Genomic DNA, 57671 nt, shown 5'->3' on the forward strand with positions numbered 1-57671 from the left:
ACTTTAACCTATTATGGAGATACTTCTCCTGGGCGAACCAATCGACAGCAATGATTGCTCTTTGGGTAGGTGCCATGTATCTGGCCCTGCAAAAGAAACCTCACTGGGTCGCAACGATTCCAGCGATCTTTATGACGATGGTGACATTCACGTATATCCTAAGTGCTCCGATCGGTTTCGGTTTATCAATGGGCACAGCATATATGGGAGCAACAGCCGTAACCATCGCCGCAATCTTAGCTTTTATTTACACATTAAGAAAACGCTTAAACGATGGATCCGTCATTCAAGTCGACGAGGACGTTCCTCAATCAGCAGCCTAATGATAAGAGAGTTTTCCGGTAATTACCGGGAGACTCTTTTCATTTTTAGCACAAAATAAGAATGGTTCAAAAACCACAAGTTTTCTTAATGACGACTAATTATTAGGAGTGATTCAGCATGACAAAGAAAACAAAAAAAGACGGCGGTACAAAGCAAAACGGCAAGCACAAACCGAAACAGAAAACATCCGGTTCTGCTAACGGGCAGAATGGATACCACTAGGAAATGACGGCCAATCCTTTACGGGTTGGCTTTTTTATTTGGAACTCGAGATGTTTTCTATTGGAGGATGTATTATAATAGATGTAGTTTCAAAAATTTAGTAGTCTCAAAAGGAGATTCCATTATGTCGAATAATAATGATCAGCAAATACAGCCAGAAAAGAAAAAAATCAGCCTGCAGGAAGCGATGAAGCAGCAGCTGGCAAAGAAAAAAGAAGCCCAGGCAGGCGGCAAGCAAGCAACAGGCGGTTTAGCATCGAATCAACGCATGCAAAGTCAACAAACGAAGAAGCCTAGCAATACTCGTCGTAAGATGGGGAGTTAATGGGGGAGAGCGCTCGGGAATTGGGGAGTGCTCTTTTTTTGTTTTGGATGGTGTTTCTGGTGAGGTGGAACGGTGGGGCTCGGGGGGAGCGGTCGGTACAGCGCGAAACTTGTCACTATATGAAGAACGGTCGTTATCGTGAAAATGCGGTTGATATAATGAAAAACGGTCGATAAATCCATAGTCCACCTCATCATCCCGCTCAACTCCCTTCAAAAATCCAATCCCTCTAAAAAATCAAACTTTTTCCACTCCAAAGTCGTCAAAGTAGTAGAAAAGAGGTGATCTCCCTTTGAATGAAGAACAGGCACGTGAATACACTCAGTCGAAGGAAGAATTTCTGGAAGAAGTGATGAATAAATACGGAAAAGAGGTATTGTATATCGCTTATTCTTATGTGAAGGATCACAGTCTTGCTGAAGATATCGCTCAAGAGGTGTTTGTCCGACTTTATCAGCGGTACGATTCGTTTCGGGGAGACTCCTCGTTGAAGACGTGGATCATCCGGATTGCCATCAATCAGAGTAAGGACCATCTCAAGAAGTGGGAGACGAGGAAGCTGCTTTTTACAAATAAGCTGAGTGAATGGATTCAGGAGAGCAGGAGTCGATGGCCGGAATCCCAAACGATCAATAAAGAAACGGGCAGGGAGCTGCATACCAGATTATTATCTTTGCCGATCAAATACAGGGAAGTAATATTCCTGTATTATTATGAGGAACTGAAAATAACTGAAATTGCCGAGTGCTTGGAGATCAATATCAATACGGCTAAAACCCGTTTGAAAACAGGGAAAGAGAAACTACAAAAAATGTATCCAAAAGGGGTGCATCAGGATGGATAGAGAGCTTCAGCGACAAGTTAGAAAAATGACGGATGAAGGATTAAAAGGATTCGATTTTAATAATCAAATGAAATATCATGTAAGGAAAAGAGTAGCTGAAGGGAAGCAGGAAAAAGATTATCGGCGCAGGTGGTATGCGCCATTGATCAGTTTTGCCATTGTCCTCATCGTTGTATTTGCGTTTGCCGTAGTGAAGGGGGAGCAAATTGGAATCCTAGGTAGCGAGAAGCTGAGTGGTTTCTTCACGAATAAATCGAACTTTGATGTAGAGATTCGCTATGATGGGGGAACGACCATAAGTACGTTTACCGACACGATTACAAATCAAGATGGTGAGGAAAAAGCTCTAACCTTCACTAAAGACGAAATGAGTGAAATTTATTCAAAAATAGAGAGCCTGAATCTGAAAGGGAACAAACAGTTGACTTACCGGGAAGATTGCACCATTCTTTCCCTTGATCATTACAAGATGAAGATAAGAATGAATGACGATGAATATGAGTATTATCATTCAGATTGTGGAACGACAGCTGACAGAAGGGAATTCGACGAGCTGCGCAAACTCATCATCACCATCATCAAACAAAAACCAGGGTACAAAGAAATATTGAAACAAAATCTGACGATGTGAATTTTCCATTTACTTCCTTCCCCAATCATGCTATCATGATAAAAATTTCAATTAAATGCCATGAAGAGAAGAGTAGATATCCTGAATTCTTTAACAGAGAGCTCCGGCAGCTGAAAAGGAGCAAGAGGGACGGTATTGAACCAAGACTCTGAGCAGTGCATCGGAACCTTTCCTGGGGATGGTGTGACGGGATCTCCCGTTATCGGGCTAGGGTATAAGTCAGTTGGCCGTACCCGAAAAGGTTAGTATGGCGACATGTTAACGAACTGGGGTGGCACCGCGATATATCTCGCCCCCAAGATCAACGTCTTGGGGGTGGGATTTTTTTGTTTCACAAAACATATCGCGGGGAGGAATAACCAATGAGGAAGTGGAAGTATCCTTTATTGCTGCTAGCAGGTATCGGGATTTCGAATGTAGGAGGGTGGATTTATTTAATCGCCCTTAATTTGATTGTATTGGACGAGTGGGGATCACCTCTGGCCGTGGTGATTCTATATGTGTTGAAGCCTGTGGCGGCCCTTTTGACAAATGCATGGTCTGGAAGTTTGATTGACCGGGTCAACAAGCGGAATCTGATGGCGGGGCTTGATTTTTTCAGAGGGGTGTTGATTGGGGTACTGCCTTTTCTTTCGTCGAGTTGGTGGGTGTATGCGTTTGTGTTGATCATCAATATGGGAAGTGCCATGTTTTATCCGGCATCCATGGCGTATATCACGACCTTCATTCCACGGGGGAACAGACAGCGATTCAATGCTCTTCGGGGGCTGATCGGATCTGGTGCGTTTCTCATTGGACCGGGAATTGCCGGACTGATGTTCATGATGGGGACACCGACGTTTGCCCTTTATATGAATGCAGTGGCCCTCTTTTTATCAGGATTGGTCACCCTCTTTCTTCCGAAGCTTGAGGATGGGATCCCCGTTGATACACGTGATACCAAATGGGAGGTCATCAAAGGGGATTGGCGGGTGGTGTGGAGGTTCAGCCGGCGCACCGCTTATGTGATGATCCTATATGTCTTGTTCAGTTGTATGTTGGTGATGACGGCGGCGATTGATTCCCTTGAGGCGGCATTTTCAAAAGAGGTGCTGCATCTATCAAACAGCACTTATGGATTTCTCGTGAGCATTGCAGGGGGAGGGTTTGTACTGGGATCGATCCTGAACACGGTCCTTTCCCACAGGCTCCATCATATGCATCTTATGGGGGTTGGTTCCCTTGGGGTTTCGGCTGGATATCTGATGTATTCTTTTTCAAATGGTTTCTTGTTAGCGGCGATCGGGTTCGCTGTTTTATCCTTCGCACTGGCCTTTGCGACGACAGGGTTTGAAACCTTCTATCAAGAACACATACCCGCGCAGATCATGGGGCGGGTTGGCAGTATATATGGATTGCTGGAAGGGGTACTGGTCATCCTTTCCACGGTACTTATTGGAGTGGGAGCCGAAGTGGTGTCGATCCGTTTTGTGGTGTTATCGGGGGCGATGATCATGGCAGGCGTTACAGTGGCTCTATGTGTGTTTTCCATGAAAAAACGGTTATATAATTATTCTGAATGTTATAATAAATAAAAAGAACTAAAAAGGGGGTTCACGGGGATGAAGATGACGGCAGATCAGTACTGGGACCGGTGGGAAGAGTTGATGCAGCGGGAAGAAGCAAGTTATGAGAAGTGGAACGGTTTAGAGGATCTGTTGTTCATTGCGCAGAAAGAAAAGGACCTCTATAGGGAGTTTTGCTGCCGGTTCGGGATTATGAGGACCGTCAACTATCTTGGGGAGTATGAGGAATTATTCGATCATTTTGAGTGGTGCAACGGCTTCTTTTTAGATAATGAAGAGAATCTGCAGGATTGGGTGGAAAGCTTCTTCTGGATCTATAAATGGATGGCGGAGCATCTGGTGAAGATGCCCGGCATTGACACGGAACTGTTAGATGCCTTTTTCAGTGACTTTCAAGAAGCATATGACCGTTATGGCTATAGTCTGCGCCCCTTTTATCAGCATCAGCATAAACGTGCGTTGAAAACAGGGAATGTAGAGGAAGCGGAAGAGTATTATCAAAAGTGGATGGCAGCGGAAAGGGATTCCCTTTCGGACTGTGAAGCCTGTGAATACCAGACACAGCTTGAGTATTTTTATTTAACCGGGGAAAAGGAAAAAGCCCGCCCCATTGAAATGCTTATATTATCAAAGGAAGTGACATGTGGTGAAATCCCCCACTTGACCTATAGTAAGCTGCTCTTACCTTATCATGAAGATGGTCAAGTGGAGGAAGCCTCGCGCTATCAGTCGGAAGGATACTTTTTCATTTATGATAAGCCACACTTTTTAGTCGAAGCTTCCGAACATATCAGGTTTCTTGCCTTAACGGAACCTGTCAGAGGAATTAAAGTTTTAGAGCGTCACATCGAATATGCGGATAGTGGGAAGGATCCTTATGGGATGTTTTACTTTTATATGAGTGCGATTGTTCTTCACAGTAAGCTTGTGGAAGCCGGCCATCGTCCGGGATTTGCCATTGATGTGATGTGTGAGATTGCGGAAGAGATAGCAGGGGATTTTGATGAGAGGAATGGAAATGAATTCTTTAGTCGGGAGATGGAGAGGATTTATTCTTTGTAACAAATATTGACAGCCTCTGCATATCTATATATAATCATCTAAAATAACTGAAACATTGCCGAGGATCAGTAAAGGGATCTTGTCTTTTCAGAGAGGGAGCGGATTGGTGAAAAGCTCCCATTGATGAACCTTTGAACCTGCCTCTAAGTTCTGTATCGAATGAAGATATCAGCGGTCCGATACCGTTATCATGGAATGAGTGTAAAGCTTTGCTTTGAATCAGGGTGGTACCGCCAGAAATGGTCCCTGATGAGAAGCGGGGCTTTTTTTGTTTTATGGGTGATGGCGATTCACTGATAAAATGAAATTTCGCTGATAAATTCGGGATTTCGCTGATAAATTCAGGATTTCGCTGATAAAACGAAAATTCCGCTGATATATCCAAATTTCGCTGAAAAAACTAATCCAACTAAAAATGAGGTGCACACCAATGGCTAAAGAATTTGTAAAAGATGTAACGGGCATGGAGGAAGACTTCGCCCAGTGGTATACGGATGTCGTGACAAAGGCGGAGCTGATCGATTACTCAAGCGTCCGCGGGTCGATGATCATCAGACCTTACGGATACGCACTTTGGGAAAATATCAAAGATGCCCTTGATGCAAAAATAAAAGAAACAGGGCATGAAAATGTGTATATGCCACTATTCATACCGGAAAGCCTTCTTCAGAAAGAGAAGGATCATATCGAAGGCTTCGCGCCTGAAGTGGCATGGGTGACTCATGGAGGAGAAGAGGAGTTAGCGGAACGGTTATGCGTGCGTCCGACGTCAGAGGTATTGTTCGGGGAGCACTACAAAAACATCATCCATTCCTACCGTGACCTGCCTAAGCTTTATAACCAATGGGCAAATGTGGTCCGTTGGGAAAAGACGACCCGTCCATTCCTGAGGACATTGGAATTTCTATGGCAGGAGGGTCATACATGTCATGAAACAGATCAGGAGGCTCATGATGAAACGGTGAAAATGCTGGAGGTCTACGCGGAGCTTTGTGAAGAGCTGCTGGCGATCCCGGTCATCAAGGGTCAAAAAACAGAAAAAGAAAAGTTTGCCGGTGCGAAATATACGTATACAATCGAAAGCCTGATGCATGATGGAAAAGCCCTGCAATCAGGAACTTCCCATCATTTAGGTGACGGGTTTGCAAAAGCTTTCGGCATTCAATTCACCGACCGTGATGGGAAGCTTCAACACGTGCAGCAAACATCCTGGGGATTCACAACCCGCATCATCGGTGCCATGATCATGGTCCACGGGGATGACCGTGGCCTGGTCGTTCCACCGAGGATTGCGCCGACTCAGCTGATGATTGTACCAATTGCCCAGCACAAAGAAGGCGTCCTTGATTTTGCCTATAACTTGAAAAGCCAGCTTGCCGGCATTGCCCGCGTTGACATCGATACGAGTGATAAAAAGCCGGGCTGGAAGTTTAATGAGTATGAAATGAAGGGTATCCCACTTCGCCTGGAGGTCGGTCCACGGGACATCGAAAACGGGCAGGTCGTACTGGCGAGACGTGATACAGGTGAGAAAGCCACGGTCGCGATGGAAGAACTGGATGTGAAAGTCACTGAACTTCTGGAGGACATTCAACACAACCTTTTAGAAAAAGCGAAAGCTCATCGGGATGAAAAAACAACGGTAGCGAAAACGTTTGAAGTATTCAACACGACGGTTAGGGATAAAGGCGGATTCGTCAAAGCGATGTGGTGCGGGGACAGAGCTTGTGAAGATAAGATCAAGGAAGAAACAAGTGCCACCTCTCGATGCATGCCGTTTGAGCAGGAGCAGGTGTCGGATACATGTGTGTGCTGTGAAAGGGATGCGAAACACTTGGTTTATTGGGCGAAGGCATATTGAAGAAGGGAAATGTCATTCTTGTATTGTCCTTAGTAAGCAGTGTGATGATGGTGGCACTGGCGTTTTTTCAGTGGGAACTCGTCCACATCCTGACTCCGTTCTTGATGCCTTTTCTTTGGTTGATGGCAGGAGGTTTTTTCCTGGTCATAACGATTTTCGCTTTTATAACCGTTTTTAAAAACAAGAACTGGAAACCGCTCTTCATTCAAGTACTGACCGTTATCTTCATGATTTTTTTCCCTTTCACAAAGGTCATATTGGAGATGGATTTCAAGAGAAATCATAATGATCGAATGAGTGTGGTGAATAAAATAAATGAAGGGGCAATTACCCCGAATGTACCCTACAATAACTCTATCATTCACCTCCCCGGGGAATACCATGGTGTGTCTAAAGGTGGAGGCGATATTCTAGTAGAGAAGAAGGAGAAGGATATGAAGGTCCTTTTCTTTACCTTTCGGGGTATATTGGATAGTTTCTCCGGGTTTGTCTATTCGTCATCAGGGGAGAGACCCCGTACATGTGACTTTGGAGGGGAATTCAACGAGATAGAAAAGTTGGATGAACACTGGTATTTCGTGAGTTCCGGATGAAAAGAGGACTTTCGAACCTTTCCGCCTTTTTTCTCCCTAAAGCCTTCTTTTTCCCGTGTTTAATTAATAAACATAGGTAAAGGAGGCATCGATTATATGGAATTTGAACTCATCCTTGTTTTATTCATGGCAGTCGTGGTAATCAGCCTTTGGGTCGTGCATTCCAAGCTTAACCGGATCACCGAGCATGTGCAGCAGTTGGATGAAGAATACTTGTCCGATGAGCAGATTGAGAAGGAATTAGAGGAAGAATGGTATAAAGACAAGTAATGATGAGGGCGTTTCTCAGCAGAGGGACGCCTTCCGTTTTTTTGAAAAAGGACTACCATTCTAAATGGCAGATTGATACTATTAATAATAGAAATAAACGAAAAGGGAGGGGCAAGGATGAAATATAAGGACTTAACCATCGAAACACCAAGGCTGGTCATCAGACCCTTTGTAAATAGGGATTACCCAAACTGGTTAAGGGAACATCTGAACAGGCTCCCATCCCAGCATAAATATGACGTTGGCTATCAGGACATGAGTGAGTGCACGGAGTTTTGGTTCCGGGAGATGCTTGTGAAGCATGATGAGATGATCAATCGGGACCAGGTCTATATTCTGGGGATCTTTCTTAAAGATAGTGGCGCGAATATTGGGACCATCGACTTTTCCACTCTGATGCGGTACAACTTTAACTGGGGCAGGGTCGGTTACACGATACATAATCGTTACTGGAACCGTGGCTACGGGAAAGAAGCGGTGAAGGCAGCCCTTCAGTTGGCTTTTGTGAAATTGAATTATCACCGGATCGAGGCCCATATCAATCTGGACAACGCGCCTTCGATCAGACTTGCAGAAAGTGTCGGCATGCAGTATGAGTGCACGCGGAAAGGATTCATTTATGAGTTTGGGAAGTGGACGGATAATCTGGTGTATTATCTGAATGCAGGGGAGTAGGATGTTTCAGCCCAATAAAACGATGAGAGCTTAGTAGCCATCATCGTTATTTATAGGGGGTTACGATTCATTTAATATAAACATCACCTTTTTTTTAAACTCCTCTGCTTCAGCGGAGATACCTTTTGATTTAGGAATTAATGTCCAAAACTGGTGATTGATTATCTCAGGATTTTTCAAAGGAATGACAGCCAAATTCCCGTTTTTCACGTCTTGATTATTTTTGAAAGTAAAATTATAGATCAGACAGGAAGCATGTCCATCTATAATCGCGGCTCTTAACACTTCAATATTATTTGAAGTGAATAATATAGGTACTTTTGTAAAAAGTTCCGTATTGAATGTGATGGATCGATTTGAGCTGTACATCACCATTTTCTCATTTTCTAAGTCTTTTAGTGTAATGAAATTTTTATAGTAGAGGTGTGACCGACTGCTCACACATACACAAATGTAGCCGGTATATAGTGAACGAAAACGTATGAAGTTATGAACATTAGAAGTTGCTGGATCCTCTAGACTAAAGGGGGAGAATGCAATATCAATCGTCTCGTCTTTCATTGCATTCAACATTTCATCTATATTCATCTCCTTTATTTCAATATGAACATACGGGTATTCCTTATTAAATAATAAAAAAGCATCATAGACAATGTAAGTCAATGATGGAGCGCATCCCACCCTGAGTGATTTTTCCTTTTTCTCAGTTGAAAATTCATTATACAACTCATCGATTTTCGTTAGAATTTCATTTCCGATACGAATGATCTTTTTTCCGTCCAAAGTTGGGACTGTGCCTTGCCTTGATCGATTGAAGATCGTTATGCCCAACTCTTTTTCTAGTTGAGAAATAGATTGACTCACTGCCGATGGTGATAAGTGCAGATTCGCAGCTGCTTTGGTAATAGATCGTGCTTTCGTAACCTCTAAAATATATTTAATTTGTTCAATGTTCATAAAAAGCAGCTCCAATTTATAGTTAAGTAGAAGTTAATAAAGATTCAATATTATTAAATTTACTTTAATATTTAATCATTTTATACTATATAAGGGCTAAATTACTACAAATATTGCAATCAATTGAAATGAAGTCAACTAATAATTTGTAAAGAATAGTATAGATGGAAATCAAACGCAAATAAGGGATGGGGAAAAAGCGAGGTTACATTAGATCAGGGTAATTGGAATGATGACAAAAATGGTATTCCACTATAGTTACAAGGGTAACAATTCATGGATATCGGAGGAACAAATGTTGAAGGAATGTGAGTTGCAAAGGCGTATAGAAGGAATGAGAAAAAAATTAATTCAAACGGCTAGTAATTACGGATTAAATAGTAAGAGAACGATTAAAATAAGTCAAGAACTTGATAGCCTCCTGATTCTGATACAAAAAAAAAGATGAAAAAGAACACATTTCATCTTTTTTATGATATCAATATAATTTAACCTCCAATATGGTGCATTTCAACTTTCTTTCGATCGGTAGCCTTAATTTCACGCTCTTCTGAATAACGGTCGTGACGTCCTCTCCATATATTCTTTACTTCATCAGCTGTAGTGGTATCTGTTAAGTCAGAGCGGACAAGTGCTCTTAAATCATGCCCTTTTGATCCGAACAAACAGGTGTACAATTTCCCTTCAGCTGATAGACGTGCTCGATTACAGTTAGAGCAAAATGCGTCAGATACGGAAGAAATTACTCCAATTTCTTCAGAGCTCCCCACATATCGAAATCTATTCGCAACTTCACCTATGTAGTTCGGCTCTATAGGTTCTAGAGGCATCACTCGATGAATTTCTTCTATGATCTGTTTTTTAGAATATACATCATCAAGTTTCCACTTGTTTGAATTTCCCACATCCATATACTCAATAAACCTTAATATATGTCCTTCTTTTCTGAAGAATTTAGCCATGGGAACAATCTCATGATGGTTCATCCCGCGTTTAACGACCATATTAATTTTCACCTTCAGCCCAGCGTTAGAAGCGGCTTCAATTCCATCTAACACAGTTTGAACCGATATCCCTCTTCCATTAATCTTTCCAAATACTTCATCACTTAACGAATCAAGGCTAATAGACACACGATCAAGACCTGATGCTTTCAAGTCATTTGAAAATTTTGGTAACAAAGATCCGTTCGTTGTCATTGCGATATCATTCAAGCCGTCAATTTGCTTTAATTTTTGAATTAGAACAGGTAAGTCCTTTCGCATCAAAGGCTCTCCACCAGTAATACGAATTTTTTTTACACCAAGATCTTTAACAAATATTTTTGCTAACTGCTCAATCTCTTCGAAAGAGAGTAATTGTTCCTTTTGGAGAAACGGATAATCAGGTCCGAAAATCTCTGCGGGCATACAATATGTGCATCTGAAATTACATTTATCCGTAACTGAAATCCGCAAATCACGAAGAGGACGTTTTAAAGTGTCAAGAACGGGTTGATTCATGTTGTTGTTCCCCCTTTCATTTTTGATCATATCGATTATGGTTGATCTATTATTCGTTGAGGATGTGAATAAACATTGAATGATTTTCCACGTATGAAACCAACTGTAGTGATATTTAAATCTTCTGCAAGTTTAATGGCTAGATCTGTAGGAGCGGACTTGGAAAGAACAATCCCAACTCCAATTTTTGCAGCCTTTAATAAAACTTCAGAAGAGATTCTACCACTGAATACTAATATTTTATCTCGAACGGCTATTTTGTTTATTAAGCTATATCCATATAATTTATCAAGGGCATTATGTCTTCCAATATCTGCTCGATCAACGATTATTTTATTAGGGGTACAAAGTGCTGCATTGTGCACACCACCCGTATTTTTAAAAACATGACTGTTTTCCTGCATCATAGTCATAAGGAGAATACATTGGCTGGCATGAATGGTCGTTTTTATCATCGATGTTTTAGCTGTACGAACATCGTTTTGAAGATAAAACTGTCTACTTTTCCCACAGCAAGATCCGATAAAACGTTTAGAAAATTGCTTTTGGCTTGTATCGATCTTTGATTTTAACTTTACGTAAGCAAAGCCTCCATTTTCATCTATACTTAAGTCTGTAATATCATCTTTGAAAAAAATGGCACCTTCTGAGCCTAAAAAGCCTACGACGAGTTCCTCTAAATGAGTAGGTGTACACACCATTGTGGCAAATTCTTCTCCATTGATGAAAATGGTTAGGGCAAATTCTATTACTATGTCATCTTCAAAATCTTTTAATCTACCATCTACATATTTCAAAATAGGCCTTTTTTGGCTCATATTCTGATCCATATCATCACACCCAATGTATAGTTAATAATAATTAGTAACATCTAAACACAAACAATTTGATAAAACAAGTGACAAAGTTTAATGATATTTTTCAAATATTTAAAAAAATGTTGAAAATGTAAGCATTTTCATGCTATTATTCTAACAAGTTCACAAGTCTGTAACATAAATTTGATACGAGATAGCGATCCTGTCTTCGGTTATATTTATGAAGGGATTTGGTAAAAGATTTTAACTGTTGGGCCAATAGTAGCGAATCCTGCTGTTTCTTAACCGTTAATCTTCAAAAAAGGAAATGCTTTTTGCATTTTTTTTGGAGGTTAACGGTTTTTGTTTGGAAAAAATAGAAGAGGGCGTGGAAATCATGCAACAAAAGACTAAGAATAGATGGTTCATTGCAGCTTCTGCTGTAGGAATTCACATTTCAATTGGATCAGTATATGCTTGGAGTAATTTTACAACTCCACTAATGGAAGAGTTTGGATGGACGGCAAAGCAAGTGCAATTCACATTTAGTTTAGCTATTTTATTCTTAGGTTTATCTGCAGCTTTTATGGGACACTTTGTTGAAAAGCATGGACCGAAGAAATCGGGGTTAGTTGCTTCGCTCTTCTTTGGCATTGGTATCGTTGGATCCGGAATGGCAGTTAATGTAGGTTCTTTAAATTTACTTTATTTGTTCTATGGTGTGTTTGGTGGAATTGGGCTTGGCGTTGGGTACATTGCCCCTGTATCAACCCTCGTAAAATGGTTTCCAGATCGCAGGGGACTCTCAACCGGTCTTGCCATCATGGGCTTTGGTTTTGCCGCTGCAATAGCAAGCCCAATTATGAATGACCTGATCACTAGTGTAGGTATTGCAAATACGTTCTTTATTCTTGGGGTTTCCTACTTTATTATCATGTCTTTATCTTCTCTGTACTTAGCAAAACCAGCTGAAGGGTGGCTACCAAAAGGATTTAGTGCAAGTGGGAAGAAAATTGCCCAAGATTTATCTCAATTAACGGCGAATGAGTCAATAAAAACGAAACGGTTTTATTACTTATGGATTATGTTATTTATTAACGTAACATGTGGGATCGCAGTTATTTCGGCTATGAAACCACTTGCAGTAGAAAGTATTGGATTAACAAAAGAAGCGGCTGCTGCATTGGTAGGTGGTTTAGGTATTGCGAATGGACTTGGACGAATTGGTTGGGCATCAATTTCAGACTACATCGGAAGAGCAAATACATATACAGCGTTCTTTTTACTTCAAATTCCCATCTTCTTCTTCCTGCCTAACATTACAACACAATCCATTTATGCGGTAATGGTTGTGATTGTATATGCATGCTATGGTGGAGGATTTGCTTCTATCCCTGCCTTTATTGGAGATTTATTCGGAACGAAACAACTCGGAGCCATTCATGGTTATATTTTAACCGCTTGGGCGGCAGCGGGGCTTGTAGGACCGCTATTTGCGGCTTATATCAAAGACTCAACAGGAAGCTATGCAGGGAGCTTGACGTTCTTTGCAGGATTGTTTGTTGTCGCCTTGATCGTTTCTCTATTAATTCGAATCGATATTAATAAACTACGTGCACAGAATAACAAAAAAATGAAAAACACAGTTGCCAGCTAAGGATAAATATTCTAATATTCTGAAAGAATGTGATAAAATATTTATACACATAACTGTTTTAGCAGGGGGACCCAATGAATAAGTATGAAGCAGAATTCAGCAACTTAGTCCGATCTTTCAGAAAAAAGCATATGGGAAAAGGTCCAAGTAAAATCAATACGACATTCTGTAAAAATTGGGCGATTTGTGAGATGGAAGGGAATCTGTCACCTGTTGAAAAATTCATTTCAGGAACAGATAAGGGAAAGCAAATTCTAAAATCTGCCCGAACAGAAATGGTTAAGGACTTGTACCGGAAAAATCCTCCTAAAGAAATGGAAGAGTTTCTTGGATGTGCCTTTGTTGATTTATTCGTAGACATAGATATTGATAGAGATTTCGGAATGTCTATTTTCATCTTTAATGAAAACATCGAAATGAAGTATTGCAAATAGAATAACAGGTTTGGCACTTGGTAGCGTCCCTGCTAAAGACTTGACCACCGTATGATTTTTCTGTGGGGAAATTACGGTGGTTTTTTATACGTTCATGATAGGAAGCTCAAGAAGCAAGGAGTGATGGTAAATGGGAGAGACAAAACATCCGGGACCACAAAAGAAACAGAAAAAGCCAGATCCGACATTATGGGTAAGTCCAATTCCGTTTGGACTAGGAAAAGTAAAACCGAAACATATTCGGGATACAATGAAAGTCGCTTGGGATAACCGGGATAATATGGGGTACGCTACACGAATTCTAACAGAGGGGGTATGTGATGGTTGTGCTTTGGGTGTATCAGGGTTATATGACCAAACATTGACGGGTCCCCATATTTGTACAACACGGATGAATGTTTTAAGACTGAATACAATGCCTGCTATAAAACCAGAAATTTTACATGCAGATATTGACGAGCTACGTCAATACGATAGCACAGGTCTCCGTAAATTAGGCCGTATCCCTTATCCAATGATTCGCCGAAAAGGAGAACGCTCCTTTACAAGGATTTCATGGGATGAAGCGATGGATATGATTGCTGATAAAATGAAAGCTCTTGATCCAAAGCAATATGCGTTTTATTTAACTTCTAGAGGGATTACGAATGAAAGTTACTATGTAGCCGGAAAAGTATCTCGCTTCTTAGGGACCAATAACATTGATAATGCCAGTCGCATTTGTCATTCCCCGTCGAAAACAGCCTTAAAACGATCAATCGGTGTAGGAGCTTCTACCTCGAACTATTTAGATTGGATCGGAACAGATGTCATTTTAGTATGGGGTAGCGTCGCATCGAACTCATCTCCTGTATCGACTAAATATATGCTAGAGGCAAAGAAAAAAGGTACAAAAATCATCGTGATCAATCCGTATAAAGAACCTGCAATGGATCAGTATTGGATTCCATCAAATGTAGAGTCGGCTCTTTTTGGAACAAAGATTGCTGACGATTGGTACCAAGTGAATATTGGTGGAGATATTGCCTTTATGCACGGCATTATGAAGCACTGGTTTGACATGGAAGAGAAAGAACACGGCTTAGCAATTAATCATCAGTTTGTGAACGAGCACGTGAATGACTATGAAGAATTGAAAAAGAAAGTACAAGAGCAACCCTGGGAACAAATCATTGAATCATCCGGAATTACACAGGAGCGAATCGTTGAACTAGCAGAACTACTAGCAAAAAGTGAAAATGCAGTGTACGTGTGGGCTCTTGGTTTAACTATGCACTCATTTGCAACGGATAACATATCACAAGTAGCAAACCTAGCACTTCTACGAGGACACTTAGGCAGAAAACACTCAGGGCTTATGCCGTTTCGTGGACACTCCAGTGTTCAAGGAAGCGGGGAGATGGGGGCAGACCCTTTTGTTCTTCCAGGCGGAGATTTTTCTGGTGAAAACATTGATCGCATTGAAAAAATATGGGGGTTTGAATTGCCAAAATGGCAAGGGGATGTAGTCGGGGTCACACTTGAAAACATATTACTACCAGGTGACCATGAGAGTAAAATTAAACTTTATTACATGAGTGGAGGTAATTTTCTAGAAACAATGCCAAATCCTGATTTTATTGAAAAGGCTTTAACAGAACTGGAAATCCGAGTTCACCAAGATATTATTTTAAACACCTCTACATTGCTGGATGCAAAAGAATCCGTCATTATTCTTCCTGCGAAAACACGCTATGAGCAAGAAGACGGAGGGACGAGTACATCGACAGAACGTATGGTATACTTCTCACCTGAAATTAAAGGGAATAAGAACCGAATTGAAGAGGCTCGAGCTGAATGGAAGATTTACATTGATCTAGCAAAGCGTGTGAAGGAAGAAACAGCTCAATTAGTTGATTTTAAAAGTGGTCAAGAAATTCGAAATGAAATTGCACAAGCGAACCCAAACTATAATGGCGTCCAGCACCTGAAAAAGAAAGGAGATGTATTCCAGTGGGGGGGAGCCTGGTTGTGTGAAGGCGGCATTTGTCCGACACCAGATGGAAAAGGGAACCTGATTTCAGTTGATATCCCTGATTTAAATAAAAAGCCTAACCAGTTCTACTTAACAACACGAAGAGGGAAGCAGTTCAACTCAATGGTGTATAAAGAAGTGGATCCATTCAACAATGCTGAACGTTATGATGTTTTAATGAATAAAGACGATGGCTATGAATTAAGTGTTGCTGAAGGAGAAGGCATTGTACTTTACAATAGATATGGTGTTTTTCAAGGTCGTGCGAAATTCGTTGATATTGCGCCCGGAAACGTAGAAGTGCATTTTCCAGAAGGAAACTGTTTGCTTCCCAAAGGAAGATATGAACAATTTGCAAAAATCCCTGATTACAATATTGCCATAACAGTTGAGAAAGCAGATCGCTACACTGCAAAAAAAGATGTGAATTACTTAGAAAAAAGAGTTGAAGATTTAGAAATGGAAGTCAACTAGTCCTATCCAATGAATGATTTCGTTCATTAATGGTATATAGATTCGAATCCTATTTAGGTTAACATAACCACAATAGGATTCATTTTTTGAAAATGAAAGAAGAAATTTACTATTTTTTTTATAATGAGAAACTACTTTTAAAGTAAAATGCAAAGTTGCGGCTTGTTTTACCCAATGACAAAATAGTATCCATAGATATTTACTCGAAATGCAAGAAACGAATACCCCAATTTGGTACCTACAGTAGAAAGGAGGAAGTGAAGTGAATGATCGATATTCGCGCCAAGTTTTATTTCAATCGGTTGGTGAATTGGGACAAAGAAAGATAAGGCGGAAGCACGTGTTGATTTTAGGCTGCGGAGCACTTGGCACTGGAAATGCCGAGACGCTTGTTCGTGCTGGTATAGGAAAACTAACCATTATAGATCGAGATTACGTAGAAAGTAGTAATCTTCAAAGGCAACAATTATTTAGGGAGCAGGATGCAATTGACCAGATTCCGAAAGCAATTGCGGGAAAATATAGGCTTAATCAAATCAATTCTGATGTTCAAATTGACGCTTATGTAATGGATGCAACAGCTGAAAATCTTCTTCCTCTATTAAAAGGTGTAGATCTAGTAATCGATGCGACAGATAATTTTGATGTGCGTTTTATGATAAATGATTTGCTTCAAAAACAACAGATCAATTGGATATTTGGATCTTGTGTTGGAAGTATGGGAATGAGCTATGCCATCATACCTGGACGCACGCCTTGTATAAATTGTATATTACATACCATGCCGCTTTCCGGGGCAACATGCGACTCGGTTGGTATTATTTCTCCGGCCGTTCAGATGGTGGTTGCTCATCAAACTTCAGAGGCTTTAAAATTCTTAGTAGGAGACCATAAGTCATTAAGGTCTCGTCTAGTAATCTTTGATCTTTGGAATAATCAATATCAAACCATTAAAGTAGACAGGGCAAAAAAAGAAGATTGCCCAACATGTGGAGTAAATCCAAGCTTCCCGTATCTGAAATATGAATCCCAAACAAAATCAGAAGTATTATGTGGTAGGAATACGGTCCAAATACGTGCTGGTCAAGAGTTTCACTTAGAAGATTTGGCTACTCGATTACAAAAGCTTGGCCAAATTAAGAAGAATCAATACTTAGTTTCGCTAGAATATCAATCCCACCGATTTATGTTCTTTAAGGATGGCAGAACATTAATTCATGGTACAAATTCAATAGATAACGCAAAAAAAATGTATTATCAAATTATGGGGTAAGGAGGGGGACAGCCATGGTGAAAAATAGACGACCCATTGAAGTTCGTGAAGCAATCGAACAAGTAATGAAATTTGCTAAATCAGGAAGTGTGGATTTTGTTCCAATTGAACATGCAAACGGACTTTTTTTAGGCAGTGATCTTCTTGCTGATCACGATGTACCAAGCTTTAATCGATCTCCATATGACGGTTTTGCCATTAGATCCATCGACACACAACAAGCTTCAGCAGATCATCCAATTGAATTAAAAGTAGTGGGTGAAATAGGAGCGGGAAGTATATTTACAGATACACTTCAGCCAAGAGAAGCGGTACGAATTATGACAGGTGCACAAATCCCTGAAGGCTGTGACGCAGTCGTAATGCTGGAACTAGTAAAAGAGATGAAAAAAGATGGGGGTGATATCATTCAACTCAAACGTTCCTATCTTCCTGGTGACAATATTTCCTTTAGAGGGGAAGATACGAAACAAGGTACTGTACTTGCTCAAAAGGGGACCTATATTAATCCAGGTATCATTGCCTTACTCGCAACCTTTGGTTATAAACAAGTACCCATCAGTAAAAAGCCTAGGGTCGGTGTAATTGCAACGGGGAGTGAGTTGTTACAAATCGATGAGCCACTTGAGCCAGGTAAGATTAGAAATAGTAATGCTTACATGGTGAATGCGCAAATTGAACGTGCTGGAGCGATACCGATTTATTTTGGTCAGTTCAGTGATCATTTTGAAACATGCTATGAGAAAGTCAAAGAGACCCTTTCAAAAGTAGATTTCTTAATCACAACGGGTGGCGTTTCTGTTGGAGACTATGATTACTTACCTGCAATTTATGAGAAGTTACAGGCGAACATCTTATTTAATAAAGTAGGGATGCGGCCAGGGAGTGTCACAACGGTTGCCGAGAAAGATGGGAAATTATTGTTTGGATTATCAGGAAACCCATCTGCCTGTTATGTTGGATTTGAGCTGTTTACTAGACCAATCATTCGTACCTTTCTGGAATGTGAAAATCCCTTCTTAAAAAGCGTAACAGCAACACTTGGTTCGAATTTCTCAAAGCCAAACCCTTTTGATCGATTCGTTAGAGGATACTTATCATTTGAAGACGGTGAGGTTACTGTTTTTCCAAATGGACTTGATAAATCAGGTTCTGTCGCTTCACTAGCGATGACAAATGTATTCATCGTTTTGCCTGGAGGAACGAGGGGGTTCGAAAAGGGAATGAAAGTGAAAATCATTCTACTGGATGACCAAGGGGGATCAGCATCTCTTTCGTTCATAGATCAAAAGAAGAGAAATTCATACAGAAAGGAGAATAGTAGTGAAAGAGGAGCTTTTTAACATAATAGATGAACCTATTGAGCTTCAAGAGCTGGTTGATAAAGTCACGAGCAGAGAGGCTGGAGCCGTCACAACATTTATTGGAACCGTTCGTGAATGGACAAAGGGAAAAAGAACGGTTTATTTAGAATATCAGGCTTATAAGCCAATGGCTATTAATATGTTAAAAACGATCGGGGATGAAATCCAATCTAAATGGCCAAAAACAAAAGTCGCCATTACACACCGTGTAGGACGATTGGATATTTCTGATATTGCTGTGATCATTGCCGTTTCATCTCCACACCGAAAAGCAGCATATGAAGCGAATGAATATGCCATTGAACGGATAAAGAAAATTGTCCCGATTTGGAAAAAGGAGCATTGGGAAGATGGAGAAACCTGGATTGGCGATCAATTAGAAAATGTTCCCTTCCCTAAAGGGAAACCTACTATAAAGGGTGAATCAAGATGATTACAGTGTTACTTTTTGCTCACTTACAAGAAGAGGCAGGAACCGCTCGTTTGACATTACAATTAGATGAGTTAACGATTAGCGAATTAAAGATAGAGCTACAAAATACATATCATTTAACACGTATGGATCATGTGATGACAGCGATTAATGAAGAATATGCAACAAATGAAGATAAGATACAATCAGGAGATGTCGTTGCATTGATTCCACCTGTAAGTGGTGGATAAAATGGGGGGTATAGTCATGTTAAAAGAACATCGCAAAAAGTCTCCTGAGATCGTTCATTGTGCAGTTATGACAATAAGCGATACGAGAAACAAAGATACTGATAAAAGCGGAAAACTTCTACATGAATTATTGGAAAGAGACAACCACAAGGTCATCCATTATGAAGTTGTCCCAGATGAAAAAAATAGTATAAACCACATGATTAAGCGTTTTTTGGAGAATGAGAAAATTGAAGTAATCATTATTAATGGTGGGACGGGGATAGCAAAGAGAGATGTGACGATTGAAGCTGTCAAGCCATTACTAGATAAAGAGATACCTGGTTTTGGAGAACTATTCCGTTATTTAAGCTATGAGCTTGAGATTGGTTCTGCAAGCTTTCTTTCCCGTGCCATTGCAGGAGTCGCGAATCAAAAAGCCATCTTTTCCATTCCAGGTTCAACCGGTGCGGTAAAACTTGCAATGGATAAATTAATCCTTCCAGAACTAGGTCATATGGTCATGGAAATTAATAAAGATTTATAGAATAAAGGATGAACAAATTGAAACGTATCATGGCATCTTTTTTAGTCCTTTGTCTGTTAATAATGGTTGGGTGTAGTGATAGCAAGAAAGAAAGTAACAAGACAATCAAAATAACAGTCTCAGCAGCCTCCAGTATGACAGAAAGTTTAAATAAATTAAAAGATATGTTTGAAAAAGAGCACCCTTCCATTACTATTACCTATAATTTTGGTGGGACGGGAACTTTACGAAAACAGGTTGAGCAAGGAGCACCAGTTGATTTATTCTTTTTAGCATCCAAAAAAGATTATCAACTCCTTGAAAAAGGTGGGTATATACAGAAAGGTAACCCTATTTTTGAGAATCAGTTGGTTATCATTAAGCAAGAAGGAACAGGTATAGATAGCTTCAAATCTTTTCTGAATACGAATGAAAAGGTTGCAATAGGAACTCCTGAAGCTGTTCCAGCAGGAACTTATTCAAAGCAAATGCTCAAGTCAATCGGTGCGTGGGATAAACTAGTCAAAGATAACCGCCTAGTATTTGCTAAGGATGTTCACCATGTTCTCAATTTAGTGGAAACAGGAGCTGTGGATATAGGGTTTGTTTACTTAAGTGACACATTACAAGCTACAAACATAGAGATTATGAAGGAAATAGACTCTAATTTACATGAACCTATCAAATATTACATGGCTATGATGAAAGAACAGGAAACGAATCAAAAGGCAGTTGAAACCTTTTATCAGTATGTATTATTGGATAAAGGTTTAGAAGTATTTGAGTCATATGGTTTTCAAACGAATAAAGATGAAGAGAAGTCGGAGGAATCATAATGGAATGGTCATGGTTTCCCGTGCAATTATCTATCATTGTCGCTTTAACTGCGACAATGACGACTCTCATAATCGGAATCATCACTGCTTACTGGATCGTTACTAAATCGATAAAAGGAAAAGCCATAATAGAAACCATTTTCTTTTTGCCGTTAGTCTTACCACCGACCGTCATAGGATTTCTTCTGATTGTTGTATTTGGAAAAAATAGTCCCCTAGGGCAATGGATCGAGTGGTTAACGGGAAGAAGCCTATTATTTACGTCAACTGCCGCCATCATAGCAGCTACCATTGTTGCTTTTCCATTAATGTATCAGTCAGTCAAAACTGGTTTTTTGTCAGTGGATCAACAGATAATCTCCGCTGCAAAGGTTGATGGAGCTTCGGGTTGGAAGCTGTTAACAGTCATCATTTTACCGTTATCGATACGGGCGATTATCACAGGAATGATACTTAGCTTCACAAGGGCATTTGGAGAATTTGGAGCTACTCTTATGTTTGCTGGAAACATTCCAGGAAGTACGCAAACCATCCCAGCGGCTATTTATCTCGCGCTGGAAACTGGAGAGACTCAGATTGCTTGGTATTATGCTTTGATCAGTATAGGGTTTTCATTTATCCTCTTATTTTCTATCAATCGAACGAAGAGGGATTCATAATGTATATACTGGGGAATATAAAAAGGACATGGGAATATCATTCCTTGTCCTTCTCCATGCGTTTATAATCTCCATTCTTGCCACCGCTTTTTTCAAGTAAGTAAGTAGGTCCGATGATCATGCCCTTGTCCACTGCTTTACACATATCATAAACGGTTAAAGCAGCAACGGAAACGGCCGTTAATGCCTCCATTTCAACACCAGTACTTCCTACGGTTTTCACTTCAGCCTCAATTACTAATTCAAATCGATCATGTGGAATAGGCAGCCATTTGAAGGAAAGGTCTACACCATTTATCGGGATGGGGTGACACATCGGAATGATGGAAGATGTTTGTTTAGCCCCCATTATTCCAGCAATTTGGGAAACTCCTAAAACGTCTCCTTTTTTATTATTTTGATGGATAATATTCTCATAAACGCCTTTCGTCATTTGAACACTCGAACGGGCAATCGCTTTTCGAGAACTTTCTTTTTTTTCACTAATATCAACCATTTTGGCTCTGCCGTGATCATTAAAATGCGAGAAATGACTCATATTATATCATCCTTTATTATAGAAGTAGTTTTAGTTTCATCCTATCACAAGAAGAACACATAGGAGAGATTTAAGTGTTAATATTTCAAGTTGTCGGTTATAAAAAAAGTGGAAAGACAACATTAGTCAGTCAACTCATTCAATTTTTTTCAATAAAGGGACTCAATGTCGCAAGCTTAAAGCATCATGGACATGGAGGAACTCCTGCATCTGTGGAAGTGACAGATACTGCAAAACATGAGAAAGCAGGAGCTGTCATGACGGGTGTTGAAGGTGAAGGAGTATTACAGCTGACCGTTAAGAAGTCTTCATGGAGATTAGATCAGATTTTCGCTTTTTATCATATGATCGATATTGATTTACTGATCATAGAAGGGTTTAAGGAACATGATTTTGATAAGGTAGTGTTAATAAGAGATGAAAGGGACCTTGCTTTGTTAAAGCGTCTATCAAGTATTAAAGCCATTATGACAACATTACCTCTACGAGAAGATGACTATGAAATACCGATATTTAAGCCCAATGAGAATGAAATTTTTTGTGAGTGGTTAGTTGGCAGATTAGGTGATTCATAATGGAAAATAATACAAGAAAGGGGTTGCGTTTATGGCAAGCAGGTTTGCCGGAATTGTATTAGCAGGCGGCGAGTCAAGACGATTCGGCTCCCCGAAAGCATTTGCCAAAAGAGACGAAATACCTTTCTATCAATATTCAATCGATGTCTTAGCCCCTCTTTGTCAATTGGTTATAGTGGTGACTCGGCCGGAACTGTATCAGATGTTTGATGAAGGAGAGAAAAAGTTCAAGGTGATGATCGACAAGGAACCCTATAAAGGTCAAGGTCCACTATCAGGGATATATTCTGCCATGGATGAAGTTTCAGCACAGTGGTATATGGTACTACCGACGGATGTTCCTTTTATCGAGCAATGGGTATGCCGGCAGCTAATGGAACAAATTAATTCTGAGGTGGATGCAGTTGTTCCCATCGTATTGGGAAAAGAACAACCGCTCATTGCTATTTATCATCAATCAGTTAAAGAAACGATTGAAAAACAATTATCAAGGGGCAGAAGGTCTTTAAAAAGTCTTTTTGAACAAATCAAAGTGAAGTATGTACAGATAGATAAAGAACAGCCATTTCGGAATATTAATAGACCAGAAGATTTTCTTTAGACTTGAAGCATAGTTTGTTCTCGATAATAACTAGTTGGAAAAACAAGTATTTAAAGGTCAGTATAGATAAATAGGGGAATTAGAGAGAAGTAGTAAAGGTGTATTTTATCGACGTTTCGAATGACTTTTCATTAGTCACTGAAATTTTGATAGTATAGGTTGTGGAGGAGTTCTGAATTTATCAGAACTCTTCCACGAGTTTAGAAAAACGAATACTACATTGGTATTGAATGACTTTCCTTATTTTTTTATGAATGACAATCTATACGAAAGCTTCCTCTAATTTTTTAATCCTTCAATTGTCATCTCTTTCACTGGCAGGAATTCTTCCCCTGTATCCATGTACTTCACGTTCACCTTATCATTTTCCTTCAGGTAGATCGCAAGCAGGCTGTTTTCGGAAGAGACGATATAGTTTTTGCCGTTGTCGAGTAAGAATGATACGACCGTGTAGTCACCTGTCTTTTCTTTGTAAACACGGACGACTGTGCCATTTGTCTGTTTCTCCTCGGCTTTCGAGCTACCGTCAACGCTTCCGCCGCCGCGTTGGAGAGCGGTTTTGTATTGCTTCAATGCCTGGTTTGGGGTGCCCGCATAGGCTGAGATTTCCGGGTTGGCTGCTGAGACGATGAAGTAGTTCTGTAAGAAACCATTCGCATCGAGCACCGGTGTCAACCAGCTTGCTTCTCCGTAGAAGTTATAAAGCACCGGCATTTCGCCATCCCATTTTTTCTCGATGAATTTCTTCTGGATGATCTGCAGGGCACCCTGGGAATCCATGTACGATTCTTCAAGGTTTCCTGTGTAGAACGTCGCTTCTCCCGTCCTAGAGTTCGTTAAGGAGTAGCCGAGCATGGAATCGACACCTTCTTTTGGCGAGGTGAAATCGGTGAAGTAGTACATGTCACCATTTTCGTCAAAAATAGGGCTCACATTGGCTTCGGTCCCTTCATCAGAAGGAAGCTTGACGTCTGATTTACCGAAGCGGCTGTTCCAGAATCCTTGAACGTAGTTACCGAAATAACTGTTTTGGAGGCTGACGGTTTCCGGTGAAATCGCGCCGTCAATGAAATCCGGGACTTCATCGATTTTGTATGACTTGGTATCACCGGATTTCGGATCTACCATGACGATTCCCTTCGCTTCAAATCCGTTACGTGCGGAAATGAACTCACCGAACGTCCGAATATAGAATGGCTTTCCTTCGTCATCAATTTCAAGCTGAACATCGCCATTGAAGATCTGCTTCGGATAGTTCAAGCGGATGTGTCGCTCGATTTTTTTATTAAAGAAAGCAGAAGGTGTGTAGACCATTTCTTCTTTGATGAATTTAGGGTTTGATGATGAGTCTGTGGCACTTAGCGTGAAGTAACCAGGTGTTTCATCCCCCTTGAACCATTTGAAGAATCCTGAGAATTCAACCGGTGCAATGTAGACGTACTCGCCATTGACCTTTTGAATCTGCAGTCGTCCAAGCTCATAGTAACTCGTATTCGGAACCTGACCGAATGCTTTCTTCATCTTGTTCCGGGCGAATTGTGGAGGCACGCTTGCCGGCGTTTCCTTCTCATCAAACGCTTCGATTTCCGTTTTTACGTCCATTTTCGCTGATTCAAATTTCTCATCGGCGTTGAACACAAAAGCAGTCAGGAAGTAAGCCCCGACGAGGAGACTTCCAAGGAACAGTGCACCCTTCACCATTCGTTCGGTCCCGGTTGCAAATGTGGCGCCGAATCCTGCGGCTACGATGAGCAAGATCCACATGCTCGTAAAGTTCTGATCAAGATTTGTCATATAATAGAAGACGAATACAATGATAGTCGTGATCAGGAGGATGGCTCCGAACAGTGCTGCAAATGACGGATACCCCTCTTTTTTATTCTGCTTTTTCATGATTGCCATCGGTATGACAAGTAAGGCCATGACCAATCCGACAATGACTGAAAATAGTAATATATTTCCCATAGTGTTCCCCTTTCAAGGTTGTGTTTCTGTTTATAGTGTATATACGGATGAGGGGGCGGGGAGGTTTCAATTGATTTTGAGAATGAGTTGGGATGGTGTGTTGACTGAGTGTTCGATCGGGAGAGCGGTGTGGTTTTTATTGATAAATGTAGAACGGTCGATAAAATTCAAATTCCCACAACCATCCTCGGAAAGAATACTCCTAAACCCCATTCAAACCCACAAAAAAAGCAGCCAATCCAAGATCAGCTGCTTTCCCCGACACCCAAAACCACTTCAACCCCGAAGTGATCCGAGACAACAGGCTTATTTACATCATTAAAGATGACACGTGAAGACCTAACGTCCAGTTTCTCACTGGACAGTACAAGGTCAATCCTTAAATCGACCTTATTCTCATCCCATCCTGCAATCTTCCCCTCAACGGTTACACCGCTGTCCCGTTCAACAGCTTCATCAAATGTATCCAGGAGTCCTTTTGAAAGAAGATAATCATACCCTTCCTCACGAACCCACGCATTATTATTGAAGTCCCCCATTAAAAAGAAGGGGGATTCAGGAGTGATTTGCTCCATCAAGGAGTCAACCTGGAATGTAAAAGGTTCCTCTTCGTCCGTCCACCAGCCTAGGTGGCAGGAGTAGAAGGTGAGGGGCTTTCCTTCATACGAAATCGTCGCCCCTATAATCTTACGGGTTTTCCAGTAGGATTGGTCGTGACTTTTTGAGATGAAGAAGCGGTGTTCTTCTATGACCGGGTGCTTCGTTAATATCGCCACGCCTTCTTCGTACACGCCGTACCCGATATGCGCGAATTCCCAGACGAGTGTGTAATCCGTCACGCCGCGTTTCTCCAGCTCCCCAAGAAGAACGAGGGCAAAATTGTCTTTTTTAACTAAACCCTGGGAAGGTTCACTTTCGATCAGCTGACTGACTTCCTGGAGGGCGATGACATCGTAGGATTTCTCCGCGATGTCATGCGCCAGGATCGAGATTTTTTCGAGTTGGTTGTCTTCTTGCCATGAGTGACAATTCAACGTGAGTAATTTCATGTATTACGCTCCCAGTAAATCTTGAATGTCAGACTTGATGACGTCTGCTTTCGGACCATAAATGGCTTGTACACCTTTGTCTTTCAGGATGAGTCCTAATGCTCCGTTTTTCTTCCATTCCTGTTCAGTTCCAACAAGGCTTGTGTCTTTTACAGTTACACGAAGACGGGTCATACATGCATCCACGTCTACGATGTTTTCTTTACCGCCAAGCATGGCAACGACTTTCGGAGCGATGGAATCGGCACTTACGGTACCGCCGCCTGTAGATGCTTCATCTTCAATGTAGTTTCCGTTACGACCCGGCGTCGGGAAGTTGAACTTTTTGATCAAGAAGTTGGCAACCGTGAAGTTAAGGCCAAAGAATACGATACAGGCAACGACGAAGTTCAGAAGGTCTACCCACAGACCGGCTTTGATGATCATCGGAACACGAGTCAGAAGCTCGATGGATCCGAATGAGTGAACGCGGATGTGAACGATATCCACAATCGCGAAAGCAAGTCCCGTCATGATTGCATACACAACATATAAAAGGGGAGCTGCGAACATGAACATGAATTCGATAGGCTCTGTAACACCTGTTAAGAATACGGCTAAACCAGCTGACAGGAACATAGATTTGTATTTTTTCTTTTTGTCTTTATCCACATTTCGGTACATGGCATAAGCGATACCGATCAAAGCAGCTGTGGATAAAATCATTTGACCTACTTTGAAGCGGGCAGGTGTGACGTCATTTAATAACTGTTTGTAGCTTTCAGTATCTCCTGCAGCCAGGAAATTATTTAAGTCAGCGATCCATGCGAGCCACAGTGGATCTTGACCGGCAACCGTCGAACCTGCACCTGAACCTGTCAGGATTTTGTACGTTCCGCCTAGTTCCGTGTAGTTGATTGGAACCGTTAACATATGATGGAGACCGAATGGTAATAGTAAACGCTCTAATGCACCGAATACGAATGGTGCAATGATCGGTGCTGTGTTTCTTGATGTGGCGATCCATTGACCGAAGTCATTCAGCAACCCTTGGATGAATGGCCATACAATCGCCATGATGACAGCGATGACGATGGATCCGACAATCACGACAAATGGTACGAAACGTTTTCCGTTAAAGAAGGAAAGGGCATCCGGTAATTTACTGTAGTTGTAATATTTGTTGAAAAGATTGGCTCCCAGGAAACCTGAGATGATTCCGACGAATACACCCATGTTTAAAGCAGGAGCACCAAGGACCGATGTGAAATAATCTGAAACGACTAATGTTTGTCCGAATAGGGAAGAGACAGTTGCTTTGGGATCCCCAAGCATATCTCCGTTAACCCCAAAGATCGCGCCTGTAATACGGTTGATGAGGATGAAAGCGATCAGTGCAGCGAAAGCTCCTCCTGCACGCTCTTTCGCCCACGAACCCCCGATGGCTACGGCGAAGAGGATGTGGAGATTGGTGATGACTCCCCAACCGATATCTTCCATTACTCTTGCAACCGTTTGCACCAATGTGATGTCTCCGCCCATCATCGCAATCAACTTACCAAGGGAAATCATGATCCCTGCAGCTGGCATGACTGCCACAACCACAAGCAACGCTTTCCCGAATTTCTGCCAAAAATCGAACGACAATAAATTCTTCATAAACCCGTTTCCTCCTTTAATATCAATCTATTTGTCTATATATTTTACATTGAATGACATGTGTGCGTTTACATTTCAAATGAAAATGAAATGCTGATTGGTGCGTCTTATCATTAGAGTGATATGTAATATGAAAATAGATGCAACCGTTTGCACTAACTAAACACATTTTATGATATCCCTTTCAAGAAAGCAACAACAAAATATTATTTTAGTAAAATATAATTAGTTGGAGGGACGGACCTTGGTAGGGAAGGTGTGTTTCAGGGGATGTGGATAACTAGCCTGGTTGTTTAGTAGTGAGAGGAATGGGAGGGAGTAATGTACTATGGGATTGTGGATAATTTTCAGGGGAGAAAATGGTGGACCCATTGTGGATGGAGTAAGGGTGTGGATAAGTCTCAAAGAATCGCTGGACTGTCATTCTATTTCAATCATTGAAATTAAATCCCTCACGAATTTATCGCCACTAAACATTTCATAAAAAAACATCCAACCTCTCAAGATTGGATGTTTATCACATTATTTCAACAATCGCAGACCGTTTAAGATAACCAAGATCGTACTTCCTTCATGCCCGATGACCCCATAGGGCAGATCCAGGATTTGCAGGAAGTTCGAGGCGATCAACAGCATAATCACAACAATCGAAAACACTACGTTCTGTTGCACGATCCGCTTCATCTTTTTAGATAGTTTTATAGCTTCAGCAATACGGGTGAGATCATTCTTCATTAACACGACGTCGGCTGTTTCCAGGGCGACGTCGGTTCCTTCACCCATGGCGATTCCGACGTTGGCCGTTGCAAGTGCCGGTGCGTCGTTGATTCCGTCCCCGACCATTCCAACCGTGCCGAATTGACGCTTCATCTTTTTCAGTTCGTCTACTTTCGTTTCCGGCAGGCATTCAGCAATGAAGGAAGCGACCTTCGCTTCTACTGCAATGGCATGAGCTGTCTTCTCATTGTCCCCTGTCAGCATGATGGTTTGGACCCCTTCATCTTTCAGGAGTTGCAGAGCTTTAATGGTTTCTTTACGCACGACGTCTTTCAAAGCGATCAAAGCGACAATTTCATTCTCTTTGGCAACGAAGACCGTTGTTTTTCCTTCGGAAGCGATTCGTTCAAAGACACCATCCATAAATTGTTGTGCTAACACTTTATCCACAAAATCTGCTTTCCCGATTTTCCATTCGGCTCCGTCCACAAACGCTTTGACTCCCCAACCGGATACGTCTTCAAGGGAATCTGGCTGGGAGAGTTCCAGGTTTAATTCGCGGGTTGCGTGATGAACGATGGCTTGAGCAAGTGGATGATTCGACTGATTTTCAATCGAAGCAACGGTAGCCATGACTTCACGTTCCTCCGCATGATCCGCAACCACTATATCCGTTACGACGGGTTTCCCCTTCGTCAACGTTCCTGTTTTATCAAAGGCAATGGCTTTAATGTTGCTTAAGTTTTCCAAGTGGGCGCCGCCTTTAAAGAGAATTCCGTGACGGGCACCGTTTGAAATGGCAGATAAACTCGCTGGCATGATCGCTGCAACCAGGGCACAAGGTGAAGCAACAACGAGCAGGACCATTGCCCGGTAGAATGTTTCCGTCCAGCTCCATCCGAGTAGGAAGTGAGGCAGGAACATCATCAGAAAGACAACGGCAAGCACGACTTTTACATAGGTTCCTTCAAAGCGTTCAATGAACTGCTGAGAAGGCGATTTTTCGCTTTGCGCGGATTGCACGAGATCAATGATTTTTTGGAAAAGTGTCTCGCTGCTTGGTTTGGTCATTTTAATGGTGATGGCACCATTGATGTTGACCGTACCAGCGAACACTTCATCTCTTTGACCTTTTGTTACAGGGACTGCTTCTCCGGAAATGGCTGCTTCATCGATGGACGTTGTTCCTTTTACGACAACACCGTCTGTTGGCACGCGTTCTCCTGGTTTAATTAAAATGTGGTCACCGATTTCAAGGCTTGAAACGCGGACTTTCTTTTCACCAGTCCCTGCCACAAGCCATGCTTCTTCTGGCTGCAGCTGCATGAGTGCGGAAATTTCTTTCTGACTTTTGTTCATCGTATACGTTTCAAGTGCGCCACTGACTGCGAAGATGAAGATGAGGATGGCGCCCTCTGTCCAGTACCCAATAATGGCAGATCCGACTGCGGCAAATATCATCAGCATTTCTACATTCAGTTCTTTGTTTTCAATGGTTTCTTCGATTCCTTCTTTGGCTTTCGCGAACCCGCCGATGGCAAAGGCGAGGAGATAGAAGATAGTGCTTAAGGTGGAGTCATCGTTTGACGTCAACCACCCCAGTAAAATAAACACACCGCTGACCAGCGCGGCAATCAATTCTGCATGAGGCTTTATTTTTTCAAAGATGTGTATTTTTTCATTTGGTGTCCCCATGGTTAAGGCTTTGGATTGTGAACTCATAGCGTATTCCTCCTTCAGTTAAATGAAAATATGAGATTCTCATTGAGAATAATAATCAACGTCATTACCCCTATAAAACGACGAAAGCTGCCACCAATGAAAGGTGACAGCAAAACTGCATGTGCTCTTAGATGATTTTATATGAAGTTAGTAATTTATAATTATTATAATCTAATCCTATCACATGTATATGATAATGGAAAGAATTTTGTGCTAGTTATTCTGGGTTATTTCTCCTCGTCGATTCTGGATGGAGAAGACGAGTAGGCTCACAAAAATCATCAGCATCATGCATGCGATTAAATAGAAGAAGCTTGAGCCTTTGAACCAGTCGATGGTGATCCCGCCAACGAATGGACCGATCATACTCCCGAAGCTGAAGAAGATTCCGCACATGATGTTCCCGGCAGGAAGTAATTCTTTTGGGAGAAGATCCGTCATATAACTAATACCGAGTGAAAAGGTCGATCCGACGGCCATCCCCGCTAAAGTAAAGCATATAAATAAGCCCATGGTGGACTCCGCCACGATTCCTGCAGCCGAAAAGCAGAGGAATCCAATCATCATGACGATGAGCAGGACATTTTGTCTTCCGTATTTGTCACTCAGAATCCCAAGTGGTACCTGGGATATAATACTTCCCACGGCAAAAGCAGGCAGGAGGATTGCGACTGCTTCAATCGAAAGACCATTTCGAAGGGCGAACACAGGGAAGTTTCCATTTAATGAAGCTTCCAGGAATCCATATCCTAATGGGGGCAGCAGGGCGACCCATGCATATTTGAGAACCTTTCCGAAACGCTGGAACGATCCCAGGAACGAGGCACTGCCGATATTTTGCTGATCGGGGAATTCGTTTTGTAATTTAAAGACGAACATCCACACTGTCAGGCTTAATAAGGAAGAGATGATGAATGGCAATGCTTGATGGATGGTGATGAGCTGTGTCATCATCGGTCCGACGGCAAAACCGACTCCAAAAGAGACCCCGTAGATGGATATGTTACGTCCGCGATGTTCTTTCGGTGAAAACGATGTGATCCATGTCTGGGTGGCGAAGTGGAGCATGTGATCGCCGATTCCGATGCAAAGACGCAGGAAAAACCAGAACCAGAAGGATTTCCAAACCGGGAACAGTAAGAGTGACGCTGCGACCACGATTCCTCCGATGATGATCATCGGCTTGTATCCGATTTTCTGAAGTGGTCTTTCCATTAAAGGAGAGGCGAGTAAGATTCCGATATATAGGGCGGTTGCGTTTAATCCGTTCAGGGAGGAAGAAACGCCGTCTTGTTCGAATATGATGGCGATTAACGGCAGGAGCATCCCTTGTGAGAATCCGGAAATCGCGACGATTCCGACAAGGACCCAAAAACGGAAGGTTAGTGTTTGATTCATTTGCAAAAACTCCCAATCATTGATAATAGCTTCTTTGATGGTACCCCCTATTTCATTGTTTGGCAATACGAAACGAATAGAGTAAAATCAAAACATTACTAACATAATAAGGAAGGAATGATATAAAAATGGAATTTAACATGCAAGAAGGTGGATTTTACACAGATTTAGGGTTTGGCAAGTTGGAGGTTTCGGGTAATGAAGAGTATGGTTTTCGTCCGTTCCAATTATTGGTATCTTCGGTGGCAGTGTGCAGTGGGGGAGTGCTCCGAAAAGTCCTTGAGAAAATGCGCATCGAATTTGAAGACATCCATATCAAAGCCGACGTAACCCGCAACGAAGCCGAAGCAAACAGAGTCGAAGCCATCTCCCTTCACTTTACTATCAGAGGGACGGACCTCGACAAAAACAAAATCGAAAAAGCCATGAAGCTCACCCGCAAAAACTGCTCCATGGTCCAATCCGTACAAGACAGCATCAAAATCGAAGAAACGTTTGAGTTAGTGCAGTAAAGCGATGAGGGACGGACCTTCAAGGAGAATAAGACCTATTAATATCAAGGTTTATATCCAGATGAAGGTCCGTCCTTCAGTGCAGTAGAGTAGTGAGGGACGGACCTCTAAACAGCATAAGCCCTATTGTATCAAGGCTATGGCCAGGTGTAAGTCCGTCCCTCAATACAGTAAAATGTTAAAGGACGGACCTCTAACTGAGCATAAACACCAATAAATCAAGGTTCTCATCTAATTGAAGGTCCGTCCCTCTAAAGGGAAGGTCTCTATAGGCTTAGTTCCTGTGGTTCTTTGCCAGTTTTTTCGTAGTAGAGGATGGTTTTGGGTGTGAGCTTGAGGAGCATGTATTCCGGGTCATCGGGGCTTGCGATCCAGGATTTGAGTTGTTCGTTCCAGAATTTCTCTTTCAGCTCTTTGGATTCTTCGACGGAAGCCTCTGCTTCGATTTCTACATAGTGCTCATGATCGGAATCACGGTCATGTCCCAGAAGAATATGAACATGAGGGTTCTGTGCAATGTCTTCCGCTTTGTGCGCATGTTCATTGGTTGCAGTGTAGAGAATAAGGTCTTCATGGTTGAACATCATAAAGCGTGAATACGGTTTGTTGTCGCGAATCGTGGCAAGGGTGCCCGTTTTATGGTTGGAAAAGAGCTCAACGATTTTATCTTTTAAGATTTGTGCCATAGGTTGTACCTCCTAAATAGTTTCTATCTATAATGTGTCTAATCTTGTTTGATTTAAACAAATTTTCTTTTAGAAAGAAGGATCTTACACATGAATAAAGTATTTGCACTGCTAGTATTTGCCGGAGTGCCGATTTCGGTCATTGGCTCACTGCTTCATTGGCCGAATGTCATCATGTTCGTGATCTACTGTGTCACGATCATTGCCCTGGCTGCCTTTATGGGAAGATCGACGGAAAGCTTGGCCGTTGTATCGGGACCCCGTATCGGTGGATTATTGAATGCGACCTTTGGAAACGCGGTTGAACTCATTATTTCTATCTTTGCGTTAAAAGCCGGTTTGATTGGCGTCGTGCTGGCGTCCTTAACGGGGTCCGTCCTTGGAAATCTTCTCTTAGTTGCCGGGTTGTCCTTCTTTGTTGGGGGAATCAAGTTCAAACGTCAGAAGTTTAATGTGTTTGATGCCCGTCACAACTCAGGGCTGCTCATGTTTGCGATCATCGTGGCATTTGTTATTCCTGAAGTTTTCGCCCAGGATATGAACGAAGCGAAGACCATGTCCCTATCCATCGGTGTCTCAGTCATCTTGATTGCTCTTTATTTATTTGCCTTATTCTTTAAATTAGTCACTCACCGCGGGGTGTATCAGCATGAAGGCGAAGAGGGCGCGCACGCTCATGAAGAGCCGGAGTGGAGTAAAGGGAAAGCGTTGCTGATCCTTGCCGCTTCGACTGCAGCCGTTGCTTATGTATCGGAACGCCTCGTTCATACGTTTGAAGAAGTCGGGAACACATTCGGCTGGAGCGAGCTGTTCATCGGGGTCATCATCGTTGCCATCGTTGGGAACGCTGCTGAGCACGCGTCAGCGATCATTATGGCTTATAAAAATAAGATGGATATCGCTGTGGAGATTGCAGTCGGGTCGACCTTGCAGATTGCGATGTTTGTAGCGCCGGTTCTTGTGTTGATTTCGCTGTTTTTCGAAACGAGCATGCCACTGGTGTTTACGTTACCGGAGCTTGTGGCCATGGTATCAGCAGTACTTGTGACGATCGTCATATCCAATGATGGGGAAACGAACTGGTTTGAGGGACTGACGCTCCTCGCAGCTTATTTTATTATGGGAATTGGTTTTTATTTACTTTAAAAAAAGCCCCGGCAGTCCTCTGCCGGGGCTTTTGCATGGAATCATTCGTTAGATAATGAAATTCGTGAGAACAGCCTACTCATCCCTGAATAAGATGGCAGAAGAGTTTTGTGTAAAGGAATGAGTATAGTGAGAAAAAAGAAAAAACCATCCTTAGTAAAATTCATTGATTGCAATATCGATTTACCTCCCAGGGGATGTTCCGGGATTTTCCCGTTTGAAGGTTGTACGAATCCAACGATACAATTAGATGCCATTGGAACGATCAGCTGTGAAGGCATCATCAGTGGTAGAGTGCTATGTGATTATCAACCCCTCCAAGGTGTCACGGTTAATCTGTCTTCATCATTCCCGGGACTGGTCTTTGATAACCCTACTCCTCTCACGGACAGCACCGGCCGGTTTTCAACGAAAGTGACGGTGGCTCCAGGAACTTCGATCATACCAAACATCATCGTGACCGCAACGGCAGTGGTCATCGGAAAAACAGTCAGGGATTCGATGTCAGTGAGAGTGGATTGTATTAAATGTAAACATCCTGAACTTACGCTGGACCCGATCAAGGAGCCTGTCGGGTGCAAGGGTGCAAAACTTTCTGGACGACTCATTTGCGATGGAAGGGCAATAGGGAATGCTGCCATTTCATTTATCATTGAATCACAATCCAAGCGTGTCGTTATCACTCCAAACCCTGCGATTACACAGGGGGACGGGAAATTTACGGCAGCCCTGGTCCTTTTTCCAGAGGTGAATGAGACCATTACGATTACAGCAACAACGAAAATCGGAGGGAAAACGGTTACCTCAGAAACAAGAGAAGTGAAGGTTCGCTGCGTCAAATGTAAAAAACCGGACATAAAGTTAGATAAATTTAAAAAAATAGATTGCCGTGCCGTCGTGGGTGGGAAAGTTACCTGTGATGGCGTACCACAAGCGAATATCACGGTAACACTAACTGGTTCACCAATTCTAAAGTTTAGGCATTCTGCTCCAGTGACCAACGAGAAAGGAGAATTTTCGTCGGTCGTAAAGGTGAAAAACGGAACTAAGTTTCAGTCTGCTTTCTATACAGCCAAAGCAGTGGTGAGTGGGAAAACAGTGAAGGACACTGACCAAGTCATTGCAGGCTGTAATAAGTGTGAAAAACCTAAACTTACTCTAGAAGTGCCATGCGAAGTCATCCCTTGTGAAGGTACTAAATTGACCGGACAATTAACATGTGACGGAACCCCTATCCGAAATGCTGCGATCATGATTACTATCATAGATTCATCGCCAGGTGCTGTGGAAGTAAACCCCATCCCTGTCTGGACTAATGAGCAAGGTGAATATGAAACAATGATCACACCTATCTCGGGAAAATCTGAAGACATATCCATTCAGGCGATGACAATCTTTGGCGACAAGATGATCAAGTCAATGATCAAAACAGTCAAAATTCATTGCCAATGCAAAGATCCGACCATTGAACTGGATCATATAAAAGAGATAGACTGCTGTGGAAAGGTGAGCGGTAAAGTTAGATGTGACAAGGAACCGTTGGATAATGTGAAAGTGAAATTGTCTAGTCCGGTATTAAGGTTTGAACCTGATGTTGTGTCTACAGATGAACATGGGAGGTTTACGAGTGACGTCAAAGTGCCGCCGAATACGCTATTTAAAGACGTCATGTATTCGGCAAGCGCCATGGTAGGGGATGAGGAAATCTCAGAAAAAGCCTTTGTTTATGCGGGCTGCAAGGAATGCAGTGAAGTCAAACTGACGTTTCATGTTCCGCCGTATGTAGGATGCAAAGGAGGCCGCATCACTGGGAAAGTGCTGTGTGATTCCAGGCCACTTGAAGATATCGAGGTTCACTTTGAAGTGAAAGAAGAACACTTTAAGGGTACCATCGTACCCAACCCTGCTATCACAGACGGGAAAGGGAACTATTCAGCAAAAGTCATTCCTGAATACGGAATGCATGAACATCTCTCAATCCAAGCATTTGTCATCATTGACGGAAAGAAGATTTCCACCAAACTATATGACGTACACATCAAATGTGTTTGTCCACCTGAAGAATGTTCCTGTGAGTATGATTAAAAAAGCAGCTGAGTTCAATCATGAACTCAGCTGCTTTTTTTAGGGAATGTAGGAATGATTGAAAACGGTCAGAGGGCCTGACTGTTTTCTTTTCAATAATAGTATAGATTAATATTTGAATTATGTAAATTTTCTATCAAATAAAGTTTTTGGGATAAGCTTTTCCAACTAGGAAAAACTAACGGCAAACCCTTAAGTTTAGTTTGAAAGGAGTCAATTTCATGAAAATCATGCGCACTGTTCTTATGGTCATACTCGCATTTTTCGTTGCAACAACGGGTATTCACGCTGAAAATAATCCTAAAAAAGAAAAAAAGGAAGCGACAGAGAAAGCTCCGAAACCAGCTGAAGATACCAGAGTAAAGATGCCAAACTCAGTATTAAATATCGCAAAGGAAAATACGTATCCTAACTCAACCCAGGATCAACCATATCTCCAACCGAGTGAATGGTCCCAGGAATTAATCGAAACATCGAATGTGAAAATAGAAAACCCGAATCTGATCCGTATGCTGAATGAATCCACCATGAATAAAGCACCAACCATTGGATTACGGGCAACGATCTATTTAGGGGAATGGCCTTTAAACTATGCTTCAACCGAGACATCCCCTAACTGGGAGTATCAAAAGGTCAACACGAACTACTTCGATAACCGCGGCGGAAAATCCAACTATCAAATTCACTATGTCCAGGAAGCACAAAAAGTAGTGAAGGGCGGATTGACGGCTAAAGTTCCACACGCAGATGATGTAGAAAAAATGATGCTCATCAAAGCAATGGATAAATCCAAGCTGCCACTTGCATTCCAAACGATTGTAGGAGCAGGGACGAAGAAGGATCAGGTGTACAACATTTCACCTAAACGTCTTGGATACCTCTATGCCTACGCTCCGGCGATTAACGAAAAAGGAAAAGTAACCTATGGTGAAGTATTCCTTGAGATGAAAGGAACAAAACGCTCCGTCGTCGTGAAAAATGTAACATCCCAAGGAGTGGGGGCATGGATTCCAGTCCAGGATCACGTCCACTTCGGCTTCATGGCGAGCGAAACACCAAGATAATTGTTTGAAGAAGAGTGAAATGGGGTAAAACCTATTTCACTCTTTTATTATTTTCCTTGATATGTTATAATAATTAGAATATTCAGAATTGAAGGAGGGATATCGTGGAGTATTTACTTATTTTTGGAGGCCTATTAGTGGCGTTCATCACATTAAGAGTATGGTTTGGAGCAAGAAGAGCAAAGATCCATGCTGAGATAAAAAAACAAAAATACAATGCAATGGATCCAGCCCTTGAAAAAATATCTCAACCCATCAAAAAAAACGACCGCGGCCCAATCGGATAAAAGCACACCGGATGAATGTCCGTTGTGCTTCTTTTTTTGCGTGAGGGACGGACCTTGGTTTTGGGAAGGGAAATGGAGTGATATTTGTGTATTTGAATGGGTTTGGAGGGACGGACCTTATGTTGGAGGAATAATGGTGTTTAAGTAGCGTGTTTGGAATGTGTATTTGGTGGACGATTGGTGATTTGTTCACAATTTGGCGCAACAATCCTGGTAAGTGGCACAAGTTTGGGTGGAAGTGGCACAACAAACAGCCAAAGTGGCACAACAAACCTGTAAACTGGCACAACAAGGCCTGAAAGTTAGTCAATAATAGAAAATTAGATCCAAGTTCCATGAAATAAGCCCAAACCCATAACAGATTTGAGCCTTCGCATTCGATTTTAACGGGAAATCTTCGCTTCACGCTTCGAGAAATCAACATCTCCATAATACATAGACTTTACGAGCACATTCGGGCCAAGGCAGCGAGCCATTGGACAGTGGCAATTCAACTCTTTCGCAAGAGGTTGTTGTTTCCACTTTTCAAAAATGGCAGGCAGAGTATCCTTTGCTATATTTCCAAGTGGCGGAGTGTCGCCGAAGTCAGTGACGATGACATCTCCAGTGAAAATATTTACATTCAGACGAGAACGGCCGTCAGGGTCATTGCGGACGGTGACATTATTAGCAGCATAAAGTTCCTTCAGAAAATCCAAGTCTTCCTGTGAAGAGCTGCATGGATAAAATGGAAGTGTTCCAAATAGCATCCATACACTTTCATCACGGAAGGAAAGAATATTTCTGATCGCTTCCCTGGTTTCTTCTAATGAAAGGGTTTCTAAGCTTGACGCAAAATCAGAAGGGTACATTGGGTGAATTTCGTGACGACCGCACTTCATTTCATCGACAACCTGTAGATGGATTTTTTCCAGGTAAGGCAGGGTGTTTTTATTTAACATGGTTTCTGCTGAAACAAGGACTCCCCGTTCAGAAAGAGCACGGCTGTTTTCGATCATGCGGTCAAAAAGTTTCTTGCGCTGCTCCCTCGTTGGTTTTCGTTCCATATTGGCAAAGCCGACATCGATGAACTCATCGATCGTTCCCCAATTGTGAGAGATGTGCAGGACATCCAGGTAAGGGGCAATTAATAAGTATCGGTCAAGATCCAGGGTCAGATTTGAGTTGATTTGGGTATGGACGCCTCTGGTATGTGCATACTTGAGTAATGGCAAGACATAATTTTCAACGGACTTCTTTGACATCATCGGCTCTCCACCGGTAATACTAAGAGAACGAAGTGTTTTAATATCGTCGAGCTTCTGTAGAATCAATTCAATGGGAAGGGCGCTTGGATCCTTCGGGGATAACGTATAACCGACGGCACAGTGCTCGCATCTCATGTTACAGAGCGTAGTAGTGGTGAATTCTATATTGGAAAGCGTGATGTCACCATGCTCATCCACATCTAAGTAAGCCTCCCAAGGATCATGGTCAATCGACATTTTCTTGGAGAGAGTATCAGTTTTCATTCGTAAAAGCTCCTTTATTAATAAGTCACCTATTCATTATTGAGAAACGCTCAGCCCTTGTCAATCCGAAAGTTATTGGTTACCATAGTAAACGTATTGAAAGGAGAGAGAACTCTTGGGTAAAGCAATCAACGATAAAGACTCACAAGTGAGCTACTTAAAACAACGCCTGAACCTGTTCGTCGACGTTCTGGACTCAATCGATCCCGAACAAGCTGACATTGACGATATCGATCGCCTGATCGCAATGATCGATGATATAGAAGTAAAATGCGAGCAATTTAAGAAGAGTGAGTAGGAGTCCTGGATGGGACTCTTATTTTTTTGAGGGACGGACCTTTGATTGGTGGTGGGCTGTGAGGTGATTGTGATTGTGTACGACATTTGTTGGATTTTGTAGAAAGGTCGATATATGGATGGTTTCGGTTGATAAAATGAAATAACGGTCGATAAATTCAAATAACGGTCGATAAAAATTCATAACGGTCAACAAGTTTTATACCCACCCCATAAACCAGCCGACAGCTATCGGTAAACCCCACCCTTCATCCTATTCAGGATAGTAGACAAGAATACCAAGCAGGATTTCCCCACCAAAACGTCAAACTTACATAAAAACATCTATTAAAGGAGCGATCCATCCCCATGATCATCACACCCATAGAAAAAAACCACTGCGAGCAGGCAAAAAACGTGATCCTGTCCGGTTTCCTCGAACGATTCGGGTTCATCGATCATACCATGAATCCCGATATTCATGACATTAAAGGAGAGTATGATGGTACTCAGCATCATTTTTTTATAGGAAAAGAAAACGATGAGATCATTTGCACCGGTGCTATCCGAAAAGAAACCCGGGATACGTATCAGATTGTGAGAATGTCTGTCTTATCTCCATATCGGAAACGCGGTCTCGGCCGCATCATGCTCATGTATTTGGAAGAAAAAGCACTTTCCCTTGGTGCTCGCTATCTTATCCTCGAAACCAACAAACATTGGGCTGACGCCATCCGATTTTACCAAAACAACGGATACATTTATAAGGAAGAAGATGAAGTTTTGTGTTATTTCGAGAAGGAAATTCCATTGTGAAATCCCTTTCAATCTTATTCTTATAGGAGTATAATGATGTATGAAAATTAAGACTGTTTTTGAGATCTTTAGAGGGGGAGAACGATGAATAAAGAGACATTACAGCAAAGTATGTACGATTTGATTGTGGAAACATCCACGAACCTGCCAAAGGATGTCAGGCGTGCGATCAGCTCGGCGAAAGCCCGTGAGAACGCCGGTACGCGTTCGGCGATGAGCTTGGATACGATTTCAAATAACGTAAAGATGGCGGATGACAATGTATCACCGATTTGTCAGGATACAGGACTTCCGACTTTTAAAATAAAAACACCGGTCGGCGTGAATCAGCTTGAAATCAAAGAAGCGATCTATGCTGCAATGGTACAGGCGACGAAGGACGGGAAGCTTCGTCCAAACTCTGTTGATTCATTGACGGGGGCAAACTCAGGAGACAATCTTGGCTTAGGGACACCGGTCATCAAGTTTGAGCAGTGGGAAAAGGATTACATCGATGCGCGCCTGATCTTAAAAGGCGGAGGTTGTGAAAATAAAAACATCCAGTACAGCCTTCCATGTGAGCTTGAAGGACTTGGCCGTGCCGGACGGGACCTTGATGGCATCCGTAAATGCGTGATGCATTCGGTCTATCAGGCACAGGGACAAGGCTGCAGTGCCGGATTCATCGGCGTCGGAATCGGGGGAGACCGTTCTTCAGGCTATGATCTGGCCAAAGAACAATTATTCCGCTCCGTTGATGACGTGAATGCGAATGAAGATCTCCGTAAGTTAGAGGAGTATGTGATGGAAAATGCGAATGAGCTTGGAATCGGCACGATGGGATTCGGCGGTGAAACAACTCTACTTGGTTGTAAAGTCGGCGTGATGAATCGTATCCCTGCAAGCTTCTTCGTATCAGTTGCCTATAACTGCTGGGCGTTCCGTCGTTTAGGGGTGAAGCTTGATGTAGAATCAGGCGGTATCGACGAATGGTTCTATCAGGAAGGTGAGAAGATCGATCTTACTCAAAAATCAGAGGCTGAGCTTGAAACGGCAGCGGCTTCATCCGGGGAACAACCAAACGTTGTGGTACTCCAAGCTCCGATCACGGAAGAAAAAATACGTGAGTTGAAAGTGGGAGATGTGGTTCAAATCAACGGCCGTATGTACACTGGACGTGACGCGATTCACAAGCATTTGAGTGAGAATGATGCACCAGTGGATCTTGATGGCCAAATCATCTATCACTGTGGTCCGGTTATGCTGAAGGACGATGAGGGCAACTGGCACGTGAAAGCCGCTGGCCCGACAACATCGATTCGTGAAGAGCCTTATCAAGGGGACATCATGAAGCGTTTTGGAATCCGTGCCGTCATCGGGAAAGGTGGAATGGGTCCGAAAACACTGGCTGCCTTGAAGGATCATGGTGGAGTGTACCTGAATGCCATCGGTGGAGCGGCTCAGTACTATGCAGATTGCATCCAAGGCGTAGATGGAGTGGATCTGATGCAGTTTGGCATTCCTGAAGCGATGTGGCACCTGAATGTTGAAGGCTTCACAGCGGTTGTAACGATGGATTCCCATGGAAACAGCCTGCATGAAGAAGTGGATAAATCGTCGTTGGAAAAATTAGCTCAGTTTAAAGAGCCTGTTTTTATATAAGGAAAAAGAACCACCTCGTTAAAGATGCGGGGTGGTTTTTCTATTGGGTATTTATGTTAAAATATGAAACCATAAAGACCATTCTTTCGTATTACATACAAACAGGATCTGGAGGGCTACGATGATTTTCAATAAATTAGTGAGCATATTGTTTCTTTCCTTAATGGTGTTCTTAACAGGGTGTGCAAGTAATAGTGAAAAGTCGAACATCACTTCAATTGAAGATGTGAATGTTGATACGTTAAAAGAAAACAGCGGAACCTATGTGGGGGATAACTCCAAGGTCAGTGCGATCCTTCAGGAATTGCCTGGTGGAGAAACCATTCAAGAAATCGACCTTTCAGGGGAAATGGTGAAGGTGACCTACGGCAATAAAGAAGGGGGCCTTTCTCAAAGTGATGTAGATGAGTTTTGGTTTGATGGTAATCATGCTGACCGGAAGAACTTTTATTACACCGCCATCTACCTGACCCTACTCGTTCCGAATGCCCAGGAATATCATTTCCAGGTAGACGAATCCATGGTATCCGTTTCAAGGGACAAAATGGTCAAGAACCTCCAGGATGAATTTGAAGAATTCCCAACTGGCCAAGCCATCTGGGACAAAAAGAATGTATCTGAATTCATCGATGAACATAACGGAAAACTAACAGAAATGGCAACGAAGTATCAGGCGTTTTTTGAGTGAGGGACGGACCTTATCTCTTAAACGTGTCTCTCTTCGACGGAAGATGAAATATCAGGGTGACCTGAGACATATGCCTTGATACAAACCCAATCTTTTGTAGAACCTTTATCGTGATGCATACAAGTTACATAATCATCTACCCTTCATTCTACTGTCAGTCCCTCTCGAAGATTCCTTTTGTAACAATAGAAGGAATCTTTTTTCCTTATGAACTACTTGAATTCAACATATTTAAAGTATTATCTTAAATAAATCTACATAAGTATGAGGGGGAAGAGTGAGAGTGGAGGGGGAAGAACATATGACAAATCCGATCGTGGCTCGATCTTTAGATGAGATTCAATTCTGGTCGAGAATTATGAAGGAGCATGCGTTGTTTCTGAGCTTGGGATTCACGTATGATCAGAAGCAATTAATTGAAGAAGCACAACAGTTCATTGCAGTTTTCGAAAGAATCGAGGAGAAGCTGAATAAATACTCTATCAACACGGATGTGCGGCAAATTCAGGCATTTAACACCGAAGTTTATCAAGCGGCAGCTGCGATTTGGAACTATAAGCGGAAAATATTAGGCTTGACATTGCGATGTGAAATCCGTTCTAATAATTATCCATTGTTAGTGGATCATATTAGCAGAGAGGCTGCATTCTTTGCCAAACGTCTGCAGGAATTGAATGAGGGGAAACTTGTACCAGAACAGGATTCCGTAATCCAGGAAAATGTATTCTTTCTGAAAATCATGGCCGATCACGCGAAGTTTATCGGACATCTATTGGATCCTTCCGAACGGAAATTAGTTGAGCAGGCGAGAGAGTTCAGCCAGGATTTCGATCAACTGGTTTTTCAAGCTATTGATTTAGACTCCATGCGTCCACAATCAGAAACGAAGCCGATGTTGAATCAATTTCTGAATCAAAATAAGGTTTCAGTTAAGTCATTACGTGATTTCAAGAAAACCGCAAGAGAATTAATTGAAGAATGCAGGATCAAAAGTAATATCCATCCACTTTTGGCTGATCACACATTTAGAGAAGCAGAACGATTCCTGGAAATCATCGATCTATTTGAAGCGAGTTTGCAAAAGAAATAAAGGTTGGGGTATGATAACCGCTCTAACTATTGGATACTTTTAGTACACATGAATCCTTCCCGTTCTCAAAAACTAAGGGAAACGGAATGTGAAAGAAGGGTTCAATTTTGCGGAATTCACTAAAAGTGTTCATTATAGCGTCAATATTAGTATTGGCAATTCCCGCCCAAGCCTATGCAGTCTCGAATAACCCGATAGGCTGGGGATTTAAGAAGAGTCAGAATGAAGTTCCAGCAGAAGCAGGGGCGCAGCATGATCAGCTGCTTGATAAATATGATGCTTTTTACAAGGGTTCACCGGATAAAAAAGTCCTGTATCTGACCTTTGATAATGGATATGAAAATGGCTACACGGGACAGATCCTTGATGTATTAAAACAGGAGAAAGTACCCGCCACCTTCTTTGTGACCGGTCACTACCTACTAAGCGCTGAAGGCCTGGTCAAGCGAATGGTGAAGGAAGGGCATATCGTAGGGAACCATTCCTGGCATCACCCGGACTTCACGGCTAGCTCCGATCAGAAAATACGGGAAGAGCTGGAAAAAGTAAAAGTGAAAACGAAGGAATTGACAGGTCAGAAAGAAATGAACTACTTGCGACCACCAAGAGGTGTATTCTCAGAGCGTACGCTTCAAATCGCGAAAGAAGAAGGTTACACCCACGTCTTTTGGTCAGTCGCCTTCATCGATTGGAAAACCGATCAGCAAAGAGGCTGGCAATACTCTTACGACAATATCATGGCCCAAGCCCATCCAGGCGCGATCATCCTTCTGCACTCCGTCTCCAAAGACAACGCAGACGCCATGGAAAAAGCCATCAAAGACCTCAAGAAAAGAGGCTACACCTTCAAAAGTCTGGATGAACATCCAATGATGAAAAAATAGAGGGACGGACCATCATTCCTAGGACCAGGTCCTAGGAAATGAGGTCCGTCCCTGAACTCTTTAGTACCAAAGTACGCTGTTATCGGCATCTTTCCGATTACAATCGGTCAACATGAACAAATTATCCGCCATTTCCCCTTTTTGTACATACTCGATATTCTCGCAGGACTTCTCTACAATCTCACCACTTCCAAACGGATCCCGACGTGAGTCCCTAACGTTTAAACTCTTCAAACCACTCCATATTCTCTATATTCCCATGAAAATTCACTATATCTGTTTCTACAGGCTCATAAGCTCCCCCCTGTTTCCCCACTTCGGTCTCCACCTGATCCCCAGGCACTTCACAACCACCAACACAGTATAAAAGGAAAAAACCAGCCATTATCAATCTCCTCACCAACCAAATCATCCCTTTCAGAAATTCCATGAGGTCCGTCCCTTAGCTACTGCATTAGATGAACGACAACGTTGAAGTGTTACACCCACGGTATGCTATAATACACATACAAGTTTTGTGCGGAAGGATGAGGACGATGGTGATAAGGAATGTTAAGGTTGAAGGTCCGTATGATTTTGACCGGGTACTGGAGAGGCTGGCGCTGGATCCGTTGAATGCAGTGGATCAGGTAGACCGAAGTGTGAAGGTTCCATACTATCTCCCTGAGGGGAAAGGCGAGGTCATCAAGGTTCAGGCAAAAGGCACAACAGAAGAGCCTGAGTTCAGCATCACCTTTGAAAATGAAGAGAATCTTGAAGAGAAGCAGAACCGTATCTCGGACATTTTCCAGTGGCACACCGGTCTACGGGACATGCACGAGCACTTTCTGCAAACCGATCTAAAGCCGATTTTCGAAGAGCATATCGGCACGCCCATCATTCTGGAGTTCGACCCGTTTGCGACGATTATCAAAAGCATCATTCACCAGCAGCTGAACCTGAAATTTGCCTTCACCCTGACCCATCGTTTCGTCACGAAACACGGCTGGCAAAAGGACGGAGTCTGGTTCTATCCATCACCGGAAAAAGTCGCCTGTCTCACCGTGGAAGAACTGCGGGAGCTGCAATTCAGTCAGCGGAAAGCGGAATATGCGATTGGAATCGGACAGAAGGTGTCTAACGGAGAACTGGGTATGGACAAACTAGCAGTGAAGCCGGACGAAGAAGTCATCAAGGAACTTACAAAAATTCGTGGCATTGGCCCATGGACAGCTCAAAGCTTCCTGTTATTCGGACTGGGTCGGCCGAATCTCTTCCCGAAAGCGGATATAGGCATCCAAAATGCCATCAAGAAATTATTTCAAATGGAACAGAAACCGACCATGGACGAGCTGGACCAATTCAGCGCATCATGGCATCCTTATTTAAGCTATGCATCCTTGTATTTATGGAGAAGTATCGAATAGAACGGACGTGAACCAATGAAGAAGCAATACGCAAAAAAGCAACACAGCAATGAAGTGAAAATCGAGCTGAAACAACAGTTTCCTCTAACGATAAAAAAAATCGGCATCAACGGTGAAGGAGTCGGCTTCTTTAAACGAAAGATCGTCTTCGTACCTGGAGCCCTTGCAGGGGAAGAAGTGGTCGTCGAAGTGACCAAGGTCCACCCGAAATTCACCGAAGCCCGCATTAAAAAGATCCGGAAAAAGTCATCTCAGCGTACAAAAGCGCCATGCCTGGTATATGAGCAGTGTGGAGGCTGTCAGCTTCAGCATCTCTCATATGAAGGACAGCTGGATGCTAAACGGGACATCCTGCTTCAATCCCTAGAGCGTCACACGAAGCTTAGATTAGAAGACATGGAAATCCGTCCGACGATTGGAATGGACAATCCATGGCACTACCGGAACAAAAGCCAGTTCCAAGTGGGGACCCAAAACGGCAAGGCCATTGCAGGCCTATACAGCATGAACTCAAACAAGCTGATCGACATCGATGAGTGTATCGTTCAGCACCCGCTGACAAATAAAGTGACAACTGAAATCAAGCGCATCATCAACGACTTCAACATTCCTGTCTTAGATGATAAAAAGAAGAAGCCGATCCTGAAAACGATCGTGACCCGTGTCGGCTTTGAAACAGGCGAAGTTCAAGTCGTACTCGTCACTGCGGAGAAGAAGATTCCACGCAAGGAATTACTGATTTCGGAAATCCAGAAACGTCTCCCTGAAGTCGTATCCATCGCCCAAAACATCAACCCGAAAAAAACGGCACTCATCTTCGGAGATGAAACAATCCATCTATCAGGTAAAGAAAGCATAGAAGAACGCCTGGAAGAGTTCACCTACGAACTATCGGCCCGTGCATTCTTCCAGCTGAACCCGATCCAGACGAGCAAGCTGTATAATGAAGCGAAAAAAGCAGCTGCCCTTACAGGCGAAGAAAAAGTGGTCGATGCCTACTGTGGAGTCGGAACCATCGGTTTATGGCTTGCTGACGGAGCGAAAGAAATCCGCGGAATGGATGTCATCAAGGAAGGAATCGATGACGCGAAGAAGAACGCAAAGAAATTCGCAGTCGATCACGCCGAATATTTCGTCGGAGGTGCCGAAACGCTCATGCCTAAGTGGAAGAACGAAGGGTGGCGTCCGGATGTCGTCGTAGTCGATCCCCCGAGAACAGGTTGCGACAACAAGCTTCTTGATACGTTAAAAGAAGTGAAACCCAAGACATTCGTGTATGTATCCTGCAACCCATCTACCCTGGCAAAGGATATCGATTACCTGAAAAAGCATTACCTTGTCGAGTATCTGCAGCCGGTGGATATGTTCCCGCAGACGGCACACGTGGAGGTTGTGGCGAAGCTGGTTCTAAAGTAAAAATGGTAGGCAGCCTCTTTCTTGATAATACTTTCAGGAGAAAGGATGAGACGAAGTGGAAGAAGTGAAGGTAAGGTATTTGAGGTATGATGATATTCATGAAAGTCACTACTATTCACATACAATTGGATATAGATTAAATGATGGTTTTGTGATCACAGATATTGAATACGGCTGTGGGATAGAGAGAATCTTTGAAGAAAGAGATGGGTATTCCATTGTTCGTGATGGCGATGACTTTACCCCAATTATTGTTGATATAGAAAATGCTGGCGACATCGATCTCTCTAAAGAAGCCGTAAAGAATTTTTTCAAGTACCTGGTTAAAACTACACTCTAAAGCAAAAATAAGGGAATCCCTCAATCATTGAGGGATGCCCTTTTAGATAATGCAGGTACATCCTTCAAGCGGATGTCTGGTCAAAAAACCTGTTTATCTATTAAGATGTCCCTTGAATAACTACAAGGAGGCTAAATCATGAATAGCAAATACGACGAGTTATTATCTCCCTATACATTTAAAAACGGAGTAGAATTGAAGAACCGCATCATCATGGCACCTATGACGAATTTCTCATCGGATGAGCAGGGTAACGTAACGGAAGCAGAGGTCAACTACTATGCAAGACGTTCAAAAGATGTCAGTATGGTGATTACTGCCTGCACATATGTCACCCCTGATGGAAAAGGATTCCCTGGTGAGTTCGGCGGGGATTCCGACGAGATGATCCCGAGCCTTGAACGTTTGGCGAAGGGAATCAAAGACCAGGGCGCAAAAGCCGTTCTTCAAATTTTCCACGGAGGTGTACAATGCCCGCCTGATCTGGTTCCTGACGGGGATGTAGTGAGCGCCAGTGACGTAATGGGTGAAAACGGCGAGAAGAAAGCAAGAGCCTTAACAGCGGCAGAGATTGAGAATATCATAGAAGCCTTCGGTGAGACGACCCGCCGCGCGATTGAAGCGGGCTATGATGGCGTAGAGATTCACGGAGCGAATGGATATCTGATCCATCAATTCTTCTCACCGTTGACGAACCAGAGAGAAGATCGTTTTGGCGGCAGCATAGAGAAGCGCATGACCTTTCCACTTGCCATTGTAGATAAGGTGAAGAGTGTGGTGGAGGAGCATGCAGATCCATCATTCCTAGTGGGATACCGTTTTTCACCTGAAGAACCCGAAGATCATGGATTCACGATGGGTGATACCCTTACCCTTGTGGATGCATTGGCAGATAAAGAACTTGATTATCTCCATATATCCCTGTTCGATTTCTTCTCTAAACCAAGAAGAGGTGTAGAGGACTTAGAGAAAACCAGAATAGACTACCTATTAGAAACAATCGGTGACCGCACACCACTAATTGGAGTAGGCTCGATCTATTCTGCGAAGGATGCTCATAAAGCATTCGGGTCCGGCGTTCCGCTATTGGCTCTCGGCCGCGAATTGATCATCGACCCTGATTGGGTGAAGAAGATTAAAGAAGGAAGAGAAGATGATATCGTAACTGAGATTGATAAAGGGAAACAGGAAGAGTTGGTGGTTCCCGATCCGTTATGGAATGCGATCGTGAATACGCCTGGCTGGTTCCCGGGAGTGTAAGGTGTCAGTCTTGAAAAAGAATTGCCCTGTGAATCTTCACAGGGCGTTTTCCATTTCTCATAATTAACCGTCACTATGCTGAGATTCTTTGTTTCCCGGTGCGAACCACCCAAATAGGGCAATAGCCACAAGGACTCCGTAAAACGTGATGGTCCAAAGGGTACTGTGAGGGAAATCGTGATCCAGGATGTGAATGTCTTCATGAGCCAGTGTAATAACTGCAAGCTTCACCCCGACCCAGGCGACAATCGCATATGCGGTTGTCTCTAAAGCAGGGCGCTTCTCAAGCAACTGCACAAACCAGGTTGCTGCATATTTGATCAAGATCAGCCCGGCAATTCCTCCGAGGACAACAATGATAAATTGTCCGCCGTCCATCCCGCCAAAATCATCAAGGGGAGAATCAGGGAGTCCAAGGGCAAGGGCCACGGCAGCGAGGATCGAATCAATCGCAAAGGCGAGGTCAGCCAATGCAATCTTCCCGACTGTCGGCCAAAAGCCTTTTCCGGCAGCTTCCTCTTCTGTGTCTTCACGAATATTTTCGTTTTCTTTTCCAAAACGTGCTTTGATGACATGCTTTAAGCCCAGGTAAAGAAGGTAGGCTGCACCGATCGCCTGGATTTGCCAGACATTTGCAATAAAGGAAATCGCAAATAAGGCACCAAAACGAAAGGCAAAGGCAAGGAATATCCCGTATTTGATGGCTCTTTTCTTCTCATCGTCCGGAAGATGTTTCGCAATGACGGCGAGAACAAGGGCATTATCTGCAGATAACAATCCCTCAAGGCCGATTAGGATCAGTAATGTCCATCCATATTCTAACCAGATTGATTCCAAATAAAGTGCTCCTTTCCACTAACATCGAGCCAACACATTAAGCTGGTCGACCAGTTAATGTAATACTAGTCCTCAGTCTTTATCATACCACTGATTGTGAATCTAATCCTTTATTGGTATTGGGTTTTTTTAGATATTCTCAATTTCCTTTTGCACTTCCAAATCATTTCATGATATAGTGAATTTACTGAATATGACAGGAGTGATGGGTGGACGATGAAGTACTGATCTTATTTTCGCGACGTTTGAAATTCCATATTTCAAATTAACCAAAATAGGATTAGTCTGCCCATCTTTATACATCGTCTGAGCTATTGATTTCCAAATGGCTTTCTTTGAGCGCGACAGGTACGGCTAATCCTTCCAGATGAATGGGGAGGATTTTTTTTGTTCTCCCTTTGATGAGAGGGGAAAATGGTATGAGAGAATTAATGAAGTTAGTGAATATAAGCTATGAAATAATGGATCAGCCTATCTTTAAAGGGGTCAATGCGAGTGTACAGGAAGGGGATGTCATCGGGATCATCGGGCAGAATGGCGCCGGTAAGTCTACTCTGCTTCAGTTGATACACGGGGATTTAGTGCCTTCCGAAGGTACAATCCAGTGGTTACATCACGACTTGAACACCGGTATGGTCGAACAGGAAGCGGAGTCCTATTCCTTTGACGACCCGACACCTTCTGAAGCCAGGTTGCTGGAAAAATGGCATGTGCCAAATCATGAGTTTGAGCAGCTGAGCGGCGGGGAAAAGCTGAAGGCCCGGCTTGCGAAAGGGTTTGCGAAGAATGCCGACCTCCTTCTGTTGGATGAACCGACTAACCACCTGGATCAGCATAGCATGAAACTCCTGACGAACCAGATCAAGGAGTATAAAGGGACGATCATTCTCGTGTCCCATGACCGGTATTTTTTAGATGAAACGGTGACAAAGATCTGGGCGATCGAACATGGGAAGCTGATTGAGCATCGGGGCCATTATTCGAGCTATATGGAGGCACGAAAACAGAGAAGGCTGACTCAACAGCGTGAGTATGAAAAGCAGCAGAAAATGGTGGAACGGATCGAAAGCCAGATGAAAGAGCTCTCATCCTGGTCACAAAAAGCCCACGCTCAGTCCACGAAACAGGAAGGATTTAAAGAATACTACCGGGTAAAAGCAAAACGTACGGACAGCCAGGTGAAATCGAAGCAGAAGCTTCTTGAGAAAGAGCTTGAGAAAGCAAAGGTGGATGCGGTTGAGGAAGAGCATTCTGTGCGATTTTCGCTTAAGGCGACGCATAAGACAGGAAAGCGGTTCTTGGAAGTGAAAGATCTGACGAAAGCCTTTGAGGGACGAATACTATTCAGAAAGGCCAATTTTACAATCCAACATGGGGAAAAGGTGTCAATCATCGGACCGAATGGAAGCGGGAAGACGACACTATTAAAGATGATTTTGGGGCAGGAGGCGGCAGACGGGGATATATGGATTTCACCATCTGCACAAATCGGCTATCTGACGCAGGAAGTGTTCGACCTTCCTCTTGACGAAACGCCTGAACAGCTTTTCCACAAGGAAACCTTCGAGGAAAGAGGGAAAGTCCAGACGCTCATGAAGCACTTGGGATTCCAGACGACCCACTGGCGGGAACCAATCAGGAATATGAGTATGGGCGAGCGCGTAAAGTGCAAGCTGATGAAGTATATCTTGGAGGAACGGGATGTGCTGATCCTCGACGAGCCGACGAATCATCTCGATTTGGCCTCCCGTGAACAACTGGAGGACACCCTTTCGCAATACAATGGAACGTTGATCGTCGTGTCACATGACCGTTATTTTCTAGAGAAAACGACGAGTACGAAACTCGTGATCGCGGAGGGCAGGATTCAAAAGCAGCTGAATGAGCCTGCTTCAGAACGGGATGACCAGGAGGAATTGCGGTTGAAGCTTGAGATGGAGAGACAGGAAGTGTTGGGAAGGCTTAGTTTTATGATGCCAGGGGATAAGGAATATGAAGAACTGGATCGGAAATTTAAAGAGCTGACGGAACAAATAAATAAGATGAAGTAAAAAAGGGACAATTCAATCGAATAAAAAAGATTGAATTGTCCCTTTGTTTGAAAGAAAGCAGATGCTTACATTTCTCTGTATTCTTTTTCCGTCCCATCAGGGAATGTGATCTCCAGCTCGAACTTCTCATAGCCATCCTCAACTGAAAATGCTTCTTTCACTTGTTTGATGACCTCTTGTTCATCGGTATCCTGATCAAACGAAAAATCTTCGAAGATCGGGGTAAGCTTATCCATCGCTTCATCAGAAGTCAGATTTTGATCATTGAGATCATCCTGATATTTCGCTTCCGTCGAGTTTTTTTCGTTCTCGTAATCCACGTCGATTGTTCTATTTTCCTTGTAATCAACCTCTAAATCAAAGTTTGCAAAAGGAAAAGCTTCATCTTTCGCCCCCTCATTATTATTGGCTGTGTCCTCAACTGGTGCATTTTCAGGAGGGTTCTTTACCTCTTCCTTGTCATTACAGCCGGCTAAAAGAACCAACGAGAACAGAACAGCGAAGATACATGTTGTTTTACTTTTCATACAATGACCTCCTTTATGATGATAAGGATAGTTTACCCAATTGTGGAAAAATGAAATCATGGCCAGCTATTCAACAGGAAAAAGGCATTGCACTAAGCAATGCCTTTGGAAGAAGCCGCCTTTTAAAAGGAACAACCATTAATATGTGCACAAATGGATTGCCATTAGGGATTTATCTTGGTGTCGATAAGATTTGGATTTAAAAGGAATTGTAGTTCGCAAACCAGAATATTATTCTTAAGTGTGCTCTTTTTTGTTGCGCAACTAGGTTATAATGAATCTACAAACCTCAGGAGGTACGTATGAAACAGCAAAACTATGAAAACCACAGTAAGATCGATCCGGCCTATCATGTTGGGATTGCACTTTTATCCCTCATTACACTCATCCTGACGATTACGTTTTTCGTCAAGAATGTCGGGACAGAGACTTTACTAAGCTTTGTTGTGCTGTTTGTTGTGTTGACGATCATCCTGATAGGGGTAAAGCTTAGAACCTATGCTCTTCAGCTTCAGGATCGCATCATCCGCACGGAGGAAAGCTTTCGTTATTATCGTTTGACGGGGAAATCTCCCGATGCCAGGTTATCACTGAAGCAGATGATCGCGCTCCGCTTTGCGCCAGATGAAGAATTTCCAGTGTTAGTGGAAAGAGCAGTGACAGAGAACTTATCACCTAACGACATTAAAAAAGCCATACAAAATTGGCGTGCAGATCATCATCGCGTATAAACAACACAGAAGGACCGCTCACTCTTGGGCGGTTACATTTTTGTTAAAGGAGGTTCATTATGCCTAATGAAGTCATGGTGGATGTAAAAGATTTAGTGAAAAGATATGGCTCCTTTACGGCAGTGAAGGGAGTGAAGTTCCAGGTGGAAAAGGGTGAGATCTTCGGGTTGCTTGGTCCGAACGGGGCCGGGAAGACGACGACGATCGAGATGCTCGTGGGACTTCGGAAGCCGGATGAAGGGACGGCCAAACTTGCTGGATACGATGTGCGGAAAGACGTGAATAAGGTGAAAGAGGTGATCGGGGTTCAGCTTCAGTCTACTTCTTTGTTTGAGTTGTTGAAGGTGGAGGAGATCCTTCATTTGTATGCGAGCTTTTACCCGAGTCATGTGGACATCAATCAATTGATCGAGGATATGCTCCTGACCGAGAAGAGGAAGGACCGGATCAAGGGTCTGTCGGGCGGGCAGAAGCAGCGGCTCGCGATTGCCCTTGCGTTGATCCATGATCCGGAGATTGTGTTTCTGGATGAACCGACGACGGGACTGGATCCACAGGCGCGACGGACGCTGTGGGACATTGTGCTGCGGTTGAAGGGACGGGGGAAGACGGTGATTCTGTCCACGCACTATATGGATGAAGCCCATGTGCTCTGTGACAGAATCGGCATCATGGATCAAGGAGAACTGATCGCCCTTGACACACCGACGAATCTGGTCAAAACTCTGCAGTCAACGAGTACGATTGAATTTCATCTCAACAATCCGCCTGAACAGGAGTGGTTCATGAAAATGGATGGAGTCGAAGAAGCGGCCATCAAGGATACCTTCGTCCAGCTCTATACCGATGAGCTTCAGCTGGCACTGACCTCCCTGATTTCCATATCGACGGAACATCATTTGAAAATCCAGGATCTCGAGACGCGCCAGGCGACATTAGAGGATGTCTTCATTCATATGACAGGAAGGAAGTTGCGGGAATCATGAGAGCTTATTGGCAGTTAACCTTGGCACAATTACGGATCTTTGGACGAAACAAGCAGGTCCTCTTCTTCACGTTACTCTTCCCGGTCATCCTGATGGTGGCGTTGGGATCATTTGCAGGCGGGGGGAATTCACTCTCGTTAACTGTAGGGGTGACAGACAGGGATGACACCGATGCATCGAAAGACTTAAAGGACTTATTTTATAAAAATGAGGGAATCGAGACCACAAAATATGAGAGCGTCAAAACGGGAAAAGAAGCCGTTGAAAATGGGGATATCCAGCTTCTGATCGAAATTCCTAAAGGATATGAAGAGAACCTGAAGGACGGGAACGAGGCTTCCTCCCTTCCTGTATACTATAACGAGAAAAACCTGACCACGTCAGAGCTTGGATTGACGGTGGTGAACGGCATCATCGATCAATACAGCAAGGACATGGTTGACTATAAGCCGTTAGTGACGGTTGAGAAAGTAGGAATCGAGGCGCTGAACCTTCGATATGTTGATTTCCTGGTACCTGGGATCGTCGCCATGATGATCATGAGCAACAACATGAACGGGGTCGCTGGTCAAATTTCCGCCTGGCGTGAACGGGGAATCCTCCGGAGAATGCAGGGGACGAGATTGAAAGCATCCACGTTCATCGCGGCCCAGATCACGGCGCGCCTGATGCTGAACGGAACCCAGGCACTGCTCGTCGTCCTGATCGCCGATCTCATCTTTGACATCAACGTGGCAGGTTCGTGGCTTGCGATGATCTTTTTCATCATCCTTGGGACCCTTGCGTTTATGGCACTCGGCTTTATCATCGCCGGCATGGCGAAGAACCCGGAAAGTGCCGGACCGATTGCAGGTTTCGTGACATTTCCCATGCTGTTCCTTGGTGGAGTATTCTTCCCGATCAACAATATGCCGGATCTCATCCAACCGATCGTGAAGGTGCTGCCGATCGCTCATCTGAGTTCGGCGTTGCGGGAGACGATGAATCTTGGGACCCCGTTTTTGGAATTGGGTACGGAGACACTGATATTGGGTGCTTGGCTGGTTGGCGGGTTTGCGCTGGCTAGTTATGTGTTTAAGTGGGAGTAAAATAAAAAAGTCCAATCGGATCAACCCGATTGGACTTTTTCAGGCCCTCTTCTCCAAATCCTTCGCAGTTTGACTCGTTTCCACTTCTTTTTCATCCTTCAAGGTGCGGTTCTGATGCTTCCGAAGCAAGAGAACCGTCCACATGTATTTATTTATTGATGAAAGAAAATCTTCTTTTCTTCCATATCACTCTCCGTGTAAGCCTCAGCAATCCCCACCTCTTCAATCAAGCTCTTAGAGACCATTTTGTACTGCAACGATACATGGAAGTCCTTGTCGAAAGGATAAGGATCAAGGGTCACTTCATTTTCATTCATCCATCGGGCTGTGAGTGGCTGATGATCAGGGTGAAATATCTCTGTATTTTTGAAGCCGCTCCTAAACCACGGATGCTCGTCTTCTTTGCCGACACCCGGCTCATTTAGACATAAGTATAAGGACAGGTTATCTGAGAATTGGAGTATGTGGAAATGCTGCTGTAGTAATTCTTCATCAAGGTCAGGAAACGATTCCTTAAGTTTCATTTGTCTTCTGGCTTCTCCTGTTAAAAAAACAAGGCAGTCTTTCTTTTCAGATTGGGAAAAGAAGGAGCAGAAGTGCAGGCTGCACAGGAGACTCGCATAGGTGTTCACCCTCTCGATCTCGTCCACCCCGATTTTATAGAATGCGAGCTTTGGCAGGAGGGGGTAGTCAGAAAAGGTGAAGGGGATCTTCTCCCTGTCATTCCAAATCGGGGTCTCGTCCAAACCGATCCAGCTCCGGTCATGCTGATAGGCTGCATATAAGGCATCGTTAAAGAATGAATCTGATTTTAGTAGAGAAGGTTTAAGGTGTTTAATGGTTTCACCTGATAAAAAGGCGTGGTCGTGCTGCCTGATCATGATAAATGAATCCTTGGTTTCGCGAATAATCATGAAGAATGGGCTCCTTTCTGTGGGCTTGTCTATGAATCCATTATAGCAAAAGTTGAAGTCTCTGAATCTTGCCGGGAATAATATAAGGGGAATGATTCCATTACTTAGTATGATCATAGGTGAAATAAGCCATTTATTCAAAAAAAGACCGAAAGCAAGTATCTGCTTTCGGTTCTTTTCACTCATTCAATCAGTGGTGAGAATCATGGTTTCCACTATCATTTGGAGTTTGATCATTCAGGGCTTCGACATCAGCCTTGGACAGCTCACCAACAGCGAAAGGCAGGGTCGGCATGATGGTGGATCCGTTGCTTGCGGCATGGACCTTGATGTAATAGAGTCCATCGTCCGTCAGCTTTTTGTTGAATGTATAGTTCCCGTCCCCGGCATTTTCGGCTTCTTCCATCTGATCATGGAAGGAGCCGTCACCTTTCCATATTTCGAAATGGACAAAATCAGCATCATCGACCGATTGACTGTTTTGTGTGAGGGCAATCTTGATCGGCTCACTTCCGGAAAAGTCTTCAGGCAAGGTGATATCCGCCTGAAGCGGGGATTCCTGACGGTAAAGCTCGGCTGCATCCTCTTTCGGGGAACAGGCTCCGAGCATCAAGCAGATAAGGATGAGACTAAGATATTTCGTACGATTTTTCATGAAGTATCGTCCTTTCTTATTCCGCACCGAGGAATTTATTTAATGCAGGGATCCGTTTGATAACCAGCCAGTCAAGAAGCAAGATGATGATCAAGGAAACTCCAACCAGTGGGAAGAGGATGCCCAAGACAATCATGAGAAGCAAGAAGAGCTTCATTTTCAGGATGCTTGGCCCGTTCGGTGCGCCCATTGCTTTTTTCGGTTTCCGCTTTAACCATAGATAGAATCCGCTTACCACCACCAGGATAATCCCTAGGCAAATGAAGAGACTGATCAATTGGTTGATGAAACCGAATTGTGTGCCTGTATGCAGGGTAATGCCCATCGCGACGATTTTCCCGCCGATACCGTAATGGTCGAAACGATAATCAGCCAGGACAGCTCCTGAATATTGATCAAGGTGCATGGTGACCTCATTCTGAGCTTTGGCAGGAAAGGCAGATAGGGTATAGACGCCTTTCTCATCCCCTGGAATGTATACAGTGTAGCTGGGATCGATTCCTTCTCTTTCGGCAATGTTCTCTACATCATTGATTGATACGGGAGTGTAGCCATCGAGTGCGGATACAGGAACGTCCAGGTTTTCCGCTGCCCATGGGACGTCGGCGATTTCTTTTGTTTTCACAACGGACTGTGGTGCTTCTCCTGTCCAAATCGATGGAGGGTATCCGGCACCTGCATTCGTCATGAGATTCTGGAAGTTCGTTCCCCAGAAGCCCGACCAAGGCAAGCCTGTCATAATCAGGAACAGCATTCCCGCTGTAATCCAGAAAGCCGGTACAGCGTGAAGATCCCGGCGCAGGATGCTCTTTCCTTTACCGAAACGGGGGAAGAACACTCCCGACAGCTTGTCCTTCTTACGTGGAAACCATAGGAATAATCCGGTGACAATCAGAACGATGGCCCAGGAGGCGACAAGCTCAACGATACGGTCTCCGATAGTTCCGGCCATCAGTTCCCCATGGAATTCCACTATTTTATCCATGATCCGGTCTTCAGGCTTTAACTCGCCAAGTGATTTTCCGGTGTAGGGATCCAGGAAGACAGTGGCCAACCCATCGTCG

Annotated in this window: 60 protein-coding genes and 2 other annotated features (2 of these 62 cut by a window edge); of the genes, 43 read left to right on the forward strand and 17 right to left on the reverse strand. The window is 43.1% G+C overall.

Annotated elements, in window-relative coordinates; translation table 11 throughout:
- The 10 genes from ACYH0O_RS02940 to ACYH0O_RS02985 form a co-directional block, all read left to right on the forward strand.
- Nucleotides 1-323: the end of a carbon starvation CstA family protein gene (locus ACYH0O_RS02940; protein ID WP_149154362.1), read on the forward strand. Its footprint begins 1126 nt before the window's first position; only the last 323 of its 1449 coding nucleotides appear in the window; its start codon lies off the left edge, out of view; its stop codon occupies nucleotides 321-323.
- 347 nt (nucleotides 324-670) lie between these two features.
- Nucleotides 671-871: a hypothetical protein gene (locus ACYH0O_RS02945; RefSeq protein ID WP_113968695.1), complete on the forward strand. Its 201-nt coding sequence runs from the start codon at nucleotides 671-673 to the stop codon at nucleotides 869-871.
- A 292-nt stretch (nucleotides 872-1163) separates the two neighbouring features.
- Nucleotides 1164-1715 (forward strand): sigma-70 family RNA polymerase sigma factor, encoded by a 552-nt coding sequence (locus ACYH0O_RS02950; RefSeq protein WP_482631059.1) that lies wholly within the window; start codon nucleotides 1164-1166, stop codon nucleotides 1713-1715.
- Entirely contained in the window at nucleotides 1708-2346 is a 639-nt protein-coding gene (locus ACYH0O_RS02955) for a hypothetical protein (protein WP_482631060.1), read from the forward strand. Before ACYH0O_RS02950 ends, ACYH0O_RS02955 begins: the two co-directional genes overlap by 8 nt.
- Before the next feature lie 51 nt (nucleotides 2347-2397).
- Nucleotides 2398-2646 (forward strand) — a binding site (T-box leader).
- Nucleotides 2647-2708: 62 nt separating this feature from the next.
- Complete coding sequence (locus tag ACYH0O_RS02960) at nucleotides 2709-3920, forward strand: MFS transporter (protein ID WP_482631061.1); 1212 nt, start codon at nucleotides 2709-2711, stop codon at nucleotides 3918-3920.
- Between the two features lie 27 nt (nucleotides 3921-3947).
- Nucleotides 3948-4973, forward strand: a complete 1026-nt coding sequence (locus tag ACYH0O_RS02965; protein WP_482631062.1) for a hypothetical protein — start codon at nucleotides 3948-3950, stop codon at nucleotides 4971-4973.
- A gap of 46 nt (nucleotides 4974-5019) precedes the next feature.
- Nucleotides 5020-5224, forward strand: a binding site (T-box leader).
- A gap of 179 nt (nucleotides 5225-5403) precedes the next feature.
- On the forward strand, nucleotides 5404-6834 hold the full coding sequence (proS, locus tag ACYH0O_RS02970; RefSeq protein ID WP_482631063.1) for a proline--tRNA ligase: 1431 nt from the start codon (nucleotides 5404-5406) through the stop codon (nucleotides 6832-6834).
- Complete coding sequence (locus ACYH0O_RS02975; RefSeq protein WP_482631064.1) at nucleotides 6831-7427, forward strand: hypothetical protein; 597 nt, start codon at nucleotides 6831-6833, stop codon at nucleotides 7425-7427. Before proS ends, ACYH0O_RS02975 begins: the two co-directional genes overlap by 4 nt.
- Nucleotides 7428-7523: 96 nt before the next feature.
- A complete protein-coding gene (locus ACYH0O_RS02980; protein WP_187443194.1) occupies nucleotides 7524-7697 on the forward strand; it encodes a hypothetical protein in 174 nt (57 codons plus the stop codon).
- Nucleotides 7698-7814: 117 nt separating this feature from the next.
- On the forward strand, nucleotides 7815-8372 hold the full coding sequence (locus ACYH0O_RS02985; protein ID WP_482631065.1) for a GNAT family N-acetyltransferase: 558 nt from the start codon (nucleotides 7815-7817) through the stop codon (nucleotides 8370-8372).
- 60 nt (nucleotides 8373-8432) lie between these two features.
- Here the strand turns inward: ACYH0O_RS02985 and ACYH0O_RS02990 are convergent, their stop codons facing one another.
- Nucleotides 8433-9329, reverse strand: coding sequence for a LysR family transcriptional regulator (locus ACYH0O_RS02990; protein WP_482631066.1), 897 nt, complete (start codon nucleotides 9327-9329; stop codon nucleotides 8433-8435).
- Nucleotides 9330-9624: 295 nt separating this feature from the next.
- Here ACYH0O_RS02990 and ACYH0O_RS02995 point away from each other — a divergent pair, with 295 nt between their 5' ends.
- Nucleotides 9625-9777 (forward strand): Spo0E family sporulation regulatory protein-aspartic acid phosphatase, encoded by a 153-nt coding sequence (locus tag ACYH0O_RS02995; protein ID WP_482631067.1) that lies wholly within the window; start codon nucleotides 9625-9627, stop codon nucleotides 9775-9777.
- Nucleotides 9778-9817: 40 nt separating this feature from the next.
- Here ACYH0O_RS02995 and moaA read toward each other — a convergent pair whose 3' ends face one another.
- Both moaA and fdhD read right to left on the reverse strand, forming a co-directional pair.
- Nucleotides 9818-10831, reverse strand: a complete 1014-nt coding sequence (gene moaA, locus ACYH0O_RS03000) for a GTP 3',8-cyclase MoaA (protein ID WP_482631068.1) — start codon at nucleotides 10829-10831, stop codon at nucleotides 9818-9820.
- 35 nt (nucleotides 10832-10866) lie between these two features.
- On the reverse strand, nucleotides 10867-11661 hold the full coding sequence (fdhD, locus tag ACYH0O_RS03005) for a formate dehydrogenase accessory sulfurtransferase FdhD (RefSeq protein ID WP_482631069.1): 795 nt from the start codon (nucleotides 11659-11661) through the stop codon (nucleotides 10867-10869).
- Between the two features lie 364 nt (nucleotides 11662-12025).
- Between fdhD and ACYH0O_RS03010 the strand changes: the two genes are divergently transcribed.
- From ACYH0O_RS03010 to modB, 10 genes are all read left to right on the forward strand, one after another.
- The gene (locus ACYH0O_RS03010) at nucleotides 12026-13285 is read left to right on the forward strand and encodes an L-lactate MFS transporter (RefSeq protein ID WP_482631070.1); all 1260 of its coding nucleotides are present in this window, start codon (nucleotides 12026-12028) and stop codon (nucleotides 13283-13285) included.
- Between the two features lie 74 nt (nucleotides 13286-13359).
- On the forward strand, nucleotides 13360-13719 hold the full coding sequence (locus tag ACYH0O_RS03015) for a Na-translocating system protein MpsC family protein (protein ID WP_149154350.1): 360 nt from the start codon (nucleotides 13360-13362) through the stop codon (nucleotides 13717-13719).
- A gap of 130 nt (nucleotides 13720-13849) precedes the next feature.
- Nucleotides 13850-16207, forward strand: coding sequence for an FdhF/YdeP family oxidoreductase (locus ACYH0O_RS03020; protein WP_482631071.1), 2358 nt, complete (start codon nucleotides 13850-13852; stop codon nucleotides 16205-16207).
- Nucleotides 16208-16469: 262 nt separating this feature from the next.
- The gene (locus ACYH0O_RS03025; protein ID WP_482631072.1) at nucleotides 16470-17480 is read left to right on the forward strand and encodes a MoeB/ThiF family adenylyltransferase; all 1011 of its coding nucleotides are present in this window, start codon (nucleotides 16470-16472) and stop codon (nucleotides 17478-17480) included.
- Between the two features lie 17 nt (nucleotides 17481-17497).
- The gene (locus tag ACYH0O_RS03030; RefSeq protein ID WP_316252570.1) at nucleotides 17498-18823 is read left to right on the forward strand and encodes a molybdopterin molybdotransferase MoeA; all 1326 of its coding nucleotides are present in this window, start codon (nucleotides 17498-17500) and stop codon (nucleotides 18821-18823) included.
- Nucleotides 18804-19277, forward strand: a complete 474-nt coding sequence (locus ACYH0O_RS03035; protein ID WP_482631073.1) for a molybdenum cofactor biosynthesis protein MoaE — start codon at nucleotides 18804-18806, stop codon at nucleotides 19275-19277. The genes ACYH0O_RS03030 and ACYH0O_RS03035 overlap by 20 nt, the downstream gene beginning before the upstream one ends.
- Nucleotides 19274-19507 carry a molybdopterin converting factor subunit 1 gene (gene moaD / locus ACYH0O_RS03040; protein WP_426891057.1) on the forward strand — a complete coding sequence of 78 codons (234 nt, stop codon included), beginning with the start codon at nucleotides 19274-19276 and terminating at the stop codon, nucleotides 19505-19507. The genes ACYH0O_RS03035 and moaD overlap by 4 nt, the downstream gene beginning before the upstream one ends.
- A gap of 16 nt (nucleotides 19508-19523) precedes the next feature.
- Nucleotides 19524-20033, forward strand: coding sequence for a MogA/MoaB family molybdenum cofactor biosynthesis protein (locus ACYH0O_RS03045; RefSeq protein ID WP_482631074.1), 510 nt, complete (start codon nucleotides 19524-19526; stop codon nucleotides 20031-20033).
- Nucleotides 20034-20050: 17 nt separating this feature from the next.
- A complete protein-coding gene (modA, locus tag ACYH0O_RS03050; protein ID WP_482631075.1) occupies nucleotides 20051-20848 on the forward strand; it encodes a molybdate ABC transporter substrate-binding protein in 798 nt (265 codons plus the stop codon).
- Nucleotides 20848-21507, forward strand: a complete 660-nt coding sequence (modB, locus tag ACYH0O_RS03055) for a molybdate ABC transporter permease subunit (protein ID WP_482631076.1) — start codon at nucleotides 20848-20850, stop codon at nucleotides 21505-21507. Before modA ends, modB begins: the two co-directional genes overlap by 1 nt.
- A 37-nt stretch (nucleotides 21508-21544) precedes the next feature.
- Here modB and moaC read toward each other — a convergent pair whose 3' ends face one another.
- Nucleotides 21545-22045 carry a cyclic pyranopterin monophosphate synthase MoaC gene (moaC, locus tag ACYH0O_RS03060; protein WP_426891052.1) on the reverse strand — a complete coding sequence of 167 codons (501 nt, stop codon included), beginning with the start codon at nucleotides 22043-22045 and terminating at the stop codon, nucleotides 21545-21547.
- 74 nt (nucleotides 22046-22119) lie between these two features.
- Here moaC and mobB point away from each other — a divergent pair, with 74 nt between their 5' ends.
- Nucleotides 22120-22620, forward strand: a complete 501-nt coding sequence (mobB, locus tag ACYH0O_RS03065) for a molybdopterin-guanine dinucleotide biosynthesis protein B (RefSeq protein WP_482631077.1) — start codon at nucleotides 22120-22122, stop codon at nucleotides 22618-22620.
- A 31-nt stretch (nucleotides 22621-22651) separates the two neighbouring features.
- Nucleotides 22652-23221 (forward strand): molybdenum cofactor guanylyltransferase, encoded by a 570-nt coding sequence (gene mobA / locus ACYH0O_RS03070; protein WP_482631078.1) that lies wholly within the window; start codon nucleotides 22652-22654, stop codon nucleotides 23219-23221.
- 279 nt (nucleotides 23222-23500) lie between these two features.
- Here the strand turns inward: mobA and ACYH0O_RS03075 are convergent, their stop codons facing one another.
- The 5 genes from ACYH0O_RS03075 to ACYH0O_RS03095 all read right to left on the reverse strand — a co-directional run bounded on the left by ACYH0O_RS03075 (nucleotide 23501) and on the right by ACYH0O_RS03095 (nucleotide 31710).
- Entirely contained in the window at nucleotides 23501-25186 is a 1686-nt protein-coding gene (locus tag ACYH0O_RS03075) for a hypothetical protein (RefSeq protein ID WP_482631079.1), read from the reverse strand.
- Nucleotides 25187-25431: 245 nt separating this feature from the next.
- Nucleotides 25432-26235, reverse strand: a complete 804-nt coding sequence (locus ACYH0O_RS03080) for an endonuclease/exonuclease/phosphatase family protein (RefSeq protein ID WP_482631080.1) — start codon at nucleotides 26233-26235, stop codon at nucleotides 25432-25434.
- A gap of 3 nt (nucleotides 26236-26238) precedes the next feature.
- Nucleotides 26239-27873 (reverse strand): PTS transporter subunit IIBC, encoded by a 1635-nt coding sequence (locus ACYH0O_RS03085; RefSeq protein ID WP_482631081.1) that lies wholly within the window; start codon nucleotides 27871-27873, stop codon nucleotides 26239-26241.
- 522 nt (nucleotides 27874-28395) lie between these two features.
- Nucleotides 28396-30312: a heavy metal translocating P-type ATPase gene (locus ACYH0O_RS03090; protein ID WP_482631082.1), complete on the reverse strand. Its 1917-nt coding sequence runs from the start codon at nucleotides 30310-30312 to the stop codon at nucleotides 28396-28398.
- Nucleotides 30313-30525: 213 nt separating this feature from the next.
- Entirely contained in the window at nucleotides 30526-31710 is a 1185-nt protein-coding gene (locus ACYH0O_RS03095; RefSeq protein ID WP_149154334.1) for an MFS transporter, read from the reverse strand.
- 128 nt (nucleotides 31711-31838) lie between these two features.
- On the opposite strand from ACYH0O_RS03095, the gene ACYH0O_RS03100 reads away from it, so the two are divergent.
- Nucleotides 31839-32222 carry an OsmC family protein gene (locus ACYH0O_RS03100; RefSeq protein WP_482631083.1) on the forward strand — a complete coding sequence of 128 codons (384 nt, stop codon included), beginning with the start codon at nucleotides 31839-31841 and terminating at the stop codon, nucleotides 32220-32222.
- A gap of 266 nt (nucleotides 32223-32488) precedes the next feature.
- Here ACYH0O_RS03100 and ACYH0O_RS03105 read toward each other — a convergent pair whose 3' ends face one another.
- A complete protein-coding gene (locus ACYH0O_RS03105; protein ID WP_482631084.1) occupies nucleotides 32489-32908 on the reverse strand; it encodes a pyridoxamine 5'-phosphate oxidase family protein in 420 nt (139 codons plus the stop codon).
- A 90-nt stretch (nucleotides 32909-32998) separates the two neighbouring features.
- Between ACYH0O_RS03105 and cax the strand changes: the two genes are divergently transcribed.
- From cax to ACYH0O_RS03125, 4 genes are all read left to right on the forward strand, one after another.
- Nucleotides 32999-34054: a calcium/proton exchanger gene (cax, locus tag ACYH0O_RS03110; protein WP_482631085.1), complete on the forward strand. Its 1056-nt coding sequence runs from the start codon at nucleotides 32999-33001 to the stop codon at nucleotides 34052-34054.
- 129 nt (nucleotides 34055-34183) lie between these two features.
- Nucleotides 34184-36139 carry a hypothetical protein gene (locus ACYH0O_RS03115; RefSeq protein WP_482631086.1) on the forward strand — a complete coding sequence of 652 codons (1956 nt, stop codon included), beginning with the start codon at nucleotides 34184-34186 and terminating at the stop codon, nucleotides 36137-36139.
- A 221-nt stretch (nucleotides 36140-36360) separates the two neighbouring features.
- Nucleotides 36361-37203: a YfkD family protein gene (locus tag ACYH0O_RS03120; protein ID WP_482631087.1), complete on the forward strand. Its 843-nt coding sequence runs from the start codon at nucleotides 36361-36363 to the stop codon at nucleotides 37201-37203.
- 104 nt (nucleotides 37204-37307) lie between these two features.
- A complete protein-coding gene (locus ACYH0O_RS03125) occupies nucleotides 37308-37490 on the forward strand; it encodes a hypothetical protein (RefSeq protein ID WP_482631088.1) in 183 nt (60 codons plus the stop codon).
- A 383-nt stretch (nucleotides 37491-37873) separates the two neighbouring features.
- Here the strand turns inward: ACYH0O_RS03125 and yfkAB are convergent, their stop codons facing one another.
- On the reverse strand, nucleotides 37874-39001 hold the full coding sequence (yfkAB, locus tag ACYH0O_RS03130; RefSeq protein ID WP_482631089.1) for a radical SAM/CxCxxxxC motif protein YfkAB: 1128 nt from the start codon (nucleotides 38999-39001) through the stop codon (nucleotides 37874-37876).
- A gap of 115 nt (nucleotides 39002-39116) precedes the next feature.
- Between yfkAB and ACYH0O_RS03135 the strand changes: the two genes are divergently transcribed.
- The 6 genes from ACYH0O_RS03135 (at nucleotide 39117) to pdaA (ending at nucleotide 44396) form a co-directional block, all read left to right on the forward strand.
- On the forward strand, nucleotides 39117-39299 hold the full coding sequence (locus ACYH0O_RS03135; protein WP_034761313.1) for an SE1561 family protein: 183 nt from the start codon (nucleotides 39117-39119) through the stop codon (nucleotides 39297-39299).
- Between the two features lie 347 nt (nucleotides 39300-39646).
- On the forward strand, nucleotides 39647-40093 hold the full coding sequence (locus ACYH0O_RS03140) for a GNAT family N-acetyltransferase (protein ID WP_482631090.1): 447 nt from the start codon (nucleotides 39647-39649) through the stop codon (nucleotides 40091-40093).
- A gap of 84 nt (nucleotides 40094-40177) precedes the next feature.
- On the forward strand, nucleotides 40178-41734 hold the full coding sequence (locus ACYH0O_RS03145; RefSeq protein WP_482631091.1) for a fumarate hydratase: 1557 nt from the start codon (nucleotides 40178-40180) through the stop codon (nucleotides 41732-41734).
- A gap of 121 nt (nucleotides 41735-41855) precedes the next feature.
- Entirely contained in the window at nucleotides 41856-42422 is a 567-nt protein-coding gene (locus ACYH0O_RS03150; RefSeq protein WP_482631092.1) for a DUF4825 domain-containing protein, read from the forward strand.
- 301 nt (nucleotides 42423-42723) lie between these two features.
- Complete coding sequence (locus ACYH0O_RS03155; RefSeq protein ID WP_482631093.1) at nucleotides 42724-43512, forward strand: DUF2935 domain-containing protein; 789 nt, start codon at nucleotides 42724-42726, stop codon at nucleotides 43510-43512.
- A gap of 107 nt (nucleotides 43513-43619) precedes the next feature.
- Nucleotides 43620-44396: a delta-lactam-biosynthetic de-N-acetylase gene (pdaA, locus tag ACYH0O_RS03160; RefSeq protein ID WP_482631094.1), complete on the forward strand. Its 777-nt coding sequence runs from the start codon at nucleotides 43620-43622 to the stop codon at nucleotides 44394-44396.
- Nucleotides 44397-44610: 214 nt separating this feature from the next.
- Here the strand turns inward: pdaA and ACYH0O_RS03165 are convergent, their stop codons facing one another.
- The gene (locus ACYH0O_RS03165) at nucleotides 44611-44781 is read right to left on the reverse strand and encodes a hypothetical protein (RefSeq protein ID WP_482631095.1); all 171 of its coding nucleotides are present in this window, start codon (nucleotides 44779-44781) and stop codon (nucleotides 44611-44613) included.
- A gap of 151 nt (nucleotides 44782-44932) precedes the next feature.
- On the opposite strand from ACYH0O_RS03165, the gene ACYH0O_RS03170 reads away from it, so the two are divergent.
- From ACYH0O_RS03170 to ACYH0O_RS03185, 4 genes are all read left to right on the forward strand, one after another.
- Nucleotides 44933-45802 (forward strand): DNA-3-methyladenine glycosylase family protein, encoded by an 870-nt coding sequence (locus tag ACYH0O_RS03170; protein WP_482631096.1) that lies wholly within the window; start codon nucleotides 44933-44935, stop codon nucleotides 45800-45802.
- A 15-nt stretch (nucleotides 45803-45817) separates the two neighbouring features.
- Complete coding sequence (rlmD, locus tag ACYH0O_RS03175) at nucleotides 45818-47218, forward strand: 23S rRNA (uracil(1939)-C(5))-methyltransferase RlmD (RefSeq protein WP_482631097.1); 1401 nt, start codon at nucleotides 45818-45820, stop codon at nucleotides 47216-47218.
- 55 nt (nucleotides 47219-47273) lie between these two features.
- On the forward strand, nucleotides 47274-47558 hold the full coding sequence (locus ACYH0O_RS03180) for a hypothetical protein (RefSeq protein ID WP_482631098.1): 285 nt from the start codon (nucleotides 47274-47276) through the stop codon (nucleotides 47556-47558).
- 138 nt (nucleotides 47559-47696) lie between these two features.
- Nucleotides 47697-48818, forward strand: a complete 1122-nt coding sequence (locus tag ACYH0O_RS03185; protein ID WP_482631099.1) for an NADH-dependent flavin oxidoreductase — start codon at nucleotides 47697-47699, stop codon at nucleotides 48816-48818.
- A gap of 63 nt (nucleotides 48819-48881) precedes the next feature.
- On the opposite strand, the gene ACYH0O_RS03190 is transcribed toward ACYH0O_RS03185, so the two are convergent.
- Nucleotides 48882-49655: a TerC family protein gene (locus ACYH0O_RS03190; RefSeq protein ID WP_482631100.1), complete on the reverse strand. Its 774-nt coding sequence runs from the start codon at nucleotides 49653-49655 to the stop codon at nucleotides 48882-48884.
- Between the two features lie 419 nt (nucleotides 49656-50074).
- On the opposite strand from ACYH0O_RS03190, the gene abc-f reads away from it, so the two are divergent.
- On the forward strand, nucleotides 50075-51706 hold the full coding sequence (gene abc-f / locus ACYH0O_RS03195) for a ribosomal protection-like ABC-F family protein (protein ID WP_482631101.1): 1632 nt from the start codon (nucleotides 50075-50077) through the stop codon (nucleotides 51704-51706).
- A gap of 65 nt (nucleotides 51707-51771) precedes the next feature.
- Here abc-f and ACYH0O_RS03200 read toward each other — a convergent pair whose 3' ends face one another.
- On the reverse strand, nucleotides 51772-52233 hold the full coding sequence (locus tag ACYH0O_RS03200; protein WP_482631102.1) for a YusW family protein: 462 nt from the start codon (nucleotides 52231-52233) through the stop codon (nucleotides 51772-51774).
- 50 nt (nucleotides 52234-52283) lie between these two features.
- Here ACYH0O_RS03200 and ACYH0O_RS03205 point away from each other — a divergent pair, with 50 nt between their 5' ends.
- The 4 genes from ACYH0O_RS03205 to ACYH0O_RS03220 all read left to right on the forward strand — a co-directional run bounded on the left by ACYH0O_RS03205 (nucleotide 52284) and on the right by ACYH0O_RS03220 (nucleotide 55038).
- Complete coding sequence (locus tag ACYH0O_RS03205) at nucleotides 52284-52436, forward strand: hypothetical protein (protein ID WP_482631103.1); 153 nt, start codon at nucleotides 52284-52286, stop codon at nucleotides 52434-52436.
- A gap of 99 nt (nucleotides 52437-52535) precedes the next feature.
- Nucleotides 52536-52964, forward strand: coding sequence for a DUF6526 family protein (locus tag ACYH0O_RS03210; protein ID WP_482631104.1), 429 nt, complete (start codon nucleotides 52536-52538; stop codon nucleotides 52962-52964).
- A 59-nt stretch (nucleotides 52965-53023) separates the two neighbouring features.
- A complete protein-coding gene (locus tag ACYH0O_RS03215) occupies nucleotides 53024-53950 on the forward strand; it encodes an ABC transporter ATP-binding protein (RefSeq protein ID WP_482631105.1) in 927 nt (308 codons plus the stop codon).
- Nucleotides 53947-55038 carry an ABC transporter permease gene (locus ACYH0O_RS03220; RefSeq protein ID WP_482631106.1) on the forward strand — a complete coding sequence of 364 codons (1092 nt, stop codon included), beginning with the start codon at nucleotides 53947-53949 and terminating at the stop codon, nucleotides 55036-55038. The genes ACYH0O_RS03215 and ACYH0O_RS03220 overlap by 4 nt, the downstream gene beginning before the upstream one ends.
- 152 nt (nucleotides 55039-55190) lie before the next feature.
- On the opposite strand, the gene ACYH0O_RS03225 is transcribed toward ACYH0O_RS03220, so the two are convergent.
- The 3 genes from ACYH0O_RS03225 to ACYH0O_RS03235 all read right to left on the reverse strand — a co-directional run.
- A complete protein-coding gene (locus ACYH0O_RS03225) occupies nucleotides 55191-55952 on the reverse strand; it encodes a DUF3891 family protein (RefSeq protein ID WP_149154311.1) in 762 nt (253 codons plus the stop codon).
- A 190-nt stretch (nucleotides 55953-56142) separates the two neighbouring features.
- Nucleotides 56143-56607, reverse strand: coding sequence for a FixH family protein (locus ACYH0O_RS03230; protein ID WP_482631107.1), 465 nt, complete (start codon nucleotides 56605-56607; stop codon nucleotides 56143-56145).
- Between the two features lie 16 nt (nucleotides 56608-56623).
- Nucleotides 56624-57671, reverse strand: partial view of a PepSY-associated TM helix domain-containing protein gene (locus ACYH0O_RS03235; protein WP_482631108.1) — the 3' portion only. The gene runs 296 nt beyond the window's last position; the window shows 1048 of its 1344 coding nt (coding positions 297-1344); its start codon lies off the right edge, out of view; its stop codon occupies nucleotides 56624-56626.

This window comes from Rossellomorea sp. H136, assembly GCF_056838065.1.

Bases quoted from the DNA above. Each gene is read 5' to 3' on its own strand.
- ACYH0O_RS02990 (WP_482631066.1), bottom strand. From the start codon at position 9,329: ATGAACATTGAACAAATTAAATATATTTTAGAGGTTACGAAAGCACGA.
- ACYH0O_RS03220 (WP_482631106.1), top strand. From the start codon at position 53,947: ATGAGAGCTTATTGGCAGTTAACCTTGGCACAATTACGGATCTTTGGA.
- ACYH0O_RS03200 (WP_482631102.1), bottom strand. From the start codon at position 52,233: ATGAAAAGTAAAACAACATGTATCTTCGCTGTTCTGTTCTCGTTGGTT.
- ACYH0O_RS03015 (WP_149154350.1), top strand. From the start codon at position 13,360: ATGAATAAGTATGAAGCAGAATTCAGCAACTTAGTCCGATCTTTCAGA.
- ACYH0O_RS02960 (WP_482631061.1), top strand. From the start codon at position 2,709: ATGAGGAAGTGGAAGTATCCTTTATTGCTGCTAGCAGGTATCGGGATT.
- ACYH0O_RS03095 (WP_149154334.1), bottom strand. From the start codon at position 31,710: ATGAATCAAACACTAACCTTCCGTTTTTGGGTCCTTGTCGGAATCGTC.
- ACYH0O_RS03120 (WP_482631087.1), top strand. From the start codon at position 36,361: ATGAAAATCATGCGCACTGTTCTTATGGTCATACTCGCATTTTTCGTT.
- ACYH0O_RS03155 (WP_482631093.1), top strand. From the start codon at position 42,724: ATGACAAATCCGATCGTGGCTCGATCTTTAGATGAGATTCAATTCTGG.
- ACYH0O_RS03100 (WP_482631083.1), top strand. From the start codon at position 31,839: ATGGAATTTAACATGCAAGAAGGTGGATTTTACACAGATTTAGGGTTT.
- cax (WP_482631085.1), top strand. From the start codon at position 32,999: ATGAATAAAGTATTTGCACTGCTAGTATTTGCCGGAGTGCCGATTTCG.
- ACYH0O_RS02955 (WP_482631060.1), top strand. From the start codon at position 1,708: ATGGATAGAGAGCTTCAGCGACAAGTTAGAAAAATGACGGATGAAGGA.
- modB (WP_482631076.1), top strand. From the start codon at position 20,848: ATGGAATGGTCATGGTTTCCCGTGCAATTATCTATCATTGTCGCTTTA.
- ACYH0O_RS03020 (WP_482631071.1), top strand. From the start codon at position 13,850: ATGGGAGAGACAAAACATCCGGGACCACAAAAGAAACAGAAAAAGCCA.
- ACYH0O_RS02980 (WP_187443194.1), top strand. From the start codon at position 7,524: ATGGAATTTGAACTCATCCTTGTTTTATTCATGGCAGTCGTGGTAATC.
- yfkAB (WP_482631089.1), bottom strand. From the start codon at position 39,001: ATGAAAACTGATACTCTCTCCAAGAAAATGTCGATTGACCATGATCCT.
- fdhD (WP_482631069.1), bottom strand. From the start codon at position 11,661: ATGGATCAGAATATGAGCCAAAAAAGGCCTATTTTGAAATATGTAGAT.
- ACYH0O_RS02945 (WP_113968695.1), top strand. From the start codon at position 671: ATGTCGAATAATAATGATCAGCAAATACAGCCAGAAAAGAAAAAAATC.
- mobA (WP_482631078.1), top strand. From the start codon at position 22,652: ATGGCAAGCAGGTTTGCCGGAATTGTATTAGCAGGCGGCGAGTCAAGA.
- ACYH0O_RS03210 (WP_482631104.1), top strand. From the start codon at position 52,536: ATGAAACAGCAAAACTATGAAAACCACAGTAAGATCGATCCGGCCTAT.
- moaC (WP_426891052.1), bottom strand. From the start codon at position 22,045: ATGAGTCATTTCTCGCATTTTAATGATCACGGCAGAGCCAAAATGGTT.
- ACYH0O_RS03080 (WP_482631080.1), bottom strand. From the start codon at position 26,235: ATGAAATTACTCACGTTGAATTGTCACTCATGGCAAGAAGACAACCAA.
- proS (WP_482631063.1), top strand. From the start codon at position 5,404: ATGGCTAAAGAATTTGTAAAAGATGTAACGGGCATGGAGGAAGACTTC.
- moaD (WP_426891057.1), top strand. From the start codon at position 19,274: ATGATTACAGTGTTACTTTTTGCTCACTTACAAGAAGAGGCAGGAACC.
- abc-f (WP_482631101.1), top strand. From the start codon at position 50,075: ATGAGAGAATTAATGAAGTTAGTGAATATAAGCTATGAAATAATGGAT.
- ACYH0O_RS03140 (WP_482631090.1), top strand. From the start codon at position 39,647: ATGATCATCACACCCATAGAAAAAAACCACTGCGAGCAGGCAAAAAAC.
- ACYH0O_RS03165 (WP_482631095.1), bottom strand. From the start codon at position 44,781: ATGGCTGGTTTTTTCCTTTTATACTGTGTTGGTGGTTGTGAAGTGCCT.
- ACYH0O_RS02965 (WP_482631062.1), top strand. From the start codon at position 3,948: ATGAAGATGACGGCAGATCAGTACTGGGACCGGTGGGAAGAGTTGATG.
- ACYH0O_RS03215 (WP_482631105.1), top strand. From the start codon at position 53,024: ATGCCTAATGAAGTCATGGTGGATGTAAAAGATTTAGTGAAAAGATAT.
- rlmD (WP_482631097.1), top strand. From the start codon at position 45,818: ATGAAGAAGCAATACGCAAAAAAGCAACACAGCAATGAAGTGAAAATC.
- ACYH0O_RS03170 (WP_482631096.1), top strand. From the start codon at position 44,933: ATGGTGATAAGGAATGTTAAGGTTGAAGGTCCGTATGATTTTGACCGG.
- ACYH0O_RS03225 (WP_149154311.1), bottom strand. From the start codon at position 55,952: ATGATTATTCGCGAAACCAAGGATTCATTTATCATGATCAGGCAGCAC.
- ACYH0O_RS03075 (WP_482631079.1), bottom strand. From the start codon at position 25,186: ATGGGAAATATATTACTATTTTCAGTCATTGTCGGATTGGTCATGGCC.
- ACYH0O_RS02985 (WP_482631065.1), top strand. From the start codon at position 7,815: ATGAAATATAAGGACTTAACCATCGAAACACCAAGGCTGGTCATCAGA.
- ACYH0O_RS03185 (WP_482631099.1), top strand. From the start codon at position 47,697: ATGAATAGCAAATACGACGAGTTATTATCTCCCTATACATTTAAAAAC.
- ACYH0O_RS03150 (WP_482631092.1), top strand. From the start codon at position 41,856: ATGATTTTCAATAAATTAGTGAGCATATTGTTTCTTTCCTTAATGGTG.
- moaA (WP_482631068.1), bottom strand. From the start codon at position 10,831: ATGAATCAACCCGTTCTTGACACTTTAAAACGTCCTCTTCGTGATTTG.
- ACYH0O_RS02995 (WP_482631067.1), top strand. From the start codon at position 9,625: ATGTTGAAGGAATGTGAGTTGCAAAGGCGTATAGAAGGAATGAGAAAA.
- ACYH0O_RS03105 (WP_482631084.1), bottom strand. From the start codon at position 32,908: ATGGCACAAATCTTAAAAGATAAAATCGTTGAGCTCTTTTCCAACCAT.
- ACYH0O_RS03090 (WP_482631082.1), bottom strand. From the start codon at position 30,312: ATGAGTTCACAATCCAAAGCCTTAACCATGGGGACACCAAATGAAAAA.
- ACYH0O_RS03085 (WP_482631081.1), bottom strand. From the start codon at position 27,873: ATGAAGAATTTATTGTCGTTCGATTTTTGGCAGAAATTCGGGAAAGCG.
- ACYH0O_RS03145 (WP_482631091.1), top strand. From the start codon at position 40,178: ATGAATAAAGAGACATTACAGCAAAGTATGTACGATTTGATTGTGGAA.
- ACYH0O_RS03230 (WP_482631107.1), bottom strand. From the start codon at position 56,607: ATGAAAAATCGTACGAAATATCTTAGTCTCATCCTTATCTGCTTGATG.
- ACYH0O_RS03010 (WP_482631070.1), top strand. From the start codon at position 12,026: ATGCAACAAAAGACTAAGAATAGATGGTTCATTGCAGCTTCTGCTGTA.
- ACYH0O_RS03205 (WP_482631103.1), top strand. From the start codon at position 52,284: ATGAAATCATGGCCAGCTATTCAACAGGAAAAAGGCATTGCACTAAGC.
- ACYH0O_RS03045 (WP_482631074.1), top strand. From the start codon at position 19,524: ATGTTAAAAGAACATCGCAAAAAGTCTCCTGAGATCGTTCATTGTGCA.